The following is a 57,671-nucleotide window of genomic DNA, read 5'->3' as shown; positions in this document are numbered from 1 at the left end:
CGGCAATCCGGGGCCGACCGGTCGGCCAGTCTACGCATTTCGCCGGGGTGAGGTTTGAGCCGCTGAAATCGTCGAGCGGCTCGCCATCCAGGCGTGTGGGGGGGATTGTGCCTTCATTGATCGCAAAGGTCAGCTTGATGAGGCTGGCCAGCCCCGCCGCGGTGATCAGGTGACCGAGATTGCCCTTGAGTGAGCCGATAGGCAGGTTGTCCACGCCACTGAAGAACTGCGATGTCGCCTTGAGTTCGACGGTGTCGCCTGTTGGTGTTCCCGTGGCGTGCGCTTCGACGAGGCCGATATCCGTGGACGGGTCGAGTCCGGCCATGGCCCAGGCCTCAGCCATGGCTTCTGTCTGGCCGTCTTCGTCGGGTGCGAGCAGGGATTTTCGGCGCCCGTCATTGGACAGGCCGATGCCGCGGATGACACCGAACACTGTTTCTTTGGCGCTGCAGTCTGACAGGCGCTTCAGGACGATGGCGGCTGCGCCTTCGGCTGGCACAAGGCCATCGGCACCCTTGGCGAAAGGGCGAGACCGACCGGTCTTGCTGAGCGCGTTCAGGGCACTGAAGCCCTGGTGCAAGATGAGATTGTCCGCGCCGTTTACGGCGGCGGCGATCGCGACATCCAGTGAGCCATCCTGCAGTCTGTCGCAGGCGAGTTTCACGGCATAGAGAGACGATGCACAGGCGGCATCGAGCGCAAAGGCACCTCCCTTCGCCCCCAGTGCGCGGGCCAGAATTCGGGCGGGTCCGCCGGTGTTGAACCGGTTTTCCGGGTGCACATCAGACTGGCCGTCCAGCCAGAAGTCAGCAGCAAAGTCAGAGAGCGCGCGGCTTGGATAGCCGAGATTGCCGGCGATGACGCCAAGCTTTTTTGCTTTCACCTTCGGGGCACCGGCCTCCATCCACGCGTCTCGCCCGGCATGCAGCAACCACTGGAAGAGTGGGTCGAGCGCCGCAGCGTCGATGTTTCCAAGCGCGTGCTGGTCCGGGTCGAAGACTTGCTCGAACCCTGTGACGAAGCCCCCGCGATATCCGAACGCAGACTGTTCCTGTGCCGTCACACCCCATTTATCCGCTGGCGCTGACGAGAGCAGGTCTTTTCCGCTGAGGACGGCTTGCCAGAGCGCCGTGGGCGATAGTGCTCCGGGCAGCACGCAGCCGCGTCCGACAATGGCTATGGGCTCGAACCGGCGATCAGCCATGTCCAAGTTCCGAGCCGATAATGAGTTCGACAGGACAGAGCGGTCCAGCGAGGAGTGCGTCAGCAAAGAGGTTTGCGCCGTCCTGCTGGGGAATGAGGCTCACACCCATTTCGGCGAATTTCGCCCGCAGACTGTCATCGACCATCCCGCCATCCCATGGCCCCCAGCCAAGGGACGTCACGCACGCTCCCGGATTGGCCGCCTTCATGCCGTGCGCGACCCGGTTCAGGATCTCATTCGCCATGGCATAGTCGGACTGGCCGGTATTGCCGTAGCGTGCGGCGACGGACGAGAAAAAGGCAATATGTTTCAACCGCCTGGCGTCGAGTGTTGAAAGGATGGTTTGCAATCCAAGCACTTTCGGCGAGAACACGCGTGCAATCTGTTCAGCGGTTTTCTCGCGGATCAGCTTATCAGCGAGGACGCCCGCACCGTGAACCAGGCCGGTGATGGGGCCGAACAGGCTTTCAGCATCGCGAATCGCGGCTTTTACCGCTGACGCATCTGCGACATCCGCAACAGCGTAGTGCACGCGGGAGCCTGCAGCTTCAAGCGCTGACAGCGTCTGGCGGATTTCGGCACCTGCGAGGAGGCGCGATGCCTGACGGTTGAGTTCGGCGGGAGACATTTTCTGGCCGCCCGCCTTCGCTCGCGCGGCGAGTGCGCCCCGCAGGGCTCTTTCGTCGAGGTCAGAAGCGAGTCCGGCAGGCCAGTCCTCAATGTGTGAGCGGCCGAGCAGAACGAAGTTCGCCCTGGTGCGCCGGGAAAGTTCGATGATGCAGGTCGCAGTCACGCCGCGCGCGCCGCCAGTGACGAGGAAGGTGTCTTGGGCACTTATTGTATCTGGCGAGCTGGGGGCATTGTGCGCGTCCACTTCTGCAGGCACGACGCGTCCAGTTTCAGACAGGCCGACACAGGGCGCGGCACCGCCCGACAGCAATTCCTCGACGACGCGATCTGCGGCAGGCCGCGCGCCGAGTGCCGCGAGGTCGACGTCGATTGTGCGCACTGTGATGGACGGAAACTCTTTCTGCGCCGTGCGGCCGAGGCCTGCTAGACCGCCAAGCCAGGCGCGCGCATCGCGCGGCTGGAAAGAGCCGCCTGTATCCTGCAACAGGACCAGCGCACCCTGACTTTGCTCCAGCCTTGGAGCTGCTCGCGACAACTGCGCCACTGCGCGGGAGTGTGCGGTCAGCGTGTCGCCGGAAAAACCGCTTGCAAGCACCAGTGCGTCGGCCTGGCCGCTTGGCTGGTCCACTTCGCGGACGACCAGACCGGCTTCCATCATCGCCTGCACAAAGTGAAAGTTCTGGGCCGGGTCCGGCCCGATAAACTCGATCAGCCTTGCTTCGCGCAGGCCAGGCGTCACACGCCCGACTGGCCGCTGTTCGACATAGCCTACCGCGCGAACAGCCAGTGCCGACGACGGCGCGCGGCTCGCTTCAGAGGCCGAAGCGGGGCGGTCAGCGCGCGAAGGCGCCGGCGCGCCCCCTACTGAAAAAAATCGGCGATCTTCCGGATCGAGCGGAGCTCTGCAATCTGTTCAGGTTCAACCTCGGGCAGGTTCGGCATGGCGTCGCGCAGGGCAGACAGGATTTCCACCTGCTTGATGGAGTCGACACCCAGCTCGCCCTCAAGATCCATGTCATCTTCGAGCATCTCAGGCGGATAGCCCGTCTTCTCGGCAATGAGATTGCGGACGAGGTCAGCCATGTCACCGGCAGGGGCAGAAGGTGCAGAAGGTGGCGCGGACGCCGGGACAGCCTGCGGTGCGTGATGAGCATGCCCATTGCCACTCCCGTTCGGTGCATGCGGCGCAGGAGCCGCAGTGACCGGAGCAGACGCCGCGGTGCCAGCAGGCGAAAGAAAGTCGGCGATTTTCCGGATCGTGCGCAGTTCGGCGATCTGCTCCGGTTCCACCTCCGGCAGGTCCGGCATTGTTTCGCGCAATGCGGAAAGGATTTCGACCTGCTTGATCGAGTCGACGCCCAGCTCTCCTTCAAGGTCCATGTCGAGTTCGAGCATGTCGGCTGGGTAGCCGGTCTTTTCCGCGACGAGCGCTGTCACAACTGCGCTGAAATCGGCTGCAGCCGGGGGGGCGGTGACGGGGTCAGGTGCAGGCGCCGCCACATGCAGGGCTGCCTGAGGTGCGGCTGCCGGAGCAGGTGGTTGAGGTGTTGGAGCAGTGGGTGGCTGGGCGGCAGGCGCGGCCTGAGGAGCCGGTGCGTGTCCGCTGCCATTGGTTGCAGGTACAGCGGGCGCTGGAGCCGGGGTTGGTGCAGCCACGACCGGGGCGGGTGCGGGCGGCGCCACATATTGCTGACGCGGCGTCGCAGGGGCAGCGCTTGTAGTCATCGAAGCGTTTCCGAGAATGGCAGCAGACGTCTGCAGGTATTGCGAATGCGCCGATTTCAGGGCTTCCATATAGTCGGCATGCGCGGCCGTGAGATTGGCGTGAATGCGCTCGGCAGCGTCGCTTGGCGGTGTGGAGGCAGATTGGGTCACGGGCGTGGCTCCTGTGGAAACTTTACTTTGAGCAGGTGGTGAGGCGGGTGCGACGGTCTGCACGGGTGGAGGCGAGGCTTCGGCCGGTACAGCTGTAGGCTTGGGGTTCGGCTTGGGCAACGCGGCTGCGCCGCCCTGTGGCGGATAGGGCTTCTTGTAATTGGCACCGTTGAGGTCAACGGCGTGTTTCGAACGGGATGCTTTTGCGGCAGGCGCAGGAAGCCCTTCGAACAGTGATACCAGATCGACAGGGTGGCCGAGCACGGCGAGCTTCCCGAGACCTGCGAGGAAAGCGGCGAGGCCATCACCTTTCTTGTCATCGAGTGCGACGGCTTCGGCTTTGCCTGGCAGGATCTGTCCGACCAGCGCGGTGAGTACCTTGCCGGGGCCCGCCTCGACGAATGTGGTGACGCCATCGGCGGCCATGGTTTCAATGATTTCGCGAAAGCGGACCGGACTTTCAATCTGTGTCGCAAGCAGGTCGCGCTGGCGGGCATAGGCGAGCGGATAGCGCTTGGCCGAGACATTGGCGTAGACCGGAAAGCGCGCCTTCCGCAGCTCAATCTTCTCGAGGGCCTTGCGGAATGGCGTCACTGCTGCAGCGACAATCGGCGAATGGAAGGCTGACGCAACAGGCAGGCGGCGCGCCTTGATATTGGCCGCGTCCAGCGCGGTGCGCACAGCCTCAATTGCTTCAACCGGACCGGAGAGGACGGTCTGGGTCGGAGCATTGTCATTGGCAATGACGACATCTGGATGGTCTGCAAGGAAAGGCTTTAGCTTGTCAGTCGACGTCTGCGTCGCAAGCATTGCGCCTTCATTCGAAGCCGCCGCTTTTGCCATGAGACTGGCGCGCTTGTTTGCCACAGTCAGTGCGTCTTTTGGACTGAGGGCGCCTGCCGCCTGCAGGGCCATGATCTCACCGAAACTGTGACCGGCAGCGGTGTCGGCATGGACGCCAGCCTTTTCCAGAACGGCAAGGACGGCTAGCGATGCCGCCGCAAGGGCAGGCTGGGCGTTCTCCATCGCCGTCAGCCTGTCGGCCTGATCGACGGCCTCTTGTGCGCTAAACGCTGAGGGCGGGAAGGCCAGTGCATGCAGTTTCTGTTTGCCGGTTTTCTTGTGGCTGGCGGCAAGATCCCATGCGGCGCGTGCTTCCGGGAAGGCAAGGGCAAGATCCCTGCCCATGCCGACATACTGGCTGCCCTGGCCTGGCATGAGAAAGGCAAGCTTGCCGGGGCGGGCATGTGTCAGCGAAACGCAGGTGCCCTTGGGAAGCGGCGCATTTTCTGTCTGCCCGGAGCTGAGCAGCCAGGCGAGTTTGCCTGCCTTGTCGGCATAGTCCTCGCCGTCTGTCGCAACGATCGCGGCACGGCATTTCGCCATCGGGTCGAAGGCACCGTGAGTTTCAGAGGCTATGATTGCGAGATCATCCTCGGTCTCAAGCCGGGCGGCGGCGGCCTCGAGATCCTGTTCGAGCGCTTCTGCGCTTTCAGCCGAGAACATGAAGAGTTCGCTACTCAGGGTGCGTTCAGGTTGCGCTGCGAATTCGCCGACATATTCTTCCAGCGTGACGTGGAAATTGGACCCGCCGAAACCGAAAGAGCTGACAGCGGCACGGCGCGGATGATCCTTGCCCCTGACCCAAGGGCGTAGTTCGCGGTTGACGTAGAAGGGCGAACCGGCGAGTGCAGGCGCGGGCTGGTCGACCTTGATCGTGGGGGGCAACACCTTCCGGCTGAGCGCCATCACGGTCTTGATCAGGCTTGCCGAGCCGGCAGCCGCCTTGGTGTGGCCGATTTGGGATTTGACTGAACCGATGGCGCACCATGGGTCTTCGGGCTCTGAGCTCTCCGGTGCAAAGACGAGTTTCAGGCCACCAATCTCGGCGGCGTCGCCAGCCTTGGTTCCAGTGCCGTGGGCCTCGACAAGCTCCACAGTGCGGGGGGCGTACCCAGCCTGATCATAAGCGCGGCTGAGCGCGCGTGCCTGGCCTTCGGACAGGGGAGCGTAGATTGCTGTCGCCCTTCCATCAGAGCCGGCGCCAATGCCTTTCACGACAGCGTGAATGCGGTTTCCGTCCCGTTCGGCATCTTCGAGCCGGCGAAGCGCCACAATGCCGATGCCTTCACCGAGCATGGTGCCGTCGGCCTTGTCCGAGAACGGGCGGCAATCCTCCGTCGGCGACAGAGCCGGCGTCTTGGAGAAGCACATATACATCAGGATGTCGTTCAGTGTGTCGACACCGCCTGCGAGAACAAGGTCACTGTCTCCGGCGCGCAGTTCATGGACGGCGCCGTGAAGGGCCGAAAGCGATGAAGCGCAGGCCGCATCAGTGACATAATTGCTGCCGCCGAGATCCATCCGGTTTGCGATGCGCCCGGCAACAACATTGCCGAGAAGTCCTGGGAAGGTGCTTTCCTTCCACTCTGAAAAGTTTGAAGAAATCCGGTCGGCAATGTCCTGGACCTGGTCTTCTGGCAGGCCTGCTTCGCGCAATCCTTTCACCCAGCTGGGGCGTTGGAGCCGGCCTGACATATGGCCGACAAGCTCTGTTGCGGAGGCCACGCCAAGAATGCAGCTTGTGCGCTTCCTGTCGATCGTGCCACTGGTCGCCTGCTCAGCTTCATCCAGCGCTTGCTGCGCGACAATGAGGGCAAGTAGCTGGGCTGTGTCCGTCGCATCGATCTGGTTCGGCGGAATTCCAAAATGGAGCGGATCGAAGCCTTTCGGCGACAGGAAACCACCGCGGCGGCCATATGTCTTGTCACGAGCGCGCGGGTCGGCGTCGTAATAGTCTTCGATCAGCCAGTGAGACGAAGGCACCGGTCCAAGCGTATCGACGCCCTCCGCAATGTCCCGCCAGAAACCGAGCGTATCGCCCCGTCCCGGAAACATTGCGCCAAGCCCGACCACGGCTATGTCGCCTGAATACCCCTGTTTATCCATCATGCCGAATTTGCCCTCACAAACTCTATTCAAAAAGTCCCGGCCTATAATCGAACGCAGACTGTGGGACGTCAGTCCCGCTCGCACGAAGGGCCTGAAGCTTCGTTATGTGTGCCGCGCCATCGAGCAGATTCCATGCGATCTGCCTGACGCTCCTGCTTTCCAGCGGCTCAAGCGGCGTGCCTTTTACCCATTCATTGAACGCGCCCATCGCCGGTCCACACCAGATCTGGTAGTCGCGAATGCGGGCTGGATCGCCGTCCCGTGCCCACTGCGCTCCGAAAAACAGATATCGCCTGAACACCAGAGCGAGTTGCCGCTTCGGATCCTGATCGGCTCTGGCGAGGTCACCGGGGTTGCTCGCTGCGAGGAATTCCCGGGTCTTCTGCCAGGCCGCTTCAAAGCTTTCGCCGAGCGCCGTTTCGATGAATTTCTTTTCTTCCGGGGAGCAGTCTGAGAAACCGGAGCGGCTTAGGTATATTGCCCGCATCCTGTTGCCGCGCATCGGAAAAAGGGTGCCGCGCTTCAGCACCTGGACATGGACGCCCTGTTCGAACATGTCTGCCGCTGGCGTCATCGCAACATCTGCAGGGCCCGCATCGGCCAGCAGTTTGCGCCCTTCCAGGGAGAGGCCGGACTCCACGGCCGCCTGATTGATGGACCCGGTTATGATGTAGGCGGCGCCCATCTGGAAAGCTGCTGCAGCTGCCCATGGCGTTCCTATGCCGCCGCCGAGGCCGATGCGGATACTATCGGGGTCCAGATTATGAACTTTACTTGTCTCCAGCCGCGCCTGGGCGAGGGACGAGAAAAGAGGGCCGGCGGCCCGATTGTCAGTATGGCCGCCGCTATCGGATTCCGCGGTAATGTCGCCCGCGACCGGAACACTCGCCGCAAGGGTTGCCTGTTCTGAGGTAATGTCACCCTTGGCGACCAGGTCCTGAAGCATCTTCTCCGGCGCGGGTGCCATGAACTGTCGCGCGACTTCGGCGCGAGAGACTTTTGCGAAAACGTGAGTGCCGCGCTCGATCGTTCCGTCCTTGGCGCGCGAGAGACCAGCAGCGCTATAGCGCACGATTTCCGGTGAGAGGGCCATGAAGGCGGAAGCCGACACTCGCGCGACCTTACGCCTGAGGAAGAGGTCCACGACGGCGCGCTCATATCCGGCCTGCTGCGGAGAATGGATCAGGTTTGCGCCCCAGGCTGGGGCATTCGGTCCAAGACCTGTCTCGATTTCAGACAGGCCGTCCGAAATTGTTTCAGGCCTGAGGCCAGCGCTCCCATAAAAGCCGACCAGTCCAGCCCGCACCGCCTCAACCACCATTTGCGGTGTTGCAATTCCGCGCGCCATCTCACCGACGACATAGGCGAAGCGGCTGCCGTGCAAGCGCGTGAAGCTGTGATCGCCGAGCCATTCAGCATGCACGGCAAGTCCGCCCGAGGGGGGAATGGATTGGTGCACGGGCGGCCTGACTTCAACCGGCTTGGCTGAAGGCGGAACTGCGGACTTGGGAGATTCCGATTCCAACACGCCTGATTTTCCCCTTCTGGTTGCAGGTTAAGCCGATTTCGACACCTGCATCAATGCACGATCCGCACCGTTATTGCTCCTGCGTAGGCCTCATTCGAATTTTTTCATCTATTTCAGGCTGCTGCCCTCCAATCTGTTGCAATTGCAACAGATTACGATGTCGTTATGTTTGCGATGCCGGCCAGTTTCACGGCTATCCCCACGCGCCGAAAGCATGACAATTTGCGAGCGAAATTCGGCGGATCAGTTCACCCGAAAGACGAAGCGGATCAATAATGTCCCTGTGCAGAAGGTCGTATCCGGTCAGAGCGTCAGAACTGGCTTCGAAACCGGGCTCTGAAAGACCCGAAACGAGTTCGTCATCGTCTCTCGACAGGGGATAGATTTCTTCGAGCCGCGCAACGGCGTCATCAATCTGGAGATTGAGCACGAGATCGAGGATTTCTTCCAGGCTGATATCATGCCGCGCCGAGAAATTGCGCAGACGGCCGACCAGGCTGAGGGCGTACATCATGATCGCCTGACGAATGGCGTGCAGGGCATGGAATTCGAGGCGAGCCTCGTGGCGGTCCTCGACCGATGGGGAATCCTTGAGCGTGTTCAGGAGCCGGTCAAACTCCATCAGGTCGACAGCAAGGATGTTGGCGATTTTCCTGAGACTCGTCGATGTCTGATAGTCGGCGAGCGCGCTCGCGACCTTATGCATGGCGCCTGCATTGCAGACATTTCCATGCTTGGCGAGCGACAGCCAGGCTTCCGGGTCGAATACCGTCGCATATCCACGCAAGACAGGCAGGCTGGTCAGCATGCGGGCCGTGGTGGCGAGCATGACCAGAGAATGCAAACGTGGCGACTCGTCGATCAGATGAGTCAGCCGCTCGGACTCGCGCCTGACCGATGAACCAATGCCACATGCCGAGTTCAGCGGAACGCCGAGCTGCTGCAGCAATGCATTGTGCGAAATGGCTCGGATAGCTGATGGTCCGGCGATAATTCCGCCAGCCCGTTTCACGGGTCGCGAGCCGGCCTTGACGAGAAACCCGGTCGCGAAGCCACCCAGCATGTGCGCATAGTCCGGATTACCGAAGATCGTCTCATGCCAGCTGCGCAGCGCGCGATACGCATCCCAGACGAAATCAGTCCGCTTGTAGAAAGGGTCCTCATGTGCGCTTCCTGTGTCGCTGAGAATGTGTTCACAGAAGGCCGCATATGTGGCTTCTGAAAGTTCCGGCGTTCCGAAATGCATGAAACCGTCGCCGCCCTGAAAGCTCACTTCATGCAGGGGGTGCAGGCCGCGACTGACCAGGCCGGCGCGAGTCCATTTGGTCAGCAAGTGATCGAAGCGCTGCTCGAAACTGCCGGGATAGCCCCCTCGACCGATGGACTCGCCATGCGTGTTGAAGAAGAGCAGGCCGCAGCCGGGCAGCTTGTCTCCGAGAGCACGGCCGATAAGGCTGTGAATCCGCTCAATGGCCATATTGCCCGCGACCTGGCCAATGAAGCGGCCGGAGTCGGAGAAGCCGAGCTGGATGGAAAGATAGCCGCGCTGTTTGACGTATTCGACAAAAGTCGGCTCCTCCAGCAGCCGCTCGACGAAGCGGCCGCCGGACTCAAGGGCTTCGGGGGTTTCAAACAGTGGGGAGATATCGAGCGCGTGAGCCACACCGTACTGATGCGCAAGATACAGGGCGCCCATGACGGTGGCCGGGTTCTCGCTCTCGGCAATCAGAAACCGGATCGGTGATTTCGCATCAATGTGCTTCAGGATCTGCGCGCACATCATGAACTGACGGCGGGCTGTCGACTGCTCGATGAACAGGTCAGCGAAATTGACAGGCCGTACCGCCTCACCATCGGCCATGTCGGCGAGATTGCGGAGCGCCAGTCGGCCAAGCTCGCTATCTTCCGTCTCGAGCTCGAGGTCTCGGGACAGGACGGTACGCACCTGTGCAGCATTGACGCGCAGATGAATACGCGCCGTGCCAAGTTGCAGCGCCTCGATTTCAGAGCGAAGGACGATCAGGGCGGACACGAGATCGGCGCTTGACGACGGGTCGGCGATCAGGGCGTCGAGCGGGGCGATAATCTCATCGCTATCAACCAGTTTGGCCTGCGTTTCGCCCGTCAGGAAGTTTGCCGCCTTGATCAGCGTGCCGGACGAAGACAGGTCGCCTGCGAACAGTTCAGCCGCCTTGGCCGTGTGGGTTTGCGCAGCTTCGACTCTTGCAATGACGGCGTCGAGCTTGTTGCCGGCGCCGATGCTCCTCAGGCGTTCGGCATAGTATGAGAGCTGAACCGCTTTTTCGCCGAGTCTCAGCGCAATGGACTGTGACCAGTGAATATCGGTGCGTCCATCAAGATCATAGCCGACCCAGCTGGCGATCGTGGGCAGGACCGGGCGGAAGCTTCGCCACTGGTCAGGGAAGTATTTTTGAGCGACCTCAATGACGAGTTCGGCATACTTTCGCGCGGCGTCGCGGGCGTTGCGGATAGCTGACTGGGTCTCTTCATGTTCGCTTTGCAGCGTGATCTGGTCTGGCCAATCTTCGTGCGGATTGTTGGCTTCGGCTCGCAATCTGGCGAGCGTCTCGTCCGTATTCTGCGCGGCGTGCTCGGCGAATGCCTGTCGAACGGATCTGGAAAGTGCGAAGGTTGGGTGCGCGGTGAAGACGATACCGCCATGCGCGCGTCCGGCGGCGGCGGTAAACGCGTCGAGCCCGTCTTCGGCTGCCGCCTCAAGGCGTGAGCGGACCTCGGCCCATGTATCACCTGCGCCGACTGAAATGTGCTGTGCGCGAAACCTGTCAGCACGCTCGCACAAGAGCTTGAAGTGAACATCATCGATCAGCGGGGCGAATTCTTCGAGATGGTGGTTTCCGCAATCGAGGTCCTGAAACAGAGACAGGGCGAGCGAAAGCACCGAATTCGTCAGCGGGTCTTTTTCAATCTCGGCTGCGTTTACGCGCAGCGTTTCCTGAACGCTTGTGAGATCCAGAGATGTGGCTGAACGGCGGTCGGTCATCTGTCCTCCTGGAACGAAAAGCCAGCTTGCTTGACTGTCGTGGTGCCGCTTTGGCTGGCGTTAAGTCAAGGCAAAGTCTTGCATGCCTGCATCCCACCCTTTCAAATGTCGCAAAAGCGCTAAATCTATCTAGGTATTGGCAACATTCAGGACACCCACCGTCTATGACCGACAAGGCAATCTTCCGTGCAGCCATGGCCCAGCTGGGGTCGGCGGTCTGTGTGATTGCAACCGACGGACCGGCAGGGCGCTACGGCATCACCGTTTCTGCTGTGACAAGCGTGTCCGATGATCCGCCCTCTCTGATCGTTTGCGTGAACCGGGCGTCCGGCGCGAATGCGATCATCAAACAGAACCAGACGCTCTGCGTGAATGTGCTTTCGAGCGAGCAGCAGGATATCAGCCACACATTTGCGTCTGGACAGGTACCTGCGGACCAGCGCTTCGGGGCGGGCGCCTGGACAGTCAGCGCGCTCGGCAATCCGGTCCTGAAGGATGTTGCGGCCTGGTTCGATTGCCGCGTCGACCGCGCGATTGAGTACGGCACACACACTGTCCTGTTCTGCAAGCCTGCTCACATTGCGGTGAGCGAGACAGCCAACTGCCTCATCTATCACGGGCGAGCCTACCACCGTATCCAGTCTTATGAGTGAAGGCGCTTTACGGCCAGAAGACGTTGCCATTCGCATCATCGACAAGCATGCCGATGTGATCGAAGCGGCGCTTCGCGAGCGCTTTCCGTCCCTTCATGTCAGCCGGATCGCTTTGCAGTCCGATGCCAGGCTCAAGGCGCTGATAAGCTTTCGTCCGCCGGAGGATGAGAATCTGGATCAATATGACTGGATCCATTCGACAGGGGCCGGCGTCGATGCGATCTGTTCCGGCCTGCCCGAAACCGGTGCCCTCCCTGTCATTACCCGCACCACGGGCCGCATGGGTGAGCAGATAGCCGAATACTGCGTCGGCTACGCTCTGGAGCACCTGCAGCAGATGCGTCACCGCCGGGAGGCGCATGCTTCGCTGGTCTGGGACAAGGACCGCACGGCGCCGCGTTTCCTGTTCGACAGCGAAGTTGCAGTCGTCGGCACGGGAGAGATCGGCCGCGTCATAGGCGCGACGTTTGAGCGGCTCGGTGCTCGTGTGACCGGGTATTCGCGGTCTGGAAGGCAGCGCGAAGGACTGCAGCGGGTTCAGGCTTTGCAAGCCGAAGGCTCTCTTGTGGGGGCGGACATTGTGGTGCTCGCCTTGCCAGCGACACAGGAGACCGAAAACCTTGTCTCGGTGGACTTGCTTGGCCGGTTAGAGGGCGCGCTGCTCATCAATATCGGGCGAGGGACCACGCTGGATCATGATGCCTTGCGACAGGCGCTGGACCAGGGATCTGTCTCCCACGCAGTTCTGGACGTTTTTGAGGAAGAACCGCTTCCGCAAGCGGACTGGCAGTGGACGGATGAACGGGTGACGGTGACCCCTCATGTGGCGGGGCTCACCCTGGCAGACGATGCGGTGAACCGATTCTGCGATCTGCTGGCTGAGGTTCTCAGGACGGGGCAGTTGCCGGACTCGGTCGACGTCACGCGCGGGTACTAGGCGTTCAGGGCAGGTCGCGCAGCAGGTTCACGAGGAAGTCGGAGAGGAGCCGATTTCGCGTCAGGCTGGCGACATCTTCATGCACAGCCAGCCAGAAGGCGCGCTGTACATTCAGCTCATCTGCGAGCAGCCGGCGCAGCTCCGGATCTCGCCGGGCCATGAAGGCGGGCAGGATGCCGACGCCGGCGCCTGCGCTCACCATTTCAAACTGTGCGACGATGCTCGGGCTGCACAGGTCTGGCGACAGGCCCGGCAGCAATTCGTCGAAATAGCGTAGCTGCGCCGAATAAATGAGGTCATCGACATAGCCGATCAGCGTGTGGTGCTGGAGATCGTCGCGCGTCCGGACCGGTGGTCGTGCATCAAGATAGACGGGGGCGGCGTAGAGGTGCAGTGAATAGTCGGAGAGTTTGCGGACCTTGAGGCGGCCTGATGATGGCCGCGCCAGCAGGATCGACATGTCGGCCTGCCGCTTCGGGACGCTGACGAAACCCGATAGCGCGATAAGATCAATGTCGATCTTCGGGTGCAGCTGCTTGAAATCGCCGAGGGCGGGGGCGATCAGGATTGACCCCAGTCCTTCAGTCACGCCGAGCCTGATACGGCCTTCCGCGCTGTGCTCACTTGTGCGTTCAGCCAGGATATCGAAGGACGCAGATTCCATGGCTTCGACGCGGGCGACGAGCTTTTCTCCGGCCACGGTCAGGACATGACCGCGCCGTGTGCGCTCGAACAGGGTGACACCGAGTTCCTGTTCGAGGCGTTTGATACGCCGGCTGATCGTCGTGGCGTCGAGATGAATCTGCGCTGCCGCTTCTTCGAGTTTTGGCCGACGGCTTACATCGAGAAAGAGTTTGAGGTCATCCCAGTTCATGGTGAAGCTATTAACCTGCAAAATTGCAGATATAAACTGCAATCATCCATGTTTACCAGCAAATGCACAGCCCTTATGTGAGAGGCGACAAGGATTTCAGGGAGAAGCGACAGATGCGGCACGTCCACCATTATATTGCGGGCAAATCGGTAGAAGGCACCTCTGGGCGGTTTGGTGACATATACAATCCGAACACGGGCGAGGTTCAGGCGAAAGTCGATCTCGCGACGGAAGGCGAAGTCGACAAGGCTGTTGAGGCGGCCAAGGCCGCGCTGCCGGAATGGTCGACGACCAACCCGCAGCGCCGCGCCCGCGTGCTCTTCAAGTTCAAGGATCTGCTGGAACAGAATATCGACGAGCTGGCCGAGCTGCTCTCCTCCGAGCACGGCAAGGTGGTTGCCGATTCGAAGGGTGACGTCCAGCGCGGCATTGACGTCGTCGAATTCGCTTGCGGCATCCCGCACCTCCAGAAGGGCGAATACACCGAGGGCGCAGGCCCTGGCATTGACGTCTATTCGATGCGCCAGCCGCTGGGTGTTGTGGCGGGCATCACCCCGTTCAATTTCCCGGCCATGATCCCGTGCTGGATGTTTGCCGTGGCAATCGCCTGCGGAAACACCTTCGTGCTGAAGCCATCGGAGAAAGACCCGTCCGTTCCGGTTCGTCTGGCCGAGCTGTTCCTCGAAGCCGGCGCGCCTGAAGGCGTGCTCAACGTCGTCCACGGTGACAAGACATCCGTGGATGCAATCCTGAAGCATCCGGACATCAAGGCGGTCAGCTTCGTCGGCTCATCCGACATCGCGCAATATGTCTACGCCACCGGCACGGCGCACGGAAAGCGCGTCCAGGCCATGGGCGGGGCGAAGAACCACGGCATCATCATGCCGGACGCCAATATGGAGCAGGCGGTCAAGGACATTGTCGGCGCGGCCTATGGCTCGGCTGGCGAGCGCTGCATGGCGCTGCCTGTGGCTGTCACGGTCGGCAAGAAGACGGGGGACGAATTCGTCGAGCGGATGCTGGACTCCGCGAGCAATCTCAAAGTCGGCATCTCGACCGACAAGGACGCCCATTATGGCCCGGTCGTCTCCGCAGCTCACAAGGCCAAGGTTGAGGATTATATCCGCATGGGCGCGGAAGAGGGCGCTGAACTTAAGCTCGATGGGCGCGGCCACACGCTCCAAGGCTATGAGAATGGCTTCTTCGTCGGGCCGACCCTGTTCGACTATGTGAAGCCTGAGATGAAATCCTACAAGGAAGAGATCTTCGGGCCGGTGCTGCAGGTCGTGCGCGCCGAAACGCTGGAAGAAGCGGCCGCGCTGCCGAGCAATCACCAGTATGGCAATGGCGTCGCGATCTTCACGTCGAATGGCCGCGCGGCGCGCGAGTTTGCCGCTCAGGTCAATGTCGGCATGGTCGGCATCAATGTGCCGATCCCGGTGCCGGTCAGCTATCACACCTTTGGTGGCTGGAAACGTTCGGCCTTTGGCGACACCAACCAGCACGGGCCGGAAGGTGTCCGTTTCTGGACCAAAATCAAGACGGTCACCCAGCGCTGGCCGGAAGGCGATATCGGCGACCAGGCTTTCATCATCCCGACGATGCAATAAGTCTGACAAACAAGTTGGATTTTGAAGGGCTGAACCGATGACGCTTCTGACCGAAGAGCAGACGATGATATCCGACATGGCGAAGAATTTCGCCATGAGTGAGCTGCGCCCGCATGCCGCTGAATGGGACAAGGCCGGCGAGATGGACCGCACCAAGCTGGAAGCGCTTGGCGAGCTTGGGTTTGGCGGCATCTATACGCAGGAGGAGCATGGCGGTTCGGGGCTAGGCCGGCTCGACGCCGCGCTGATCTTCGAACAGCTCTCGCGCGGCGACATCAGTCATGCGGCCTTCCTGTCGATCCACAATATGGCGACCTGGATGATCGACAGTTTCGGCCACGACCAGCTGCGCGCGAAATACGTCCCGCGTCTCACCGCGACGGAGCTTATTGCTTCCTATTGCCTGACAGAGCCGGGCGCGGGATCGGATGCGGCGAGCCTGAAGACGACCGCAAAACTCGATGGCGACGAGTATGTGCTAAATGGCGCGAAAGTGTTCATCTCAGGCGCCGGTTTCTCCGACGTCTACGTCGTCATGGCGCGCACCGATGACAATGGCGCGAAGGGCGTCTCGACCTTCGTGGTCGACAAGGACGCGCCGGGCCTCAGCTTTGGCAAGCATGAAGACAAGATGGGCTGGCGCGCGCAGCCGACGGCAATGGTCAATTTTGATGATTGCCGCATTCCGGCGACCAACCGGGTCGGCGAGGAAGGTAATGGCTTCAAGTTCGCCATGGCGGGCCTCGACGGCGGACGCCTGAACATTGCCGCCTGTGCGCTTGGCGGCGCGCAGGACGCTCTCGACCGGGCCTTCGCCTATGTACAGGAACGCAAGCAGTTCGGCCGCGCCATTATCGATTTCCAGGCAACCCAGTTCAAGCTGGCCGACATGGAGACGGAACTCGCGGCCGCACGCTCGCTGCTTTACGAGGCTGCGCGAAAGGTGGACGCTGGGGCGCCGGACAAGACGAAGTTCTGCGCAATGGCGAAGCGCTTCGTGACGGATACGGCCTTCAAGGTCGCGAATGACGCGCTGCAGCTGCATGGCGGCTATGGCTATCTCGGTGACTATGAAGTCGAGCGGATTGTGCGCGACCTTCGCGTTCACCAGATCCTCGAAGGCACCAATGAAATCATGCGCGTCATTGTCTCGCGCGAAATGATGCGAGGCCAGGTATGAGCGAACCAAGTGTCATCGCGAGGAAGCAGGGCAAGGCCAGGCGGATCACGCTGAACCGGCCGAAGGCGCTGCACGCGCTGAACCTCGACATGTGCGAACTGATGACCGACGCTCTGTTGAAGTGGCGCGATGATGCAGATGTTGAACTGATCGTCGTGGATCACGCCGAAGGCTCGCGCGGCTTTTGTGCCGGCGGCGACATCCGCATGCTTCAGGATTCCGGCAAGGCGGATGGGCAGGAAGCGCGCGACTTCTTCGCGAGTGAGTACCGGCTCAACACACTGATCCAAGAGTATCCAAAGCCATACGTCGCCATTCAGGACGGCGTGACGATGGGCGGCGGGGTCGGGATATCCGTGCACGGCACGTACCGCGTCGCGACGCCAAACACGCTGTTTGCCATGCCGGAAAGCGGCATTGGCCTCTTCCCGGATGTTGGCGGCGGCTGGTTCCTGCCGCGCCTTCCGGGCGCGACCGGCATGTGGCTCGCGCTGACAGGTGCGCGGCTGAAAGGCGAAGATGTTCTGGCCGTCGGTGTGGCAACCCATTTTGCCGATGAACCGGCCGGGCTGGCTGACAAGCTCTGCGAGCAGGGTGTGAGCGCGCTGGATAGTCTGAAGACGAAAGCAGAGCCGAGTTTCGCAGAGCACCAGGGCGAGATCGACGCCTGCTTCGGAAAAGACAGTGTTGAAGGTATCGTTTCGGCGCTCAAGGCTGGAAGCGGCTGGGCGCAATCCCAGGCCGAAACACTCGCCAGCAAATCGCCGCTCACCATGAAGATCGCGCATCGCCAACTGACTGAAGGCGGCAAGATGAGCGACTTCCGTGACAATATGCGGATGGAGTACCGCATCGGCGGACGACTGGTCTGCACCGAGAACTTTATCGAAGGGGTCCGCGCCGTTCTGGTCGACAAGGACCACAATCCAAATTGGGAGCCGCCCACGCTCGAAGCGGTGTCAGACGATCTCGTCGACAGCTTCTTCGCGCCGCTGGGCGAGAATGAGCTCCAGTTCATCTGAGAGGAAACAGCCATGACAAAAGTCGCCTTTATCGGGCTCGGAAATATGGGTTCCGGCATGTGCGCCAATCTCGCCAGGACTGGCCATGAGGTGAAGGCGTTTGACCTCAATGCTGAAGCCGTCCGCAAGGCTGAAGAGTCCGGTGCGAATGGCGCGGGATCTGTCGCGGATGCGGTAGAGGGCGCCGAAGTTGTTGTCTCCATGCTCCCGGCGGGCAAGCACGTCCTGTCTGTCTATTTCGGCGACGATGGAGCTGCCGCCCATTCCGCGCCGGGCACGCTCTTCCTCGACTGCTCAACAATCTCGGTCGAAGAGAGCCGTGAGGCAGCAGCGCAGGCGAAGGCGGCCGGTTTCCTGATGGTGGATGCACCGGTTTCAGGGGGCACAGCGGCGGCCGATGCGGGCACGCTGACCTTCATGGTCGGCGGCCCAAAAGAGGCATTTGAGAAGGCCAAACCGCTGCTGGAGATCATGGGCAAGAACGTATTCCACGCGGGTGATGCCGGGAACGGCCAGGTCGCCAAGATCGCCAACAACATGCTGCTCGGCATTTCGATGATCGGTACGTGCGAGGCGTTCAACCTGGCTGAAAAGCTCGGTCTCGACGCGCAGACTTTCTTCGATATTTCCTCGACAGCGTCCGGCCAGTGCTGGTCAATGACGAGCTATTGCCCCGCGCCGGGGCCCGTGCCGACCGCTCCGTCAAATCGTGACTACAAGCCGGGTTTTGCCGTCGCCATGATGCTGAAGGATCTGAAGCTGGCGCTTGGTGCGGCAGAGGCAGCCGATGCTGAAACGCCGCTGGGCAAACATGCGCGCGACATTTACGCAAGGCTCGATGAGGACGGCCATGCTGGTCTCGATTTTTCCGGCGTGATGAAGCGGATACGCGGCGATATCTGATTTCCCCGGCGTTACGGGTGATTTCCCCAAAATCCCGGCCTAGAAACACGTCTGACAGTCAAGACGTGGAGGAACAGACGTGGCGATCAAGACCAGATTTACCGAGGAATTCGGCATTGAGCATCCGATTGTGCAGGGCGGCATGCAGTGGGTCGGCTATGCCGAGATGGTTGCACCTGTTGCGAATGCGGGCGGCCTTGGTTTCCTGACGGCGCTGACCCAGCCGACGCCGGAGGACCTCGCAAAGGAGATCGCGCGGACCAAGGAGATGACCGACAAGCCGTTCGGTGTGAACCTCACCATCCTGCCTGCGATCAAGCCTCCGCCTTATGCTGAATACCGCCAGGCCATCATCGAGGGCGGGATCAAGATCGTCGAGACGGCTGGCTACAAGCCGCAGGAGCATATCGACCATTTCAAGCAGCATGGCATCAAGATCATCCACAAATGTACAGCGGTGCGACACGCGCTTTCAGCCGAGCGCATGGGCGCCGATGCGATCTCGATTGATGGTTTTGAGTGTGCCGGTCATCCGGGTGAGGATGATATTCCGGGCCTGATCCTTATCCCGGCGGCGGCCGACAAGGTGAAAGTCCCGATGCTGGCCTCTGGCGGCTTCGGCGATGGCCGCGGCCTTGCTGCAGCGCTCGCGCTCGGCGCCGACGGCATCAATATGGGCACGCGCTTCTGCGTTACGAAAGAGGCGCCGATCCACGAGAAGTTCAAGCAGCAGATGGTCGAGAATGATGAGCGGGATACCAAGCTGATCTTCCGGACGCTGCACAACACAGCCCGTGTCATGAAAAACAAGGTGTCCGAGGAAGTGGTTGCGATTGAGGCCAAGGGCGGTGCGAAGTTCGAGGATGTCGTTCACCTTGTTGCCGGCACGCGCGGACGGCAGGCCATGGCCGACGGCGATCCGGATGGCGGAATTTGGTCAGCCGGCATGATCCAGGGCCTGATCCACGACATTCCGACCGTAAAGGAATTGATCGACCGCATCGTCGCCGACGCCGAAGAGGTGATCAGGAAACGCATGTCGAACATGATCACCTGATCAGGAGAGAGCAGCCGCGCCTTCCACCTCCAGCTAATAAGCCTTTGCCAGTGTGGTGGTTGGGCGCAGCCGGTCTGCGAGCTGGCCGATGTCTGAGGTGACAAAGCTGCGAATGACGGAGCGGGCTTCGGACACGGCGGCGGCAATGTCCTTCTCACCCGCCTGAACCTCCTCTGCGAGGCTGAGAAGCGGGGTGTAGAGGTCTTCGGTCTCACCCTTCAGTGTGATCGCAAAGCGCTCATTCTCGTCCTCGATGCGGGACCACTCGTCCCGCACACCAGCCCAGTAGTCAGACGTTGCTGCCCAATAGGCGTCGCCAACGGAGACGGGAAAGCTGGAATTGCGTTCATAGGTGTTCACGCCGACCTCGCGGACGAGGGCTCTTGGCGTGCCAGTCAGGATAATCTTTGTATTGTCCTGTTCGTGCACCCAGCCATCGGGCGTCAGCGTGTGGCGGTTGACGGCGTCGACAGCGTGGTAATCATCGCGGGTCGTCATGTCGCGGCGGGGCAGGGGACGCCATTCGGCGGGCGGCGTCCATTCGGCGATACCGTCTTCATATGTCCATGTGCCGACAGCGCCATAGCGTGGTGCGTCATCAACCTGATAGACTGTCTGTGACCAGGCACCTGCTTGCTCAGCAGCCGGAACGTCGCGCCATTCCCATGCATTGCCGCCAATGAAAACGAGCACCCGAGACGGTTCATAAGCCCAGTCCTGACGCCAGTGCTTGACCACGATCGGTGAGTCTTTGGGCCCGACGACCAGGATGTGCTGCAGGCTGATGAAATCGCCAGAGTCCTCGACAACTCGAACAATTTCGTATCCGCCAGACCGCTTCGGGTCCTTAAGCTCATACCCCTCAAAGAGGGAGACGGTTTCGGTGAAGTCGAATGTCACCCGGTAGTCCCCGGCCATCGCAAGAATTGCCTGGCGGTCCTTCTCGAACGCGGCCGGATCTTGCGACGGCGCGTCCACGACGGCGTCCTGTGCAATGGATGGTGAAACCGCGGTGGTTGTACAAGCGGAGATCAGCCACGCCGAACAGGCGAAGGCGGTGCGGGTAAAAGCGGACTTCATCAGTGCCCCCAGGAGTTTATTCGGTGGATTTCTTATTCGTCAATAATGCTAATGCAAGTGATAATCATTTGCAATACATGTGGTGGCTGGTGTCTGAATTGATTGGGGCGGATGCAATGATTGGAAGACGGAGCATGGAGCCGCGCTGGTCAGGGCAGGTTGGGGGGCAGCCCTGAGGCGGCGCTTTCAGTGCTCATCCATCATGGGCGGTTCTGGCGGACCGAGAGCATTCTGCGCTCCAAATGAAGCGGGCCGACCTCAGCAGGAGCCGATCAGAGGCCGCGATCATCCTTGGAGACGTTCGTGCGTGTCCATTGCTGGCTGCCTGCGCCGCCGCCATTGCCGTATCCGCCGGTAAAGTGGTGGATCGCTTCATGGGCGAGTAGCGACTGCACCTCATGCGGGTCACAATTCTAACCTTCCACGCGCGGATGATGGCGGGGCATCGACGAGAAGCGAAGAACGGCCTCATCATGCAGGGCACTTTATTACCGGACGCAGGGAGAACGACCTCGATTTTGCGCTGTGATGGACGTTTCCGGCACTTTCTATTCGGTAGGCATCCGGTGCGGAGAGGTTCATGCCCGATGCCACGCAGATTAGCGTCAAACTATTCGGTACTTTTTCTTCCAACCCGGGACATCTGCGCAGCATGGCCGCTCGTCAGGGGGGGGCTCTCACAGGCCCCCCCTCTGTGTCGGCCTGCCCGATCTCGTAGAGTGATCGGGGCAATTGCGGGTGGGCGCGGCGCGTAAGCTCGTGGCGAGCTGTGGTGTCGAACATAGGACCAACTCAAATCCAAAATGAGAACAATTCTTATTTGCAAAACGAGAGCATGCTGTTACAGAGCTCTCACAATTTGCGAATGATTGTCATTCTCGTGACTTGGAGGGATTTGTTATGGCTCAATCAGCAACCTTGCGAGCAGTGCGGACAGGCGCGGCGGTGATCGCGCTTCTGGCATTCCAGCAGGGCGTCATGGCGCTGGCGCAGGGCGCCGATGCGCCGGCAGAGGACGGCGAGTTTCTCGGTACGCTGACGCTCGGTGAGAGCAAGCGCGAGGTTCAGACCGACACGGCAACGCCGATCACAGTGGTAAACCAGGAAGAGATTGAAGACCGGCAGGCCAATACGATTGCAGAGCTGATCGACTCTGTGCCGGGCGTCACGCTGGTGAATGGTTCAACTCCTATCGGCTCCGGCATCAATATTCGCGGCTTTGGCGCAAATGGCACCTACGGTACCGACCACAAGGTTGCCATCCTTGTCGACAATGCGAGCGTCGGGGCAGAGGAACTGTATCGGATCGGCACCCAGCTCTTCACCGACCCGTCTCTTTACAAAAGTGTGGAAGTGATCCGGGGTACGGTTGGAAGCTTCGAATATGGATCAGGCATTGTGGGCGGGGTTGTGCGTCTTGAAACCATCGACGCCTCGCAGATGACCGGTGGCGAGCCAGGATTTGCCTTCCGCCAGTCGCTCGGCGGCTCGACCAATTCGAACGGCTTCAACTCCTCAAGCACGGCAGCATGGCAGCCGACCGAGAATCTCGAATTTCTTGCCAATTACTCCTGGCGCGAACAGTCGGACCAGACGGATGGCAATGGAAACACGATCGGCAATAGCGCGTTCGAGCTTCCATCATTCCTGCTGAAGGCAAAATACACGGCGGGCGATCACAGCGTCACGGCCAGCTATACCGACACTGAGACCTCCGAGCGCGACAAGCCGTATGACTCGTTCGGCACGACGGGTGGCTCTTTCGGCAATGTGGACCGCGATACGCTGTCCCAGACCGCGACGCTGGCTTATAATTACAATCCAGCGAACGACCTCATCGACCTCGATGCGATCCTGTCCTATGCGAACCAGGAAATTGATTCGACCTATGTCGACGGCAGCTCGCCGCTTCCTGCATTTATAATTGAGCCGATTGTTGGCGCTGACCAGCAATATGAGACCACCAAGTTGACCGTGAAGAATACCGCCTTCATTGCGTCTGGCTCCATCGTGCAGGATTTGCGCACCGGTTTCGAAGTCATCAGCCGAGAGCGACTGACAGCCAATTCGGCGCCTGGCGGAGACAATAACCGATTTGCAGTATTCGTTGTCGATGAGATTGGCTTCGGCAATGGGTTCACATTTACGCCGGCCCTGCGTTGGGAGACCTCCGAACTGGACCCTGACCCATCGCTCGGCATCACCGAAACATTCGACGACGATGCCCTGATGGGCGGCGCGTCTCTGCGCTACGATTTTGCAGGAGGTTTGGCGGTCTTCGGGAGCTATGCGCACACTGAGAGCCTTCCCATTCTCGATGACCTTACGAATGTGGTGTTCCGGGAGCAGGCCGAAGTCGCAGATACGTTCGAACTTGGCGCTTCCTATGACAAGATCGGCGTGTTCACCGATCAGGATATCCTGTCGCTCAAGGGCAATTTCTATCAGACCGAACTGACGGATGTGACGTCCTATTCCGGCGTCAGCGAAGTCGAGCTGCAGGGCCTGGAGCTGGAGGGGTCCTATGCGCGCCGGTCCGGCTTCTACATAGATTTCAATGCGAACATCATGGACGCTGAGCAGACCAATACTGCGGGCGTGGAATCAGACTGGGTCAACTTCCCGGCAAACAATGCGCGCATCACCTTTGGCAAGCGGTTCTCGCCCCTGGTGGACCTCAGCAGCGAATTCGTCGTCTCCGACAAATCGGAACGCAATGGCACTGAGCAGGAGCCTGGCTATGTTGTTGCGAACCTCCGCGCAACAATCACGCCCCAGGAAGGCGTCCTCGAAGGCACATCATTCCGTTTCAGCGTGGAGAATGTGCTGGACCATCCGTACACGCCATATCTGTCAACGCGATATGCGCCGGGACGGAACCTGAAGTTCGCGATCGCCCGGGACTTTTAGCTTTGTCGCCTCACGCGACCTTCAGGGCAGCATTGGTGCTGGCGCAAAGCCGTCGGCATCAATTGCCTTTTCTGCTTGTCGGCAAAGCCAGTCAGAACGGAGTTTCCAATGTCATTGCTCAACCCAATTCAGACGCTGATTGAGACAGGCGGCCCGGTCCTCGTGTTGCTGACCGCCGTGTCGATCCTGTCTCTGGCAGTGTTTCTCTACAAGGTCTGGCAATTCCATGTGGAGCGCATCGGAAAGCATGGCGAGATCGAGCGCATTCTCGTAGTTTGGGATGCGGGCGATCGGACAAAGGCTCAGACGCAACTGGAATCCAATCCTCACTGGCTGGCCGACACGCTTCGCCTCGGAATGACGATGACGGAAGGCACAGGGCGCAAGGACCGGCTGGAGACGCTGGCCGAAAAAGCCCTCCTGCCGCTCGAAGGTGGGTTCCGGATACTCGACATGATCGCGCAGCTGGCGCCGCTTCTCGGCCTGTTTGGCACGGTGCTCGGCATGATCGAGGCCTTTCAGGCGCTGCAGGTAGCGGGGAACCAGGTCGACCCGTCCATCCTTGCTGGCGGCATCTGGGTTGCGCTGCTCACCACGGCTGCTGGTCTCGCCGTCGCCATGCCGACATCGGTAGCACTGGCGTGGCTGGAGTCACGGATTGATGCCGAACGTGCTTTCGCCGGTCATGCGATTTCGGTGGTGATTGCTCCAGTCAGGGCTGCAAGCGACCGGGACCGGCTTTCACGGGCAAGCTGAACCATGGCGCTGAGGCAGGCCAGACGAAGACGACGCATGACGATCACGTCACTCATCGACGTGATTTTCCTGCTGCTGCTTTTCTTCATGCTTGCCTCGACATTCTCCAAATTTTCCGAGGTGGACGTGCAGATTGCCGCGCCGGGCAGCGGGTCGTCGGCGCAACCTGATCAGACACTTCAAACGCTGCTGGTGGAACCGGGCCGGGTCGTTCTGGATGGAGAAGTGGTCGCTGACAGCGAGATTGTGTCCGCGCTCAGCCATGTAAGCGGAACAGGCGAGCCCACGGCGCTCACTGTGCGCGTCAATGATACGGCGACGACCCAGCGGCTTATGGATGTGCTTCAGATGCTCAGCGATGCCGAAGGCATCGAAATCCGGCTGGAGGCATCTCCGGCATGAGAAAGCTGAAACGGGCAAACAAGGCTGAGCCGACGACTGCCTTGATCAATATCGTCTTCCTTATCCTGATATTCTTCATGGTGACAGGCACGCTCGACCGCCAGCAATCCGGCGATTTGGAGTTCGTTCAGTCAGATGGTCTTGAATGCTGTGTACCGCCTGATGCCGTTGTGATCGATGCCGCCGGAGTGCTGCTTCTGCACGGAGATCCGGTCGCAGATGTCTCCGAGCGTATGGCGGACATGAAGAGCGAAGACGGTACGATCCGGCTACTGCCGTCGAAGGACCTGCCGGCTGCCGAGCTCCTCGGCCTGATCAGCCATCTCAAGACGGCGGGTGCGGGCCAGATCGTCATTGTCACGGAGGATGCAAGCGGATGAATGTGAAGACTCTCACCAAGATTGGCGCTGTGACACTGGCCTCCTGTTCGGCGCACGCCGCTTTGCTGGCGGCGCTTCCTGCGCATGACCCGAGCGCCAGGATAAAAGGCGGCAGCGTGAGTGTGCAATTTGCCAATGTAGGAAGCAGGACCGGCGAGGGCAGGTCTGCTTCGCCGCCCGAAAATGCTGACGCGAACACCGCAGTCGAGCCGCTAGTTGAAGGTGAGACGGTAGAGCCCGAGCCATCCGGAGCCGAGCTGACTTCCGCCGAGCCTGAGCCTATGAAGGAAGTCGCGGAGGTATCGGCTCCCGAGGCTATCCCGAAGACACCGCCGCCCAGCTACACGCCAGCCACCGAAGTCCATCCCGAGACGTTACCAAAGGATCTGCTCGCCACTCCGCCGGAGCGCTCACACGAATCCGAAAAGCCAGTCTCGCCGGATGACGCTGAAACGAGCCAGCATGCGATGCCTGATGGCAAGACCGCAGGCACGGCTGAGTCGGACGTGGATGAAATCGTCGATGGTGGTGGAGGCGCTGAAGACGCCAGTGTGAGCGAGACTGATTCAACAAACCAGTCCGAGATCCAGACCGAACAGGCAACATCCGGTGCAACCGGCAACGCCGCCGAGATGAACTATGCGGGTGAAGTCATGCGCCACCTGTCCCGCGTCCGGCGTCCTCGCGCCTCCAGCCCTGGCTCTGCTTTCGTGTCTTTCACCCTGACGGCGGACGGGGACATTGAGGATGTCTCCATCAGCCAGCGATCAGGCTCGGGGCGGTTCGATCACGATGCCATAAACGTTGTGAAGCGAGCAGCACCATATCCGAAACCACCGCCCGGTGTGAACCGCACATTCGTCGTGGAAATCGAAGGGCAGTAGGTTGGGCGCTTCGATGCGAGCCAGTGCTCCTATGGCGTCAGGAACACAAACATCGCGACGAATACGGCAACAGTCCCGCCCATGATCTTGAGGCTCGTTGCCAGTCTGAATCTGAGTGAAAAGAACAGGATAAGCCCGGCGAGCGACATGGCGAGGATCAGGATTGACGTGACATCAATCAGGCGCTTCCAGAACACGCCCGCATCCTTGCCGCGATGAAGATCATGGATGATCGACGTCATATTGGCGCGGCTCGTTTCGACCTCGGCTGTCGCAGTTTCCAAGTCGATGAAGACGTCCGTCGAACCTTTGACGCCGGTAAAGCGGAGCAGACCTTCGACCTCATCGATATCGGCGTCCTGGAAATCCCCGACAATTGACGTTTGCGAGGCGATGAGATCCGACAGGGATTGGGCTGGCGCTTCGCTAGCCAAGGCCTGCTCCAGCGTTGCCGGATCGAGCTGTAATACGGTCGGCTCGAGGGCTTTGCGTTCGGGGGAGAACCATTGCGGATGGTTGAGCAGCAAACCCGATAGCGCAAAGAACATCAGCAAGACGAAGGCAGCTGCAGACAGGTAAGCATGCAGCATGCGACACTGCCGGTAAAATGCGCCCTTGTTGAAGCGTCGCCTGGTTGTTACCGCGTTTTTCTCTGGCGTCTTCAGCACGGTGACTACCTCTGTTCGACCGAGATAGTGACCGGACCAAGTTCATCGCCGGGATCGATAGTAAAGGATGAAATGCCAGCTTTGCCGGTCTGAAACTCCACGCTCTCATGTTGATGTCCGCCGTGTTCGCGGGAGGCTTCGATGTGGAAGACATAGTCGCCAGCGGGAACGCCATTCCCATCATGGTCCTTGCCGTCCCAGCTCAGGTCATAGTGTCCCGGCCGCCGGGTGGGGCCGCTTTCTGCGTCGACAAGGCTGCCTGCCTTTCGTCCGAAGCGACGGAACCAGTAATAATTTTCTTCCATCCAGCGGGCTTCGTCGCCGGCGAGCAGCAGAATGCGAACGAGGTTGCGTTTGTCGTCGGAGACCCAGGCCGCGATGTAGGGACGCTCATAGTCCGACACGTCTTTCTCGGGAATCTCGAACGTGACGCTCATGGAGACGTTCGATAGCGCCTCTTGTGGAGCTGGGCCTTCAGGTGTCTGAAGACTGTTCCATCCTGAAGATGGATGGGACCGTCCGTCCGATGCGGTGATGAGCGCTTCGATGCCGACTGTCTGCTCGACCCAGGCAAGGCCGTCGTTGAGAGATAGCACGCTGAGAAGGGTTGCAGTAGCGTCCGCTTCCATCGCGCTGGGTGCGTAGACCGAAACCGACCGGATATGGTCAACGGGCCAGCCATCGGCAGGTGATATGATGTGGCTATACTCCGCCTCGCCAATTTTTATGTTTCTCGGCCCCATGCCGCTCGTTGCGATGGCGCCAGTACCGAGACTGATCTTTTGCGGGGTCTGCTCGATGGCCACCTGCCACATGACACCTTGCGTATCCCGGTTCCAGGCGGCGATGTCTCCGCCGATATTGATCAGGATCGCGTCTGCTTCTGGCGATGCAAGCCGCGCTTTCTCCAGCGCGGCATCGATGATGTACCCCTTGGCGAGGGCATTGACGTTGAACGTCACCGGGTCACTGCGGCAGATCAATCCGGTGGCGGGCGTGATGGAGACATCGGCACGCCGGATCTCGCCGGCGAGTAATCTCAGTTCTACGCTGTCTGGCGGGCTTCCCAGTTTTTCAGCGGCATCCCATTCAGCCAGAAGGGCGCCAATCCGGCAGCTGAGCGCATTGCCTGAGCTTTCTCTCAGCGCTTCGCATCTGGAGAGTACCTCGATCAGCTCTGGCGCGACCTTCAGCTCGGACGCAGCATTGAGGCGCGAGATTTCGCTGTCGGCGTAATAAGTGCTCAGGATGCTTTCGAGGCGCGCGATTTCGGCCAGGGCGGCTGCCTTGGCTGCCTCAGCGCTTTGCTCGCTATCGGCCTTCACCGTGAGCTCGAATGAGGTGCCGAGGACGCGGTCCTGGTGATGTTTGAACGTTTCGCCATGCGCGTCAGGTGCGGCTGTCATGCCAATCGGGAAGAGGGCAACCGCAACGAACAGGGGCAGTTTCATATCCGGTCTCCTGACCTTCATTCGACCCGAATGGGGGCCGGTATGCAGTTAATCAATCAAGTGGACTTGTAAATGCAACTTATTCGCATTTACAAGAGGCGCTGTCTGCTGCTAGGAAATTTATCGAAATCTGGAAGGGCAAATTTGATGACTGGATCGTATTTGAAGGCAGCGTGCATGGCCGCCACACTAATGGTGGGCGCCAAGGCGCATGCGCACGTATCCTATTTGTTGCCAACGGTGTTCAACACCAGCGAGGGCAGCTATGTAACGCTCGTTTCGTCGTTCACCGACAATTTTCCGAACGCTGAAATCGCCGTTATTTCAAGGGATTATCACGTCGTGCGTCCCGATGGGACGCGCGGTGAGATCGATGCGGTGACGGAGTTCCGCCAACTCGTCCTGCTTGAGAGCTCGCTGGAGGAAGAAGGCACTTACCGCTTCACCACGGGCCTCCGTCTCGGCCGGGAGAGCAAGTATGCCGAAGTCGATGGCGAACTTGTTCCGCTGCACGTTGAAGACGGTGCAGTTGAGATCCCGGACAACGCAACGCGCGTGGTGACAGGGCAGACGGCGACGGTTTCGGACGTCTATGTCACCAAGGGCGCACCGACCTGGGCTGCTGTTGAACAGTCCTCAGGGCCGCTTGCGCTGACACCCAACCTGCACCCGAATGAGATTTATCTGGGCGATGCGCTGACCTTCGACGTGACGTTTGAAGGCCAGCCGCTTGCCGGTCAGGAAATGGAAATCACTCGTCAGGGCGGCGAATATGAAGACCCTAAATACGTTCAGCTTCCCAAGACCGATGCTGCGGGAAAGTTGCGCCTGGAGCTTGATGAGCCGGGCCTCTACCTGCTCATGACCCGCCACCGCGCTGATGCGCCAGAAGGCGCTGAAACCGACATCAGAAGCTACACAACCTCCATCACATTTGAAGTGCTGCGCTAGACCGGCGGCGCGACCAAGGGAAACACTCTCATGAAATATTCTGGACCATTCATCGCGCTCGGCACGGCCATTGTGCTCGCATCCTGCGCATCGCAGCAGTCGTCACTGGCTGCAGCCGACGCGGTCGCAAGTGCCGACGCTGACACCGCATCCTCGGCCGGCGAAAGTGAGCCGATCAGCCGGTCATCGCCGCACGGCAAAGACAGGTTCGTGAAGTCATATGACGCCAACGGCGACGGGCGTGTGACCTATGAAGAGTTCAGGGTGGAGCGCAAGTCGGGCTATGATTTGCGTGACGCAAACAGCGACGGCGAGGTTCACGAGGAAGAGTATGTGTCCGAGTATGATGTGCGCCTCAAAAAGGAATTGGATGAACGTTACAGGGGGCAGATCGACCAGGCGCATATCCGCTTCAACGTGCTGGATTCAGACGATGACGGAAACATGACGCTCGCCGAGTTCAACGCATCGGGCGAACGCATCTTCAGGACACTCGACACAAATGGCGATGGCGTCGTTGACGAGAGCGACGCAGAAACGCATTTCTAGAGAAAGCCGGTGGCCACGATGAGCAGAGCCGGAATTGCCTCCCACAGTCCGACGGCACGATGCCATGAAAACATGCGAGCGACCGGGTTTCCCCGACTGGATGGCGACAGGATACGCGTCCATTTCTGCTGAGAGGCTGGTCGGCGAGGCAGTTCTCTTCAACTGTGTGTGATGGGCAATCGCGCCGAAATACGGGTAAGCCGGTCAGGAGGCGCAGAGGTGAGGCACCTCCACCTGTCGGAAGCGCCGGCCGCATTTGGTGCGACGCTCATGAAAGGCGACTATCACCTGTTCGATCTCACTACATCGGCCGAAATTCGGACTGGCGTCGAAATCGACCTGTTCGTCAAGAATGCGACCGATGAATATGGCATCCTCAACGCGCCGTTCTCGTTTGCGGGTTCGGTGACGCGTCCGCGGACGATCGGTGCCAGCCTGCGCCTCGCGCTAGACTAGGCGCCAAATCCTGACAGGAAGGCGGCTACGTTTCGACCAAGATCGTCGACTGCAAAACCGCCTTCCATAACGATCAGTGCTTGGAAGGCCCCAGCCTGCAATCTGCGCCGCCATCTTTCTGAAGTTGTCGCGCACGAGTCTGAACTGAGAGATGGGACCGCCATCAAATGTGCCAGCTATCCGTGGACCAGATCAGGCAGCGCCGGTAAGCAGGGGGATGACAGTCACATTTCTTCTCGGAGGGGCGCGTTCGGGCAAAAGCCGCCGGGCACAGGTCCTTGCCGAACAGGCATCACCCAGCCGCGTTTTCATCGCGACAGCCGAGCCGCTGGATGATGAAATGGCGCGACGGATCGCCCGTCATCAGGCAGACCGCGCCGAAGGGTGGCGCACAGTGGAGGCACCGCTCGATCTCGCGCCGGCGCTCGGGGAGGCCAAGCCCGATGAGGCCATCGTCATCGATTGTCTTACGCTCTGGCTCTCCAATCTGATGCACCATGGCCGCGATGTAGAAGACGAGACTGCACGATTGTGCGCGGCGCTTCCGGCTGCGACCAAACCGGTGTTTCTTGTCTCGAACGAGCTCGGATTAGGTCTTGTGCCGGAGTCCCCCATCGGCAGGGCGTTTCGCGACGCGCAGGGCCGCCTCAATCAGGCCGTAGCGAGCGCCTGCGATGTGGTCGAGTTTGTTGCCGCAGGCCTGCCGCTTCGTCTCAAGGGGTGAGGCCGGCTGACAGTCGGGTTTCGGCCGCATCGGTTTCAGGAAGGCCGATGCGGACAAGTCTGTCGCTCCAGTCAAAGCGGCGCACATAGATCCCGTGGTGGGCGAGATGCTCCCAGAGCCGGGTAGCGTTTTCGGTTTCGACAAGTCGGAAGAGGTCCGTTCCGCCCACGACTTTCAGACCTGCCGCATGGAGAATTCGGTCCAGCCGCACTCTGGCGTCCGCTAGCCGACTGCGCATCTCGCGCTGCCACGCCTCGTCTCTGCAGGCCTGTTTGCCAATGTGAAGAGCTGGTCCGGATACAGGCCATACACCAAGCAGATGCTGCATCTCCGATCGCAGGGCTTCGGGCGCCAGCAGGGCGCCCAGTCGCACCCCTGCAAGGCCGTAAAACTTTCCAAATGAGCGCAGGACAATCAGCCCATCCTTGCCACCATGCGGCGCAAGGCTGAGAGATGGATCGAGATCGGCATAAGCCTCATCGACAATGAGCCAGCCGCCGCGGCGAGCAAGCCGTTCGGCCGTCCTCAACAAGCTATCGGGGGCAAAGCGTCTGCCGTCCGGATTGTTCGGATTGCAAACGACCACGGCATCGACCTGGTCGGCCAGGCCCAATGGGTCTTCGGTCTCGATGATGTCGCACCTTGCCCGTCGCCAGGCTTCGACATGATCGCCATACATAGGGGTCAGGATGGCAGCCCGGCGAGGGTTGATCACTTTCGGTAGCAGGCGGATCAGCAATTCACTGCCCGGCGCAAGAAGCAGGCTTTCCGCTGGCGCCCTGAGCGCTTTCGCCATCGCGCTCCGGCAGCTGTCATAGGCATCGCGAACGGGGAGGTGACGGTAAGCGGCATCTGGGATGTCCCTGAAAGGATAAGACCAGGGGTTTATGCCGGTTGAAAGGTCGATCCAGGGCTCGGGCGCTGAGGGGAAAGCCGCGCGCATCAGGTCCAGCGCACCGCCATGTTGGCCATCCTGCATCACATCGTGCCTCTGATCATGGCGAAGCCGCCTAGCAGGAGAGCGCCTGCGGCCATTGCCAGTACATACACCCTCAATGCCTTCCGGACATCGCTTGCGTCTGGGTCCTGTGCCTGGGGGTTGAGCCACGGTTCGTCAGTTCGATGACCCCCGTAAAGGCGTGGGCCGGATAGACGGACATTCAGGGCTCCGGCCATTGCCGCTTCCGGCCAACCTGCATTCGGCGACCGGTGCCGTCCTGCGTCCCGTATCATCACCTTGAGTGCCAGCATGCTTCCGCCAGCGAGGCTAATGAGTAGACCAGTGAGGCGGGCCGGAACGAGGTTGACAACGTCATCCAGCCGGGCTGCGAACCCGCCAAAGGCCGCGTACTGGTCATTTCGATGCCCGATCACGGAGTCCAGCGTGTTGATGGCCTTGTAAGCGACGAGGCCCGGCAGTCCGAAGAGCGCGCCCCAGAACAGCGGTGCCACGACGCCATCTGAAGCATTCTCGGCAAGGCTTTCAATAGATGCGCGCGCGACGCCGGCCTCGTCCAGCTGTTCTGGGTTGCGCCCGACTATCAGCGACACCGCCTTGCGGGCTGCCGGCAGGTCATTGGCAATCAGAGCCTGAGCGACGTTTGACACATGCTGGTACAGGCTACGAGAGGCGAGCAGGCTGGACGCGACGAGCGCTTCCACGGCAAAGCCTGCCCAGGTGTCGGGGAGGAGCCTGGACAGAAGCCATGCCAGTGTGGTCGCGACGACCACTGCCAGCAGCGCGGCAATCGCTCCAAAGCTGTACCGGACCCGATGTGGCGATGCAGGGTGGTTGAGAGCAGCATCAAGCCAACCGGTCAAAGCTCCAAACCAGACGACCGGGTGACGGATAAGCCGGTAGAGCCAGTCCGGCCAGCCAAACGCCGCTTCAATCGCCCAGGCGGCCAGCATGAGCGACGCGCTGGTCATCAGGCGTCTGGTTGCCAGCCGGGATGACGTGCTGAGGCCAGCAGCGACGTAAGGTCCACGGCGGCTTCGACGTCGTCTGCGAGTTTTTCGAGGGCGTCTTCAACGGCGCCACCATAATTCAAGTCGGTATTGGCCTCGCCGCCCGCCCGTTCGAGCCAGCCTCTGCGGAACAGATCAGTCGAGAACGCCCCATGCAGATAGGTGCCTTCGATCAGGCCATTTGCGCTTCGGGCGCCGTCACCGCCGCTGGAAAGCTGAAACATTGGGTTGCTGCAGTCACGCCCGGTGGTCCTGCCGGTATGGATTTCATAGCCGGAAACATCCGCGCCGCTCAGGCAGCAATGACCTGACACTGGCGCGACGAGCTTGCCAGCCGACATCCGCGTTTCAACGTCCAGCAGCCCGAGCCCCGTAGCCTCGCCGGGCTCGCCATCCATCCCGTCCGGATCAATGATCCGATTGCCGAGCATCTGATAGCCGCCGCAAATGCCGAGAACGCGTCCACCCGCGCGTGCATGAGCCATGATGTCATGATCCCAGCCCTGCTGGCGCAGGAAGGCCAGATCGCCGAGCGTAGATTTGGTGCCAAACAGGATGATCACATCGGCATCTCGCGGGATTGGCTGGCCGGGCCTGACCCATCCAAAATCAACGCCTGTTTCCTGGCGCAGCGGGTCGGCATCGTCGAAGTTCGCCATACGCGATAGCATCGGCGCGACAATACGGAGCCTGCCGCCAGCGGAGCGCTGTGGACGATCAAGCGTGACGGCGTCTTCTGCTGGCAGGTGAGCGGTCGCAGTCATCCATGGAATAACGCCGAAACACGGCCAGCCGGTTCGCGCCTCGACCGCCTTGACCCCGTCCTCGAACAAGGCCGGGTCGCCGCGAAACTTGTTGATGAGAAACCCCGTTATCATTGCGGCGTCAGCCGGGTCGAGAACGGCTTTTGTCCCGACCAGGCTCGCGATGACGCCGCCCTTGTCAATGTCACCGATCAGGCAGACGGGAACGTCAGCCCTGCGCGCGAACCCCATATTGGCAATGTCGCGCGCACGAAGATTGATTTCCGAGGGGCTGCCAGCACCTTCAATGATGACGAGGTCATGCGCCGCGGTCAGACGCTCGAAGCTCTCCATGACACGGTCCATCAGATCGCCGCGATGGGCCATGTAATGGGCAGCATCCATTGCGCCCACTGCCTTGCCATGAACGACCAGCTGCGCGCGCCTGTCGGTTTCCGGCTTCAGGAGGACCGGGTTGAAATCGGTATGAGGCTCAAGCCCGCATGCCATTGCCTGCAAGGCCTGCGCCCGCCCGATCTCGCCGCCGGACGGACAGGCCGCGGCATTGTTCGACATGTTCTGCGGCTTGAAGGGCGCAACGCTGAGGCCCTGCCGTCTGGCGATACGGCAAAAGGCTGCAGTCAGGATTGATTTGCCGACATCGGACCCAGTGCCCTGCAGCATCAAGGCCTTGGCGGTCATATGGCCCCTTCGATCTCGACCGAATTGCCTGAAACCTTCGCGCGCACGCCGTAAATGTCCGCCATCCGCTCTTCAGACAGCGTTTCTGCGGGTGGTCCGTCAGCGACGATTTGCGCATCCTTCATCCAGATCATCCGGTCCGCGTAGCGTGCTGCCAGCGCGATGTCATGCAGCACCACTAACGCCCCGCCACCCTCGTCGACGAACCCGCGTATCATATCCATGATCCGGAACTGGTGGCGCGGGTCGAGCGCAGCAACAGGTTCGTCAGCGATCAGCAGCGGAGCGCCTGCAGCAAAGGCACGCGCGCAATGAACGCGTGCGAGCTCACCACCCGACAGCGTATCAGCCTGACGGTCGACGAAAGAGCCGAGATCGCAGAGCTTAATCGCCCGCTCGACGGCATCCGCATCCTCGGCGCTTAACCGACCGGGAGCGGCTCCATACGCAAAGCGCCCCAGAGCGACTACGTCGCGAACAGTGTTGGGCCATGCGAGCGGTCTTTGCTGCGGTAGATAAGCGACCCGCCTCGCGCGCTGCATTGGCGAGAGCTTCTCGCTATCGGTACCATCGAGGAGCGCATCACCTGAGGCACGTTTCTCAAGGCCAAGCGAGGCGCGGAGCAGGCTGGTCTTGCCGGCGCCATTCGGACCGAGCAGCGCGACCAGTTCGCCCCGCGCAAGCCGAAAGCTGGCATCGCGGACAAGCGTCGCCTTGCCTGCTTCGACAGACAGATTGCGGGCGATAAGGTCAGCCATTGAGCGTGCGCCTCCTCATGGCAATCCAGACAAAGGCCGGCGCCCCGATCAGCGCGGCTACGACACCCAGTTTGAGTTCATTGGTTGTCGGCATCAACCGCACGCCAATATCTGCCATGACCAGTATGAGGCCCGCGAGAAGCGCAGACGGGATGAGCGACCGAGCCGGATCATGCTTTACGAATGGCCGGATGATGTGCGGTGCGACGATCCCGACAAAGCCGATTGCACCGGCGAGCCCGACCGAGCCGCCCGTCGCCAGCCCGGCTCCGAGCACAGTGAGGATGCGTTGGTTGCGCAGGTTGAGGCCGACACCGCTTGCGGCTTCCTCTCCCAGGGTGAGTGCGGAAAGTCCGCGCCGGGATACCAGCAGGATAATTGTTCCCGCCAGCAGGAACGGTGCCGCCAGTCCAAGCTCCTGAAAGCTGCGATTGGCAACAGATCCCAGCATCCAGTTGATCATGTCAGACAGGGAAAACGGGTTGGGCGCGAGGTTCATGAGCAGGCTCATTGCCGCGCCGGAGAAGCTCGACAGGCCGACACCGATCAGGATCAGCGTGACGACAGATCGGGTCCGTATGGCGGCGAGCGCAATGAGGGCTGTCGCGGCCAGCGCACCTGCAATCGCCGAGAGTGGCAGGATCCAGGGAGAGAGCGCCGCCAGTCCATAGTAGAGCGAGAATGTCGCCAAAAGGGAGGCGGATGCAGAAACGCCAAGCACGCCGGGCTCAGCCAGCGGGTTGCGTAGCAGGCCCTGGAGCGCTGCGCCGCTAATTCCCAGCGCAGCACCTGTCACAAAAGCGGCGATGGCCCGCGGCAGACGGATCTGCCAGACCACCAGCCGATCTCCGACATCCGCACCGCCGAGAAAAGCGGCAAGCACGCGATCAGCCGCCAGCGGAGTGGAGCCCAGAAGGCAGGCGGCAAAGATTGCGACGACCGACGCGGCGACAAGGCCAGGAACCAGGAAACGCTCGCTCACGATCCGCCTCCCTCTGCGAGCGCTTCAATGGCGTCCAGAATGAACCAGCCGCCGCAGGCCGTCCAGGCACCTTTCAGGGGGATAACGGGGACCTCATCCATATGTCGCTCCGCTACGGGGTGGTTCATCGCGCTCCAGGAGCCTGGATGATTTGTCTTCTGATCAAAGAAGGCGGCTGCGATAACATCCGGGCGCTCATAGGCGAGGCGTTCAAGCGGAATGGAGCGCCAGCCAGGCTGATCCTGGAAGTTTTCGAACCCGGCAGTAACCAGCATTTCGTGCACCATCGCGCCAGGGCCCGTTGTCACGCCTGTAGGGGTGAGATAGAGGGCCGTTTCGCCGCCTGTTCGCTTGTTGATGGCGGCGAGCCGGGCCCGGAAATCTGTCACGAGCGCGCGCCCGCGTTCACTTTGCCCGAGCCCGTCAGCCATATGCTGGATGAGGCTTGGTATGGAGCCGACTTCCTCGGTGTCGACGTTAGACGTCCATCCCACCGTCAGTACGGGTACGCCGGCGCGTTCAAAAAAGGCTTCGGCATTGGGACCACCGCCATAAGCGCGCACGACAAGGTCAGGTTTCAGGATGAGGACATCCTCAGCGACCGGGCGAACGGTTGGCACACCCTCGGCTGCCTCTCGCATATAGGAGAAGTCCTTCACCGCATCCGGCGAAATGGCCAGGATTTGTTCCCGGTCGGCGAACTTCAGGACATACTGGTCAGCGCAATAGTCGAGACTGACAATCCGCATCGGGCGGCCTGCTCCCTCGCCGTGTGGCGGCGGAGGCGCACCACAGGCGGCAAGTCCAAGTCCGATGAAAGAGAGGATCGCCAGTCTCGACATGAGCGGTTCCTAGTAGCGCAGCCGGATACCGACTGACCCTGACAGGCCCGGCGTACCGTAACCCAGGATCTGCTGGTAATCGTCATCGAACAGGTTCTCGACCCTGCCGTAGAGTTCCACGCTTTCATTGAGGGCGTAACGGCCTGTCAGATCGACACGGGTCCAGCCATCGAGCGTCGTTCCATTGGTGTTGGCCTCGTCGCCATTATAACGAATGAGGACTGCGCCAGAGAAAGGACCGTCCGGGGCAAACGACACAGTGACGTTACCTGATTGCTCCGGCAGACGGCTGAGTTCATTGCCGTTGCCATCTTCAGCATCGATGAAGGTGTAGTTGCCGTTCACGCTCAGCCAGTCCGTGAGGACGTAGCCGGCGAACACTTCGACGCCCTGGCTCTTGACCTCGGCAATATTGTCGTAGCCAGCGGTGAAGGAGAAATCGATCAGATTCTCGGTGTCCTGGTTGAAGTAGGTGATGCCAGCCTGCAGACCGCCATCGGCGGAGCGCCAGTCAACGCCAATATCGAACGCTTCGGAAGTTTCCGGCTTGAGGTTTGAATTCGGCTCGGTCAGGCCGCAGAACGTACAGATATAGGTCGACTGGAAGATGCTTGGCGCCTTGAAGCCCTGTGCCCAGCTTGAGCGGATGGTGACCTGGTCTGTCGGGTTCCATGCTGCCGCCACGCGAGCGGTCGTCTCGGAGCCAAACCGGCTGTCATCATCATTGCGAACGCCTGCCGTGAAGGTCAGGGAGTCGACCGGCTTCAGCTCATAGAGCGCGAACAGGCTGTCCGTGTCAGCATTCTCGCCATTGGCGGAAGTTTCCTCGCGCTCGGCACCGAAGGACACGGTGTTCAAGTCATTGATTTCGAATGTGCCTTGATACCGGAAGATCGAACGATCGCCTTCGGCGAAATAGCTCTGGGCGCCGTTTGTGAAATTCTCGCGCGCGATATCGGAATATCCAACCAAGAACAGATTGTCGAAGCGGTCGTCGAGCAGGGGCAGTTGAAGCGAAAGGTTGCCTGCAAGGGTTTCGTTCTGCGTGACCTGGTCGCCATCGGCGACATTGCCCTGAGCGCCGCCCGAATAGCTGTCATATTCAGACTCAGCGTCGTTATACAGCACGGTCGCTTCGAGGCGCGCCTTGCTCGGCAGGTTCAGGCCGCCCTTGGCCGACAGGGTTGTCGACTCATAGGCGTCGTCCTCCGTATTGCCGTTGTCTTCGTCGGCCTTCGAGATGCCGTCTGTCGAAATGCCTGAAGCAGAAAGCCGGAAATCACCGGTATCGTTCGCACCTTCTACGGATGCGCCGCCGCGAAGCGTGTTGAAGGAACCATATTCGGCAAACACGCTGCCAACGAGACCAGTTTCAGGCTCTTTGGTGGTGATGGAAACCACACCGCCAATCGCGTCGGACCCCCACAGCGTAGATTGCGGGCCTTTCAGGACTTCGATGCGCTCGACGCTGGCGGTATCCAGAAAAGCGAAATTGAAACTTCCGTCGGTGGTGGACGGGTCTCCCACGGGAACGCCATCGACAAGCACGAGCGTCTGGCCGGAGGATGCGCCGCGGATGCGGACACTGGCGGAACCACCAAATGCGCCGTTCTGGTTGATCGTTACGCCCGGCGCGGTTGCGACGGCGTCCAATGCGAAATCATAGTCCAGTTTCTCGAGGTCTTCCTCCGATATGATGCTGACACTCGAGCCGACTTCGGCAGCCGTCTGGTCAAGGCGTGAGCCTTCGACAATAACCGGGCCAAGCCGGTTCTCTTCCAATTCAGAAACTTGCGCGAAAACAGGCACAGAAATGCCTAGGGCTGCCGCGCTGAGCAGAGCCGTCTTATACGACATGGGTCTTCCCCTCATGGCACCCCGTCGCCCGTGAAGACAGGTGCAATTCATAACGACAATATCTGGCCCATGAGGAAAGACTCATGCGGGCGACCAGCCGGTTTCTCTGGGTGTCGTTACAAAAGGAGAGGCTATTGCCTTCCCGCCCGCTGAGAACTTTCCCCGGTCTCCGGACGAACGACGCGATGGCAGGTTTCCTGGCTCGCCGATCATCACCTCTGGCCGCCTTCCCAGAGCTTGCGCTCCAGTGGCATATTGGCCATCAGCTCCCGGCTTACAGTTGCGGGTACAGCACCGGATTTACACCGGCTTCCCTCTTAGCTCCCTGTTAGGGGAGCACCATCTGAGCGCTCTGATGTTGCAAGTGCGAAGGTTTGTCAATCGGTCTCTTTGGTCGACTGACCTTTGGGAAACCTTCAGAAATCAATGCCGCGCTGGGCTTTGATTCCGGCCTTGAATGGGTGCTTCACTTCCGTCATCTCGCTGACGAGATCGGCATAGTCACAGAGTTCCGGCCTGGCATCGCGGCCCGTCAGGATAACGCTGGTGCGGTCCGATCGCGCCTTCAGCCCGTCAATCACGGCCTGGATATCGAGATAGTCGTAGCGCAGCGCGATATTGATCTCGTCGAGGACAACAAGGTCATAGTCTCCACTCTGCATCATGCTGCAAGCTTTGGAAAAGGCCGACTCGGCGGCGGCGATGTCGCGCTCGCGGTCCTGCGTATCCCAGGTGAAGCCTTCCCCCATTGTATGCCAGTCGACCTGGTCCTTGAAGTTCATGAAGAACTGCTTCTCGCCGGTAATCCACTTGCCCTTGATGAACTGGACGATGCCAACCTTTTGTTTCCAGCCAAGCGCACGGATGATGACGCCAAAGGCGGAGCTGGACTTGCCCTTGCCATTGCCTGTGTGGACGAGAACCAGTCCGCGACCGGGATCACGCGCTTCGGAGGTCTTCTTCTTCTGCTCGGCCTGCAGGGCTTTCATCCTTTCGGAATGGGTCTGCTCGGTCGTCATGGGCCTTCCTTTCAGTCGGTGAGCGTCACGAACCCGCCAAAATCTATCTGTATCGCATGACTTTCGGCGGTCTCGTCGGCGGCAAGGGCTGCCTTGATGACGCCGGCATGCGTGACAATCAAGATGTCATCCGGGTGTCTTCGGTAATCGCTCAATACCTGCAGCGCACGGGCGCGCAGCATGGCGACGCTTTCACCGCCATGCGGGCGGGCATGCAGGAAGTCAGCCGCCCAGGCATCGATTTCAGGGCGGGGGATGCCGCTCCATGGACGGCCTTCCCATCGCCCGAAATCCATTTCTGTCAGCCTGGCATCTTGGGTCACACCGCAGCTTGTATGTTCGGCGATGAACTTGGCCAGACGCCGGCAACGCGACAAGGGGCTGGTTACGATACGGTCGAACGGCGGCAGGGTCGGCAACAGCGCGCTGGCCTCCTCGTCAAAGCTCGGGGCCAGAGCGAGATCACTGATGCCATAACAGGTGCCTGCAGGCACATCGAGACGCGTATGACGCAGCAGTGTCAGAGCCATATGAGCAGGCCGAGATAAAAGCCCGACTCGCTGACCTGCTGGACCGCGCCAAGCGCGTCGCCTGTATAGCCGCCAAGCTTCGGCTCGAACACCAGCCGCATGAGCACGTGACCGGTGATGAGCCCGCCCAGTCCGTAGAGCACGGCGGGGAGAGGCTGGAAGAGTGGCCAGAGAGCAACAATTAGCGCGCCTGTCAGGAGCGCGACAGCCACCCCGCCTGACGAGAGACCCGTCGCGACAGGCTTGCCGGTTCCTTCATCGCGGACATAGCGGCTGGTGACGATGACCATGACGGCTGACAGGCGTGAAAGGGCGTGGCCAGCCACGAGTGCAGCGACCACCAGCGAACCGGTCATCGACGTCAGTGCGCTGGCCTTCAGAAGCAGGATGATAGCGAGCGCAGCGGTGCCATAGGTGCCAATACGGCTGTCCTTCATGATGGTGAGTGCAGACTCTTTTGTCTGGCCGCCGCCAATCCCGTCAAATGTGTCAGCAAGGCCGTCTTCGTGAAACGCCCCGGTCAGAAGCAGCCCTGCGGCCAGTGCCATTACCACGCTGACAAATGCCGGCAGGCCGAGCGCGGCGACCCAGAACACCCCGGCGCAAATCCCACCTATCAGAGCCCCGACGAGCGGATAATAAGCGGGTGACCTCGCCATCCGCTCTGGTGTGTAACCCGGATCAAATGGCAGCGGAATGCGGGTCAGGAACTGAATGGCAAGGCCAAACTGGGCGAGAGCGTCCTTCATGCCGGACCACTGACACCGGCGCTGTCGAAGCTCGCCATATCCCGCAGCATCGCGGCTGCTGCCTGCACGAGAGGCCAGGCGAGCAGGGCGCCCGTGCCTTCGCCAAGCCGCATGTCGAGATCAAGTAGAGGGGTGGCGTTCAGAGCATCCAGAAGCCGCTTATGTCCTGCCTCTGCCGAGCGGTGCGCATAAACAAAGTTGCGCTCGCAGCCAGGAAAGATCTTTCGTGCGCAAAGCGCTGCTGCCGTGGCAATGAAGCCGTCCACGATGACAATTTTCCCGGACTCAGCCGCACCTGTCATTGCCCCAGCCATAGTGGCGATTTCAAAGCCGCCATATTCTGTCAGTGCCTCAACGGGCGTCAGCTGCGCGGGCGTGCGGCTGGCTGCAGATTCCAGTAGCGTGCGTTTGCGCCTGACACCGTCTGCCTCAAGTCCGGTTCCTCGCCCGACAAGTTCGTCGACAGGTTCGCCGAGGATCTTTGCCGCAATGAGACTTGCCGATGATGTGTTGCCGATGCCCATCTCGCCAAAACAGGCAGCGTGATGTCTGCCTTCCAGTCCAATCTGACGCCCGTTCGCCAACGCTGACGCACATTGGTGGGCGTTCATGGCGGGCCGTTCGATTGCGTTGGCCGTTCCTGCAGCGATGCGGCACGATCTCAGGGCTGCAGTCTCGATTGGATCGCCGGCCACGCCGCAATCAACAACCTGCACCTCCACGCCGAGCGTCTTCGAGAAAACATTTGCGGCAGCGCCGCCCGCCAGGAAATTCGCCACCATTTGCCGGGTCACATCCTGCGGGTAGGCCGATACCCCCGCCCTGGCCATGCCGTGATCGGCCGCAAAAATGGTCAGTTGGCAGCGCTCTGCAACGGGCTTCAGAGAATTCTGGATCATTGCCAGCTGCGCGGCCAATGTCTCAATGCGCCCGAGGGATCCAACCGGCTTAGTCTTGGAATCGATCGCCCGCTTGAGCGATGTCTGAAATTCTTCTGGCACCATATCCATGATGGCGCTCTATCGCTACGGGCGGGCCAGAGCCACAGGTTTTTTGGGCGGTCGAGCGAGAGAGGCGCGCATGTCGTGGTCAATGACATGGACGAAGTGCTCGCAAAGGGCGTTGCAGACCGGATCGATGAGCAGGGCAGTGAGGCGATTTCTGCATCGGTTGATCTGACATCGGAACACACGCAAAAAATCTACGCACCATCGGCCCGAACAGTCCGGAAGACGTCGGGACCTAGGCCACACCCAGGGCTTGCATGGCCTCAGCAACACGCACGAAACCTCCAACATTTGCGCCCAGGGCGTAATTGCCGGGGGTGCCGTACTCGGCTGCCAGCTCATCACACCTGTCATGAATGTCCACCATGATCGCCTCCAGGCGCTGGTTTGTTTTCTCGAAACTCCATCTGTCACGGCTGGCATTCTGCTGCATTTCAAGGGCCGAAGTTGCAACGCCGCCGGCATTGGCAGCCTTGCCGGGGGCGAACAGCGTGCCGGCGTTTCTGAAAATGCCGACAGCGTCCGGCGTACAAGGCATGTTGGCACCTTCTACAATCGCGACAACCCCGTTTTCCACCAGCCTTCGAGCATTGTGGAGATCAAGTTCATTCTGGGTTGCGCAAGGCAGCGCGCAGTCGCACGGCACATCCCAGATCGATCCGGCATCATTCGCCACAAATCGTGCTTGCCCTGATCTTAATTCGGCATAAGCACTCACGCGATCCTTGCGGTTCTCCTTGATATCCCAGATGAGGTCGACGTCGATGCCCTCAGGATCGTATACATATCCGGAACTGTCCGAACAGGCTGTGATCGTTGCGCCAAGTTCGACGGCTTTGCGCATGGCATGCAAGGCCACGTTTCCCGTCCCGGAAACCGAGATCCGCATGCCTTCAAGGCCCTGACCGTACTTCTGGAGCATTCGCTGCGCGAAATAGACCGCACCATACCCGGTGGCCTCGCTCCTGGCGAGAGACCCACCATAGCTCAGCCCCTTGCCGGTCAGGACGCCGGCTTCGTAGCGGTTGGTCAACCGCTTGAACTGGCCGAACATGTACCCGATCTCGCGTTGGCCGACGCCGACATCGCCAGCGGGGACATCCGTGTATTCTCCGATATGGCGCCAGAGCTCAGTCATGAAAGACTGACAGAAACGCATGATTTCGCCATCCGAACGTCCCTTGGGCTCAAAGTCCGAGCCCCCCTTGCCGCCCCCGATGGGCATGCCGGTAAGGGCGTTCTTGAATACCTGCTGGAAAGCAAGAAACTTCACGATCCCTATGTTCACCGACGGATGAAATCTCGTTCCTCCTTTGTAAGGACCGAGCGCTGAGTTGAACTGGACACGGAAGCCGCGATTGATGCGAACCTGCCCCTGATCGTCCACCCAGGGCACACGAAAAATAATCTGTCTTTCAGGTTCGCAGAGCCGTTCGATGAGGGCATCGTCTAGGTAGCGGGGATGCTTTGTCACAACCGGGCCGAGACTTTCAAGCACTTCCCGGACAGCCTGGTGAAACTCTCCTTCGCCGGGGTTGCGCTGCAAGACATCGTGAAGAGTCGGCTGAAGCTTTTCATCTAAATGGGGCAGGGGAGCCTCCTTAAGTATTCACCGGGGCGCGTCTTCGCGGAAGCGACCCAAGGTGTGGATGTTTTGGTCGATGTGAAGGATCGCCCAGCGTGAAAATGGCGGATTTCAGTCTCTATTGAAGCAACAAGTGAAGACAGCTCGTCTAAGCAGGCCGGGCGTCTTGCGTTTGGTCTTGTGCCTGCTCTTGGCTGACGCGATTCACGGTGAGTTTGTGACGTTCTCCGTGAGTGGAGGTCCAGTCGATAGACTGACCGGGCGCCAGGCCGAGAAGTGCCACACCAATTGGCGTCAGGATGGACACGTACCCTTTTGAGATATCTGCATCTTTCGGGAGTACGAGCGTGACGTTGCGTTCGTCGCCGGTATCCGTCGAATAGTGAAGTGTTGAACCGATACGAGCGGTATACGGTTTCAATTTTGCGTCGTCCACGATGCGAGCTCGGTCCAGCTCGCCCAGAAGTTCTTCAGCAACGGCTGGATTCCGTGCATGCAATGCTTCAGCGAGCGAAGACAGCCGGTCAAAATCGGTCTGGCACACTGTAATGGCGGGTTTACGGGAGCGTCTGTTGCTCATGACATTCTCACACACTTGATCGCAAGGGACGGCGCGATAGCCGTCGATGCTACGTTACGATTATTGGAGGTGTCGTTCTTTACGCAGCGACTGTATGACAGTTCAGCGCTCTTTTTTGCCCCTCGACCCGGGCACGACAAGCGCAAGCCGGGGGCTAACGTCCTGCGATCGGACAGACCCTGTGTATCGAAATGGAGAAGATACCAAACGTGCGCATGATGCTGTGATCAGTACGAGTGGACCAGGAAATGTCAAGCGGCTCTGCGTTGTATCAATTCGAACTGGTGTACACCGAGATTGGGTGCGGCCCCTTCCATTGCATCTTTTCGCTCTTGGTTCCGTCGAGGAGCGCTTCACCAGACAATCTGACCGGGCTTGGATTCGGGCCTCTCTATGTGGGCGTCCTGAGTAACCAGCTCGCTGCAAATGACGTTGATAGCCCGCTTGGAACCTCAATGCTGATCTTCGGCGTCCTTGCCGCCATAGGTGCTTCAGCCATGTACGGACTGGCCGCTTTTCTGCAGTGCCGCTCATGGCCGCCGCATTGATCAATGAACTTGTCCATGTTGCATTCGCCTTGTTCGCATTCAGTGCAGGCAATCGCGTCTGCGATGAGGGCGCCCGCTGCGTGACCCGAACCAGCATGAAACTGTCCCTGCCAGCGGTGCGGATCGAGGCGGGGTGTGTAGGTTCGGCTTCATCAGATGATGATGAGGAGCTGACCGAATGATTTCGCCTGAAAACTGCAAAGTCCGTGAATTTGCTCCCGGCTCACCCGAGCGCAAAAGCGTAGAGGCAGAGATTGAGCACCAGCGCCTCAATCCGCGCGATATCGATCCGGTGATCAATGGCAAGCGCATACAGATGGATCATCGCACTCGCATCTTCGAGCCGCATGCGCACGCCCGGACATTGGGGACATTCGGTTCAGCCGGCGCCCGGGAGGCCCAGCTGGCTGTCGACGCGGCGAACGCTGCGCGTCGCGAATGGGGCAACTTGCCCGCCAGTGCACGCCGAGCCGTCTTCATTCGTGCTGCCAACCTTCTCGAAGGTCCGTTCAATGATCGTTTGATGGCGGCAACCATGCTGGGGCAGAGCAAGACCTTCTATCAGGCAGAAATTGATGCCAGTGCCGAACTGGTCGACTTTCTCCGTCTGAATGTCGCTTTTTCTGAGCGCCTCGAAGAATGGCAGCCATCCTCGGAAGGGTCTGAGCGCAATCGGCTGGAGCTGCGCCCCCTGGACGGGTTCGTTTTCGCGGCATCTCCCTTCAATTTCACGGCGATCGCGGGAAATCTTTGTCTCGCGCCTGCTTTGATGGGGAATACTGTCGTCTGGAAGCCATCAGAACGCAGCATGCTGAGCGCTGCATTCATCATGGACCTGTTCGAGGCGGCCGGACTGCCACCGGGGGTTATCAACATGCTGCCCACCAGTGACCCGGCGGCGGTTGGCGACGTGGTTCTGGCCGATCGACATCTGGCGGGCGTCCATTTCACCGGTAGTACCGGCACGTTCGACCATATCTGGCGAACTGTCGGTAAAAATATCAGCGCATATGCGGCCTATCCGCGGCTTGTCGGGGAAACGGGCGGCAAGGATTTCATTTTTGCCCACGCAAGTGCTGACGTCGACGCTCTGGTGACGGCGCTCATTCGCGGTGCCTTCGATTACCAGGGGCAGAAGTGTTCCGCGGCGAGCCGGGCCTATATCCCTCGCAGCCTCTTCAAAGAGGTTTGTGAGCGGCTACACGCGGAAGTCAGCAAGATCCGATACGGCGATGTGACGGATGGGACCAACTTCATGGGGGCGGTTATTGATGAGCGTTCGTTCGATCAGTGTTCCAATTTTCTGGCGTACGCTGACAAAACGTCAGGACACAAACTGATTGCGGGAGCGGCGCCCGATCGTGGCGAAGGCTATTTCGTCCCCCCGACTGTCATCGCTTGCGAAAGTGCAACATCAAAACTCATGACCGACGAAATCTTCGGTCCAATCCTCGCCCTCTATGCCTATGAGGATGCTGACATCGAGCAGGCCCTTGAGATCGTCGATTCCTCGACGCCATACGCCTTGACCGGCGCCATTTTCGCCAGCGATCCTGCCGTGATCGACAGGCTGAGCAAACGTCTGCGCTTTGCGGCCGGGAACTTCTACATCAATGACAAGCCCACCGGCGCTGTTGTTGGACGCCAGCCCTTTGGCGGATCACGGCGTAGCGGCACGAACGACAAGGCGGGCAGCCCATACAACCTGATGCGTTGGGCCTCACCGCGCACAGTGAAGGAACAGTTCCTGCCACCTGTGTCACACCTCTATCGTCATATGGAAGGCTGAAGCCAGCGGGCGGCGTTGCCGTCAGCGGCCGTCGGACGCGTTCGACGGGCGACGAGCGGTTTTGTGGCAACCTATCGCGCGGTTTCGGGAAGGTAGGTTTCACGCAGGAGCTGGTGGCGGGAGGCGTTCGTCACAGCCTCGCCTGCGATGTACACGGCGACCGGCTGAGTTAGCGCCTCAAGCGGGTCGCCTGACCAGATTACGAGATCGGCAGACTTGCCCGCTTCTATTGCGCCATACCCGGCTTCGACGCCCCAAATGCGTGCGGGATTTCTCGTCATCGCATCAAGCGCTGCCTGCCTGTCCAGTCCGTATGCGGTTGCAATCCCCGCGCCCACCCGCATGGCGTTTCCTGCATTATGGCTGACGAAAATGCTGTCTGCGCAAAAAGCGATGGAGACCCCGGCTTCATGCAGCAGGGCAGCATTGTCCGCACGCACCCCGATGGTGTCGTAGCTGGAAGGAAGATGGTTATGCGGAACCAGAACCACCGGTATGTCTGCCGCTGCAAGTTCGGGCGCCAGCCGCCAGGCTTCTTCGCCGCCTATCAGGATGATCCTTATCCCGTATTTCTCACGAATTGCGATTGCCTGAGCGATATCCGACTCGCGAGAGGCCGTGATGATGAGCGGCACTGTCCCGGCAAGCACCTCTGTGACTGGGGCTTCTGCGTCTCCATCGCTCAACGCATCGTGCAGGGCCGTCCAGCCGGCGGCGCGTGAGCCACCCGTCATTTCGCCAGAGCGGAAGACCAGGCCCGCATGCGACTTGTGGAGAATGCTGCCATCGGTGCGAAGATGCAGGATCGCGCCAAGTCCGGTGAACTTCCCATTGCCCCCATCGGGCAGGGTAACGGCCCAGCCAAGGCCTTCCTGACGTGCGATGTCCACCAGGATGGAGTTCTCGTTCAACCCGTACTGAACATCGAACGCGGCCCCCAGATCATGCTCGTCACCGCTGGAGTCCCGCGTTTCGTTGACGGAGAACAATTCTATCAAGCCGAGCTGCGTCATTGAATTCATGAGCGCCGGTGTGACGAAGTTTCCTGCGGCATCAACACGTCGAGTACTGTCCTGTGCCGTCAGATCGGGGCTGACGTCTGTGATCCGGCCATCCGTGACGGATATCTTGACCAACTCAGAGTCATCGTCAGCATAGGCCAGCCGCGCATTCTCGATGATGAGGTCCTGCGCGGTCGCTTGCACAGCGAAGAGCGGCGCGATCCAGAAAATGGCCAGTCCGGCAATAGCGCGAAAAATCATGGTGCAGGGTCCATCACTGGCTGGCCGGTCATGAAATCGCCGCGCGGCTGTCTGTCCGGGTCACTTCGGTCATAGATCAGGGCGCCGTCGACGAATACGAGGTCGGCCCGGCTGGTTACACTGAACGGATCGCCAGACCACAAGACCAGGTCGGCATTCTTGCCAATTGTGATTGATCCGGTCTCGTCTTCGATGCCCAGCAGTCTTGCGGGTTCGCTCGTTATCCAGGCCAGCGCTGTTGGCAACGATATGTCCACGCCCGCATTGCGGCCCGCCGCAACTGCCTTGGCGACTTCGATGTTCAGGCGCCCCCCAAGGGCAGGGACGTCAGAGTGCATGACCACGCAGGCGTCGCTGGCATGGAGAAAGGCTGCGTTTTCGGGAATGCCGTCGAACGCTTCCAGCTTCCAGCCCCACCAGTCGCTCCAGACGGCGCTGCAGACCTTCTCATCGGCCAGGCGTTCTGGAATCTTGTAGGCTTCGACAGCATGATGGAATGCGGCGATCTCGAAGCCGAACTCGTTCGCCATATCCATCATGACGGACATGTCATCAGCCCTGTAGCAATGTGAGTGGACCTTTACCTCGCCACGCAGTGCGGCCGCCAGCACGTCGAGCCCAAAGTCTTGCGGCGCATTGGGATCGTTGGCATAGTCTTGCGCGTCCTGCCAGGCCTGACGCTGCAAAGCGACGACGCCCATTCGGCTGTATGGCGCGCGGCTCTCGATACTGTAGGCTTTCGGGTTTTCGCCACAGGCCATCTTGAGACCGTAGGGGGCACCAGGATATTTCATGCTCTGAGCCGTCAGGCCCGGCACATTCTTCATGGTTACACCAAGACCGCCGATAGCGTTGCGCGATCCGGGCAAGACCTGAAAGGTCGTGACACCACCGGACAAGGCGTAGAACAGGGCCGGGTCCTGCGGGTTAAACGCAGTCTCGATCCGAACCCCCGGGGTAATCGGATTGCTTGCTTCATTCACATCCCAATGGTCTGGCGTTCCGACGGCATATGGCAGGGACGCGGTCCCGTAATGAGTGTGGACATCAATGATGCCGGGGGTCAGCGTGCGACCGGTGCCATCGATGATTTCAGCATCTTCTGGCGCGGAGATGTCGGCGCCAAATTCGGCGATCTTCCCATCTGATATGAGGAGATTTGCTGCGGCGATCTCTCCGCCCAGACCGTCCAGAAGGGTGACATTCTGAATGATGTAAGGTGGTGACGGACGCGGCTCATACGTGCTTTCAAATGCGTCCAGAGTGGGAGCTGGCCGGGTTTCACCGCAACCGGCTATCGCTGTTGCAAATACTGCGATCGCAGAGCTTGAGAGCACGTTCAGCTTCAAGACGTCACCTTGCCTTGCTTTCTGAGGCTGGAGCGTGCCTGCCACAGCAACACGCCGTAAACCGATAACACCAATAGTGCAGCCCCTGTGAGGAAGAAGACAATTTTTCCGAAAATTCCAAATGGTTGTCCCATATGCAGGGCGAAGAACGAACTGAAAAGCGTCGCCTTGGCGCCTGCGTTCACCTGGTCAACATTTCCAAGAACGCTGCCATCCACGGCGTCGACCCAGAGCTTGGTGTTCCCGTAAACTTCACGCACCTCTCCTGGCTGGCGGAGGCGGATGGTGTAGTATGGCGTATCCGTCGACGGCAGGGTGACAATTGAAAGCGTTGCGTCGGGATACTCTGCCCATGCAATCTCCATCGCCTCGACGAGAGATACCTCGATGGTTTCGGCTGGCGCTCGTTCAGTGACGGCTGCTGGCGCGGCCCATGGGTCGCCGAACGTTTCCTTCATGTCGCCAAGCCACATGTTCGCAACTCCGGTTCCGACGACATAAATTCCCGGCAGGACAAATACCAGGCCAAGCATCCGGTGAAGCTGCAGCCGACGAAAGACCAGCGGACGACCGGCATCCAGTTTGAAGAACGCGCCCCAACGCTTTCTCTGAGGCCAGATAAGGTAAAGTCCAATGATCATGTTTGTGAGCAACAGAATGCCCGATACGCCGAGCAGAATGTATCCCCAGCCACTGATCCAAAGCGTTTCGTGAAGCTCGGACACCCGGTTCAGGAAATCATACTTCATGCGCCTGTCCGCGAGGATTGTTCCATCGCCGTCAATCCGAATGGCGCGGCTGCCGAGCGTATCGGAATCCTCATGGTAGGCGTAGATATCAAACCGGCTGGACTTGGCGTGCGTCGTGAACACAAGCTGCGGCTCCCAGTCCGGATTGTTCGCATGGTGCTCTTCAATCGTTTGAGACACAGCAGAAAGATCCAGCGGCACCTTTCCGCCGCCGAAGCGCTGGTCGTTGATTTCAGGAGCGAAGACGAGGATTACGCCGGATAAGATCTGGATCGACCAGATCGCAACCAGAACGAGGCTCACATATTTGTGGAGCGTGAAGAGCGTCTTTTTCAGGCCTCCGGCCATGCATGCCTCTTTCGGATTTTTTGCTTTGAGATCCTGTTTATGCGAGCGAGCCGTTCGCAGCTTTCTCGGTCGGGCGTTTTTTGCCCCTCACTGGGCCAAGCCGTTAAAGCCATCGGTCATTGCGAGTTTCTCCGGCTTGCCAGAAGGCTCGCCGACAGCGGTTCAGCCAGTCGGAGAGGTTTGGTTCACAGTTGCGCGGAAGGCGGCCGTCTCGTCGCTTACAATGCGATGCATGAGGTAGAGCCCAATCAGGTTCGGGATGGCGAGCATGAAAAACAGACTGTCGATGTAGTTGGTCACTGTGGTGACGTCGACAACCGCTCCGATCGGCAACAGGCTGCAGAAGAAGCACAGATAAATGCGGCGCATCCAGATGGAGTGACGCGAGAAATAGTCGATCACCTGAAGGCTGTAATAGCCTGCGGCGAGAATTGTCGAAAACGCAAAAAGCGTTACAGCGGCGGCCAGAATGTATGGAAACCAGGCCGACACGGTTCCGAAGGCCGCAGATGTCATGGCAATATCGTTATAGCCGTCGTCCCATACGCCGGTTGTGATGATCACAAGGGCGGTCGCGGCACAGATCACCACAGTATCTATGAAGGGTTCGATGAGGGCGACAAAACCCTGGGATGCTGGGTGACGGGTCTTTGCTGCGGCGTGTGCGATAGAGGCGCTTCCGATGCCGGCTTCGTTCGAATAGGCGGCGCGGCGCATGCCGGCCACAAAACTGCCGGCAATACCTCCAGCTGCAGCGTCCGCACTGAACGCATCCTGGACCATGGTCATGAAGGCCGCCGGTACAGCGGGCAGGTTCACCGCAAGCACGACGACAACGCCGCAAATGTACAGCGCGCACATGAGCGGTGTCAGCCTGGCTGTCACCCGGCCAATCGAGCGGATGCCACCGATCAGGACAATGGCTGCGAACAAGGCGACGACAATGCCATATGCCAGCGCCCATCCTGTGCCTCTTTCCAGTCCGGTGACTTCGCTGAGCTGAGCGTAGGACTGGTTGACCTGGACGACCTGGATGAAGGCAAAAAGCGCGCACAGGGCATAGGTCGCCGCGAGCACCTTCCCGAGTGTCGGAAGGCCGCGTTCCGCGAGACCTCGACTGAGATACCACATCGGGCCACCGGAAACGGTGCCATCTTCATTGATGACGCGGTAGCGCACGGCGAGGGTCACTTCGGCGTATTTCAGGCTCATGGCGAAGAACCCGATGACGATCATCCAGAAGGCAGCACCCGGGCCACCCATGGCTATAGCGATGGCAACGCCGGCGATATTCCCAAGCCCGACCGTGCTGGCGAGTGCTGTTGCAAGCGCCTGAAAAGGCGAGAGTTCGCCCGGCGCGTCGGGATCAGAGTATCGTCCCGCAAGCACACGCCAGCCGATGCCGAATCCGCGAATGTTCAGAAAGCCCAGGCGAAAGGTAAAGAATACCATCGCCGCAAAAAGCCAGAGCACGATGAGTTGCACCTCGACCCCAAACAGCGTGACTGATGAGAAGACCACACCGGCCAGAGTCGCGCCGACTGCTTCAACAAAGTTTGTGATGGCTTCCATGATTTACTCCATCCAGCCAGCGAGATCGTGATCCGTGAGTGCCCGCTTGATTTCATTGTAGACTGCCGGCGTTTCGTCCTGGCCAAGTTTGAACCGAGGCTCCAGCGCCTGCACGGGCGACCTGAAACCGATGATGCTGTTTAGCAGCGCATCATATCGCGAACCGATTTTCTCAACCGTCCAGTCAGAGCCGGCCGGCCGTTCCATATGGTCCACGAGCGCTTCGACCGCTGACCGTGTAATGGCTTCATCAATTCTTGTGTCGGAGGCATGAACCTTGAGGGACAGAAAATTCCAGGTGGGCGCCCAATCGTCTTTCGATACCCATCCCGGCGGAATGTAAGCGTTGGCACCGAGGAACAGGAACATTGCCGCTCCGTCGCGTCCCAACGCGTCAGTCGCTGGAGCGCGCCTGGGCAGGTGACCAAGGATCGATCGTGGTTCGCCGCCAGCGTCTGTTTCGATCAGCAAGGGCATGAGAAGCGCGGAGGATGGGTCAGCTACGGGAACGATCCAGCCAAACGGATAGGCAGCGGCAAACCGGACAATCTCGCGTGTTGGAACGTTGCTGAATTGCACGCTCATCGCGCCAGTATCCGCTTCATCCAGGCGGCACTGTCAGCGATTGCCTGTCGCGCAACCGGCGAGATCGACACAGCCTCAAGAAAGCTGTGCGTGGCACCTGGATAGATCTTCCCCGTGACCTCGACGCCGGCAACCTTGAGCAGCTTCATCAGCGCCTTGTTTTCATCAAGCAATATATCGCATTCCGCGATGCAGAGATGTGTCGGGGGCAATTGCGACAAATCTCCCAGCATCACACGGGCATATGGGTTCTGACGATCACCTTCGCCGAGATAGGCCTGCCAGTATTCGTCCATTTCGGCAGCATCGAGCATAAATGGCGCTCCGTCATAGCGTTTGTGTGAAGACCGGTGCTCGGTATCGAGCGCGCCATAATTCACCAGAATCCCGTTCGGCAGGTCTGCTCCATCGTCTCGCAGCTTCTTGGTGGCGGCGAGTGTCAGGTTACCGCCTGCGGAGTCTCCGCCCATCAACAGCCGGTCAGTGCAGAGGCCATGCGCAGCCCCGTGCGCACGAATCCAGTTTACACCCGCGATGACATCATTCAGCGCGGCAGGGAACGGATTTTCTGGTGCGAGGGCGTAGTCAAGCCCGACCACTGCGCAGCCCGCTGCGGCAGCGTATTCGCGCATCAGTCGGTCATGGGTCTTCACGCTGAACAGCATCCATCCGCCGCCGTGAATATAGAGCATGACGCCCTTGCCGGGGCCGCCTTCAGGAATATGGATGCGCAGTTTGCAGGTTGAGTCGGGCAGGGCGACATCCTGTGTGCTGCCCATTTTGGGACCCCCAGCGCTCCACGGCTCTCGAACCGTTTCGGCAAGGTCGCGGCGCTCATCAAGCGTGAGCGTACGCCCTGCGATGAGGGCTTTAGACTGTTCAATGACTTCCTGGACGAAGCGATTGACTTCCGGCTCAATTTCATCGGCCCGTGTTTGGGTACTTGCGCTCATGTACGTCTCTTTTCTTTACGGATAACGGTTTGAGGCGTTGACGCGCCCCGATGTATTGCTGGTGTTCGGTGCTTCTGGCCGGGGCTCCGTGGCGTGGATTTGTCCGGCGGAAATTCCTGCGAGGCGCGGCTGAGCAGGAGCCGGTACTGTATGGATTGGGCCGTCGCCATAGTGCTGATTTCCCCCGGATTTCGATCTGAAGGATAATCGAGATCAGTCTGGCGGTTCATTACCTGACCGGGTCGAAATTTAGCGCGAATGGGTCGCGGTCCGGGATTTTGCACGATTGCAAGTCGGGTGAATTGGCCAAAAAGGAGAACTATGAGACCCAAAGCCTAAATTCAGCGATGGACAGCCCTGCTACATTTTAATGACAGGAGAGGCATGTGGCGCAAGCTTATAGAGAGGGGTATCATGAGACTGATTCAAAACACTAAGCCATTGAGCAAAAGGGCATTTTTGTTCGCAACGACGATGATCGTCGCACTGGCCGCGCCCGCGGCGATGGCGCAGGACGACAGCGATAATGATGAAACAAGCGTGCAGGACACGATCTATGTCATCGCACCTGACTTTGTCCCACGCGAGGGACAAAGCGCGACCAAGAGCAACATCGCCCTGATCGAAACACCGCAATCGGTCTCGGTGATCACGCGCGATCAGATTGATCTTCTCAACTTTATCGACGCCCAGCAGGCTGTCCGGTACACGTCCGGGGTTTTCGGAGAAAACTACGGTCCCGACCTGCGCTTTGATTTCGTTACAGTCCGCGGATTTACGCCGAAACAGTACATTGACGGTCTGGCCGCCCCGGTTTCGACCGCCATCTACAGCGTCGGACTCGACCTCTATGCGTTTGAATCCTTCGACGTTCTGAAGGGACCGTCCGCAGCACTTTACGGCAATTCGCCTCCGGGCGGTCTTTATAATCAGACAACTCGCCGGCCAGAAGACGAGTTCAGTGGGGAGCTGTCTGTCAAATACGGTACCGATGATTACAAGCAGCTCGCCGGTACAATGACGACCCCGCTGGGAGACGATCTCAGCTTTCGCCTGACGGGCCTAATCCGTGACCGCGGCGCAGAGCGCGACCACGTATCAGCAAAGCGCAAACTGCTTGCGCCATCACTGACCTGGGATATTGCTTCAGATACGGAACTTACGCTGCTCGGCTATTATCAGTCCGATGAAGTCATGGGCGACACCAACGGCTTCCTGCCGGTTTATGGCACGCTCCTTCCGAACCCGGTTGGTGAAATCGACCCGTCCACCAATCTAGGGCATCCGGAAAACCGCTTTGATCGCGAACAGTGGGGGCTTGGCTATGAGTTCCGCCACGCCTTCAACGATATGGTCACGTTCATTTCCAACTCAAAACTGAGTGATTATGACGAGGACACGCCGACGGGTATCTACGGTTCGGGAGGTGTTATCGATAACGACTTCGACGGCGTGCCGGACGATTACCGCACGGTTCTCCAGTCGAACTTCACCTATCGTGAAAGCGTCGAGAGTTTCGCCACCGACAATCGCTTTGATATTGATTTCGATGCGGGCAACATCAAGCACGACATCATCGTGGGATATGACTACCGCGAGGTAGAGAATGTTGCTGATTTCGGCTTTTTCTACGGTACGGACACCATCGACCTGTTTAATCCGGTCTACGATTATCCTGCGGATCTCACCCCAGGCTATTCGTTCGCGTACAATGATCAGACGCTCCAGCATTCTGGCTTCTATGTGCAGGACCATATCGGCCTTGGAAATCTGTTCTTCACGCTGAGTGGTCGATATGACGACGTCACAATCGAAAACAATTTAACCGGTGGTGAAACCGAGCAGGATGCGTTTACGTACCGGGTCGGAGCCAACTATGTGTTCGAGAGCGGCATCGCCCCGTACATCAGCTACGCAACGTCATTCGAGCCTGTCATCGGAACGGACTCCGTAACCGGGAATGACTTCGAGCCAAGCGAAGGCGAGCAGATCGAGGCGGGTGTCAAATTCGACGCGCGTGGCCTGCCGGATGGGTATGAGCTTCTCCTGACCGGTGCGGTTTACCAGATAACGCAGTCCAACGTGGTCAGCACGTCGCCTTCCGTCACACCTGTGTTCGGTACCCAGACGGGTGAGGTGGAAGTGCAAGGTGCGGAGATCGAACTGGTCAGCCGGATCAATGACCAGCTCTCCATCAATGCGTCGTACAGCTACACGGACAGTGAAGTTGTCCAGAGCTCCACGCCGCAGGAAGTTGGCGCTCCCCTTCCGGTGACGCCGGAGAACAAAGCGTCTATCTTTGCGGACTATTCATTCGTGGACGGACTGCTTGCTGGCTTCGGGATTGGCGCTGGCGTGCGCTATACCAGCGAGAGCCAGGGGGCCCTGCCGGGCCCATTCAACCCTGTTGTGTATACCGGTGAAGAGTCCACACTGTTTGATGCCATTGTCCGGTACGACTATCAGGACTGGCGCTTTGCTTTGAACGGCTCCAACATTCTTGATGAGAAATATGTTGCTCGCTGTGCGGGGCCTGCCGGATGTACCTACGGCGCAGGCCAGCAGGTTATCGCAACGGTGACCAAGAAGTTCTGATGATGAGAGGGCAGACCGACCGAATGAATGATCATCGATCCGTCCGGTCTGCCTGCTTGTCTCCAGGAATATGCGCTGCACTAGCCGGGGCTGTCATGGCCACAGTTCTGGCTTGTACGCCGCGACTGCTCCCGGCGCAGACCTCCGCGGCCGGCCCCGTGAAACCGGAGTTGACGCAAACACCAGGCGTTTCCGGAAAACCACCAATGCCGGTCGCCCGGTCAGGCCAGACATTGCCGCTGAACGCGGCACGGAGAGTGTCGTTCACAACGAATGAGGGCACGCACCTTTCACTCGATGTCTCGCCCGACGGCCAGTCAATCGTCTTCGACATGCTGGGCGACATTTATGTTCTGCCGATCACTGGCGGTGAAGCAAAGGCGTTGACCCGTGGCCTGGCGCTGGACACGCAACCTGTTTTCTCACCCGACGGACAAACCATCCTGTTCATCAGTGATCGGTCTGGTGCCGAGAATTTGTGGAAAATGGATGCGGATGGCGGGAACGCCCGACAGATATCGTACTATGATGACAATCCGGTCTGGGTATCTCCCGAATGGTCGCCAGACGGGAGCCGGATCATTGCGTCCCGGTACTGGTCTGACCGCAACTCATATGAGCTCTGGCAGTTCGACCCGGCGCCCGGATCGATGGGCGAGGCCTGGAACAAGCAGAAATCCGGGACGGAAAGCACACGCTCATTCAGTTCCCTCGGCCCGACGTTTCATCCAGGTGGCTGCGACCACTTTATCGCGTCCAGGTCCGCAGACGACGTGGCGTTCGACCAACTCGCCACATGGACCATCGTTTCGATAGACGCTGAAACAGGCGAAGAGCAGACCCTTGCCGGCAGCGAGATCAACCCTGCGATGCGGCCTCGCTTGTCGCCAGATGGGACGCACCTTGCGTTCGCCGAACGGCAAGACAATCGCACGTTTCTGAAGCTCAAGGTTCTCGGGTCCGGTGAGACCAGGACACTGGGCGAGCTTGATCCAGACTCCCTTCAGGCGAGTGCCTGGCACGATGCGGTGCCACGATTTGATTTTCTGCCAGACGGCAGCGCTGTCATCGCGAATGCGCAAGGCCGACTGAAACGCTACCCGCTGTCCGGTGCCGAACCGGTCGAGATTCCATTCACCGCTGAGGTGGACCAGCCGCTCGGTCCGCTCGTGCGTCAGCAGATTCCACTGGCAACCGGCGAGGTTAAGGCGCGGCTGCTCATGTCCCCCTCATTATCGCCAGATGGGGACACAATTGCATTTTCTGCGCTCGGAAACGTTTATACGGCGAGCCTCCATGGGGAAAACGACCCGTTTCGGCTGACGACTGCCCTGTCGTCGACCTACCACCCGTCCTGGTCTGGCACTGGAGAGCAGATCGCCTTCGTCAGCTGGACGAAGGAGGAGGGGGGGCAGGTCTGGACCATCAATCGGGATGGCACGGGTCTGACCCAGATTACGCGTGAAGATGCCTTTTATTCTCATCCGGTCTTCACGAAGGACGGGAATGGGCTGATTGTAGTCCGATCCGCTACAAGCGACCGCCACAAGACTTATATGGAGTATGGGCAGCTGCGCGAGGCGGAGCTTGTCTATCTTTCGCTTGATAGCGGGCAAGCCAGAACGTTGACGTCCGGAGTTCTTGGCGGTCGACCGCACTTTGGGCCCGACGCGTCGCGTGTGATGATCAATTCCGACAAGGGCGTCGAGGCCGTCGACCTGAACACGGGCAAGCGGACCCTGGTGACACAGGCGGAAGGTCCGAACTGGTACTTTGCCGAAGGCGCCGCAGTGGCAGATGATTTGCGGGTATCACCTGACGGGAAATGGGTGATCGCACAGATCACCCAGCAGCTTCACCTGTACCGGGTGGCGGACACAGCGGGTGAAACGGTAAATCTGAGCGCGCCGAAGACAGCCCATTTCAGACTGACAGATATCG

49 protein-coding genes and 1 riboswitch (2 of these 50 cut by a window edge) are annotated in these 57,671 nt (G+C 59.9%); of the genes, 20 read left to right on the top strand and 29 right to left on the bottom strand.

Annotated features, from left to right (window positions below):
• The 5 genes from B8746_RS14535 to B8746_RS14515 all read right to left on the bottom strand — a co-directional run.
• Nucleotides 1-1,204 carry the start of a polyketide synthase gene (locus B8746_RS14535; protein ID WP_084394431.1) on the bottom strand. Its footprint begins 6,032 nt before the window's first position, so only the first 1,204 of its 7,236 coding nucleotides appear in the window; it begins with the start codon at nucleotides 1,202-1,204; its stop codon lies beyond the left edge, outside the window.
• A complete protein-coding gene (locus tag B8746_RS14530) occupies nucleotides 1,197-2,573 on the bottom strand; it encodes an SDR family NAD(P)-dependent oxidoreductase (protein WP_084394430.1) in 1,377 nt (458 codons plus the stop codon). The genes B8746_RS14535 and B8746_RS14530 overlap by 8 nt, the downstream gene beginning before the upstream one ends.
• Before the next feature lie 122 nt (nucleotides 2,574-2,695).
• The gene (locus B8746_RS14525) at nucleotides 2,696-6,661 is read right to left on the bottom strand and encodes a type I polyketide synthase (protein WP_084394429.1); all 3,966 of its coding nucleotides are present in this window, start codon (nucleotides 6,659-6,661) and stop codon (nucleotides 2,696-2,698) included.
• A 22-nt stretch (nucleotides 6,662-6,683) separates the two neighbouring features.
• Nucleotides 6,684-8,120 carry a PfaD family polyunsaturated fatty acid/polyketide biosynthesis protein gene (locus tag B8746_RS14520; protein ID WP_233124338.1) on the bottom strand — a complete coding sequence of 479 codons (1,437 nt, stop codon included), beginning with the start codon at nucleotides 8,118-8,120 and terminating at the stop codon, nucleotides 6,684-6,686.
• A gap of 262 nt (nucleotides 8,121-8,382) precedes the next feature.
• Nucleotides 8,383-11,211, bottom strand: a complete 2,829-nt coding sequence (locus tag B8746_RS14515) for a phosphoenolpyruvate carboxylase (RefSeq protein ID WP_084394427.1) — start codon at nucleotides 11,209-11,211, stop codon at nucleotides 8,383-8,385.
• Between the two features lie 164 nt (nucleotides 11,212-11,375).
• On the opposite strand from B8746_RS14515, the gene B8746_RS14510 reads away from it, so the two are divergent.
• Both B8746_RS14510 and B8746_RS14505 read left to right on the top strand, forming a co-directional pair.
• Nucleotides 11,376-11,864 (top strand): flavin reductase family protein, encoded by a 489-nt coding sequence (locus tag B8746_RS14510; RefSeq protein WP_084394426.1) that lies wholly within the window; start codon nucleotides 11,376-11,378, stop codon nucleotides 11,862-11,864.
• On the top strand, nucleotides 11,857-12,801 hold the full coding sequence (locus B8746_RS14505; RefSeq protein WP_084394425.1) for an NAD(P)-dependent oxidoreductase: 945 nt from the start codon (nucleotides 11,857-11,859) through the stop codon (nucleotides 12,799-12,801). Before B8746_RS14510 ends, B8746_RS14505 begins: the two co-directional genes overlap by 8 nt.
• A gap of 4 nt (nucleotides 12,802-12,805) precedes the next feature.
• On the opposite strand, the gene B8746_RS14500 is transcribed toward B8746_RS14505, so the two are convergent.
• Entirely contained in the window at nucleotides 12,806-13,675 is an 870-nt protein-coding gene (locus B8746_RS14500; protein ID WP_084394424.1) for a LysR family transcriptional regulator, read from the bottom strand.
• Nucleotides 13,676-13,788: 113 nt separating this feature from the next.
• On the opposite strand from B8746_RS14500, the gene B8746_RS14495 reads away from it, so the two are divergent.
• The 5 genes from B8746_RS14495 to B8746_RS14475 all read left to right on the top strand — a co-directional run bounded on the left by B8746_RS14495 (nucleotide 13,789) and on the right by B8746_RS14475 (nucleotide 19,447).
• Entirely contained in the window at nucleotides 13,789-15,285 is a 1,497-nt protein-coding gene (locus B8746_RS14495) for a CoA-acylating methylmalonate-semialdehyde dehydrogenase (protein ID WP_084394423.1), read from the top strand.
• Nucleotides 15,286-15,322: 37 nt separating this feature from the next.
• Nucleotides 15,323-16,465, top strand: a complete 1,143-nt coding sequence (locus tag B8746_RS14490) for an acyl-CoA dehydrogenase family protein (RefSeq protein WP_084394422.1) — start codon at nucleotides 15,323-15,325, stop codon at nucleotides 16,463-16,465.
• Nucleotides 16,462-17,487 carry an enoyl-CoA hydratase/isomerase family protein gene (locus tag B8746_RS14485; RefSeq protein ID WP_084394421.1) on the top strand — a complete coding sequence of 342 codons (1,026 nt, stop codon included), beginning with the start codon at nucleotides 16,462-16,464 and terminating at the stop codon, nucleotides 17,485-17,487. Before B8746_RS14490 ends, B8746_RS14485 begins: the two co-directional genes overlap by 4 nt.
• A 12-nt stretch (nucleotides 17,488-17,499) precedes the next feature.
• Nucleotides 17,500-18,390: a 3-hydroxyisobutyrate dehydrogenase gene (mmsB, locus tag B8746_RS14480; RefSeq protein ID WP_084394420.1), complete on the top strand. Its 891-nt coding sequence runs from the start codon at nucleotides 17,500-17,502 to the stop codon at nucleotides 18,388-18,390.
• A 79-nt stretch (nucleotides 18,391-18,469) separates the two neighbouring features.
• Nucleotides 18,470-19,447 (top strand): NAD(P)H-dependent flavin oxidoreductase, encoded by a 978-nt coding sequence (locus B8746_RS14475; RefSeq protein ID WP_084394419.1) that lies wholly within the window; start codon nucleotides 18,470-18,472, stop codon nucleotides 19,445-19,447.
• A 33-nt stretch (nucleotides 19,448-19,480) separates the two neighbouring features.
• Here B8746_RS14475 and B8746_RS14470 read toward each other — a convergent pair whose 3' ends face one another.
• Together B8746_RS14470 and B8746_RS17545 are read right to left on the bottom strand one after the other, a co-directional pair.
• On the bottom strand, nucleotides 19,481-20,527 hold the full coding sequence (locus B8746_RS14470) for a DUF6607 family protein (RefSeq protein ID WP_084394418.1): 1,047 nt from the start codon (nucleotides 20,525-20,527) through the stop codon (nucleotides 19,481-19,483).
• Between the two features lie 272 nt (nucleotides 20,528-20,799).
• Nucleotides 20,800-20,922: a hypothetical protein gene (locus B8746_RS17545; RefSeq protein WP_267905935.1), complete on the bottom strand. Its 123-nt coding sequence runs from the start codon at nucleotides 20,920-20,922 to the stop codon at nucleotides 20,800-20,802.
• Nucleotides 20,923-21,427: 505 nt separating this feature from the next.
• Here B8746_RS17545 and B8746_RS14465 point away from each other — a divergent pair.
• The 5 genes from B8746_RS14465 (at nucleotide 21,428) to B8746_RS14445 (ending at nucleotide 25,859) form a co-directional block, all read left to right on the top strand.
• Nucleotides 21,428-23,437, top strand: a complete 2,010-nt coding sequence (locus B8746_RS14465) for a TonB-dependent receptor domain-containing protein (protein ID WP_084394417.1) — start codon at nucleotides 21,428-21,430, stop codon at nucleotides 23,435-23,437.
• 108 nt (nucleotides 23,438-23,545) lie between these two features.
• Entirely contained in the window at nucleotides 23,546-24,193 is a 648-nt protein-coding gene (locus tag B8746_RS14460) for a MotA/TolQ/ExbB proton channel family protein (protein ID WP_084394416.1), read from the top strand.
• Between the two features lie 36 nt (nucleotides 24,194-24,229).
• Nucleotides 24,230-24,595 carry an ExbD/TolR family protein gene (locus tag B8746_RS14455; RefSeq protein WP_158084648.1) on the top strand — a complete coding sequence of 122 codons (366 nt, stop codon included), beginning with the start codon at nucleotides 24,230-24,232 and terminating at the stop codon, nucleotides 24,593-24,595.
• Nucleotides 24,592-24,975, top strand: a complete 384-nt coding sequence (locus B8746_RS14450) for an ExbD/TolR family protein (RefSeq protein ID WP_084394415.1) — start codon at nucleotides 24,592-24,594, stop codon at nucleotides 24,973-24,975. The genes B8746_RS14455 and B8746_RS14450 overlap by 4 nt, the downstream gene beginning before the upstream one ends.
• Nucleotides 24,972-25,859: an energy transducer TonB gene (locus tag B8746_RS14445; RefSeq protein ID WP_084394414.1), complete on the top strand. Its 888-nt coding sequence runs from the start codon at nucleotides 24,972-24,974 to the stop codon at nucleotides 25,857-25,859. The genes B8746_RS14450 and B8746_RS14445 overlap by 4 nt, the downstream gene beginning before the upstream one ends.
• 29 nt (nucleotides 25,860-25,888) lie before the next feature.
• Here B8746_RS14445 and B8746_RS14440 read toward each other — a convergent pair whose 3' ends face one another.
• Nucleotides 25,889-26,527 (bottom strand): PepSY-associated TM helix domain-containing protein, encoded by a 639-nt coding sequence (locus B8746_RS14440; protein ID WP_084394413.1) that lies wholly within the window; start codon nucleotides 26,525-26,527, stop codon nucleotides 25,889-25,891.
• 5 nt (nucleotides 26,528-26,532) lie between these two features.
• Nucleotides 26,533-27,978, bottom strand: a complete 1,446-nt coding sequence (locus B8746_RS14435; RefSeq protein WP_158084646.1) for a DUF2271 domain-containing protein — start codon at nucleotides 27,976-27,978, stop codon at nucleotides 26,533-26,535.
• Nucleotides 27,979-28,155: 177 nt separating this feature from the next.
• On the opposite strand from B8746_RS14435, the gene B8746_RS14430 reads away from it, so the two are divergent.
• The 4 genes from B8746_RS14430 (at nucleotide 28,156) to cobU (ending at nucleotide 30,658) form a co-directional block, all read left to right on the top strand.
• A complete protein-coding gene (locus tag B8746_RS14430; RefSeq protein ID WP_158084645.1) occupies nucleotides 28,156-28,929 on the top strand; it encodes a DUF4198 domain-containing protein in 774 nt (257 codons plus the stop codon).
• A 30-nt stretch (nucleotides 28,930-28,959) separates the two neighbouring features.
• Nucleotides 28,960-29,478, top strand: coding sequence for an EF-hand domain-containing protein (locus B8746_RS14425; protein WP_084394410.1), 519 nt, complete (start codon nucleotides 28,960-28,962; stop codon nucleotides 29,476-29,478).
• 219 nt (nucleotides 29,479-29,697) lie between these two features.
• Nucleotides 29,698-29,934, top strand: a complete 237-nt coding sequence (locus B8746_RS14420) for a TonB-dependent receptor (RefSeq protein ID WP_084394409.1) — start codon at nucleotides 29,698-29,700, stop codon at nucleotides 29,932-29,934.
• Between the two features lie 217 nt (nucleotides 29,935-30,151).
• The gene (gene cobU, locus B8746_RS14415) at nucleotides 30,152-30,658 is read left to right on the top strand and encodes a bifunctional adenosylcobinamide kinase/adenosylcobinamide-phosphate guanylyltransferase (protein WP_084394408.1); all 507 of its coding nucleotides are present in this window, start codon (nucleotides 30,152-30,154) and stop codon (nucleotides 30,656-30,658) included.
• Here cobU and cobD read toward each other — a convergent pair.
• The 13 genes from cobD to rnk all read right to left on the bottom strand — a co-directional run bounded on the left by cobD (nucleotide 30,648) and on the right by rnk (nucleotide 43,980).
• A complete protein-coding gene (cobD, locus tag B8746_RS14410; RefSeq protein WP_084394407.1) occupies nucleotides 30,648-31,637 on the bottom strand; it encodes a threonine-phosphate decarboxylase CobD in 990 nt (329 codons plus the stop codon). The genes cobU and cobD overlap by 11 nt on opposite strands.
• The gene (cbiB, locus tag B8746_RS14405; RefSeq protein WP_084394406.1) at nucleotides 31,637-32,587 is read right to left on the bottom strand and encodes an adenosylcobinamide-phosphate synthase CbiB; all 951 of its coding nucleotides are present in this window, start codon (nucleotides 32,585-32,587) and stop codon (nucleotides 31,637-31,639) included. The genes cobD and cbiB overlap by 1 nt, the downstream gene beginning before the upstream one ends.
• The gene (locus B8746_RS14400) at nucleotides 32,587-34,071 is read right to left on the bottom strand and encodes a cobyric acid synthase (RefSeq protein ID WP_084394405.1); all 1,485 of its coding nucleotides are present in this window, start codon (nucleotides 34,069-34,071) and stop codon (nucleotides 32,587-32,589) included. Before B8746_RS14400 ends, cbiB begins: the two co-directional genes overlap by 1 nt.
• Nucleotides 34,068-34,829 carry an ABC transporter ATP-binding protein gene (locus B8746_RS14395; protein ID WP_084394404.1) on the bottom strand — a complete coding sequence of 254 codons (762 nt, stop codon included), beginning with the start codon at nucleotides 34,827-34,829 and terminating at the stop codon, nucleotides 34,068-34,070. The genes B8746_RS14400 and B8746_RS14395 overlap by 4 nt, the downstream gene beginning before the upstream one ends.
• Nucleotides 34,822-35,811: a FecCD family ABC transporter permease gene (locus B8746_RS14390; protein ID WP_084394403.1), complete on the bottom strand. Its 990-nt coding sequence runs from the start codon at nucleotides 35,809-35,811 to the stop codon at nucleotides 34,822-34,824. The genes B8746_RS14395 and B8746_RS14390 overlap by 8 nt, the downstream gene beginning before the upstream one ends.
• A complete protein-coding gene (locus B8746_RS14385; RefSeq protein WP_084394402.1) occupies nucleotides 35,808-36,653 on the bottom strand; it encodes an ABC transporter substrate-binding protein in 846 nt (281 codons plus the stop codon). The genes B8746_RS14390 and B8746_RS14385 overlap by 4 nt, the downstream gene beginning before the upstream one ends.
• 9 nt (nucleotides 36,654-36,662) lie before the next feature.
• Complete coding sequence (locus B8746_RS14380) at nucleotides 36,663-38,510, bottom strand: TonB-dependent receptor plug domain-containing protein (RefSeq protein ID WP_084394401.1); 1,848 nt, start codon at nucleotides 38,508-38,510, stop codon at nucleotides 36,663-36,665.
• A 170-nt stretch (nucleotides 38,511-38,680) separates the two neighbouring features.
• A riboswitch (cobalamin riboswitch) is annotated at nucleotides 38,681-38,869 on the bottom strand.
• Nucleotides 38,870-38,926: 57 nt separating this feature from the next.
• Complete coding sequence (gene cobO / locus B8746_RS14375) at nucleotides 38,927-39,529, bottom strand: cob(I)yrinic acid a,c-diamide adenosyltransferase (protein WP_084394400.1); 603 nt, start codon at nucleotides 39,527-39,529, stop codon at nucleotides 38,927-38,929.
• A gap of 11 nt (nucleotides 39,530-39,540) precedes the next feature.
• The gene (gene cobC / locus B8746_RS14370) at nucleotides 39,541-40,059 is read right to left on the bottom strand and encodes an alpha-ribazole phosphatase (protein WP_084394399.1); all 519 of its coding nucleotides are present in this window, start codon (nucleotides 40,057-40,059) and stop codon (nucleotides 39,541-39,543) included.
• Entirely contained in the window at nucleotides 40,050-40,808 is a 759-nt protein-coding gene (gene cobS / locus B8746_RS14365) for an adenosylcobinamide-GDP ribazoletransferase (RefSeq protein WP_084394398.1), read from the bottom strand. Before cobS ends, cobC begins: the two co-directional genes overlap by 10 nt.
• The gene (gene cobT / locus B8746_RS14360) at nucleotides 40,805-41,812 is read right to left on the bottom strand and encodes a nicotinate-nucleotide--dimethylbenzimidazole phosphoribosyltransferase (protein ID WP_084394444.1); all 1,008 of its coding nucleotides are present in this window, start codon (nucleotides 41,810-41,812) and stop codon (nucleotides 40,805-40,807) included. Before cobT ends, cobS begins: the two co-directional genes overlap by 4 nt.
• A gap of 238 nt (nucleotides 41,813-42,050) precedes the next feature.
• Nucleotides 42,051-43,406, bottom strand: coding sequence for an NADP-specific glutamate dehydrogenase (gene gdhA / locus B8746_RS14355; RefSeq protein WP_084394397.1), 1,356 nt, complete (start codon nucleotides 43,404-43,406; stop codon nucleotides 42,051-42,053).
• Between the two features lie 142 nt (nucleotides 43,407-43,548).
• Nucleotides 43,549-43,980: a nucleoside diphosphate kinase regulator gene (gene rnk / locus B8746_RS14350; RefSeq protein ID WP_084394396.1), complete on the bottom strand. Its 432-nt coding sequence runs from the start codon at nucleotides 43,978-43,980 to the stop codon at nucleotides 43,549-43,551.
• 532 nt (nucleotides 43,981-44,512) lie between these two features.
• Here rnk and B8746_RS14340 point away from each other — a divergent pair.
• Both B8746_RS14340 and pruA read left to right on the top strand, forming a co-directional pair.
• Nucleotides 44,513-44,710, top strand: a complete 198-nt coding sequence (locus B8746_RS14340; protein ID WP_084394394.1) for a hypothetical protein — start codon at nucleotides 44,513-44,515, stop codon at nucleotides 44,708-44,710.
• Complete coding sequence (pruA, locus tag B8746_RS14335; protein WP_084394393.1) at nucleotides 44,707-46,317, top strand: L-glutamate gamma-semialdehyde dehydrogenase; 1,611 nt, start codon at nucleotides 44,707-44,709, stop codon at nucleotides 46,315-46,317. The genes B8746_RS14340 and pruA overlap by 4 nt, the downstream gene beginning before the upstream one ends.
• Before the next feature lie 71 nt (nucleotides 46,318-46,388).
• Here the strand turns inward: pruA and B8746_RS14330 are convergent, their stop codons facing one another.
• The 6 genes from B8746_RS14330 to B8746_RS14305 form a co-directional block, all read right to left on the bottom strand.
• Nucleotides 46,389-47,579: an amidohydrolase family protein gene (locus tag B8746_RS14330; RefSeq protein ID WP_084394392.1), complete on the bottom strand. Its 1,191-nt coding sequence runs from the start codon at nucleotides 47,577-47,579 to the stop codon at nucleotides 46,389-46,391.
• Nucleotides 47,576-48,928: an amidohydrolase gene (locus B8746_RS14325; protein ID WP_084394391.1), complete on the bottom strand. Its 1,353-nt coding sequence runs from the start codon at nucleotides 48,926-48,928 to the stop codon at nucleotides 47,576-47,578. The genes B8746_RS14330 and B8746_RS14325 overlap by 4 nt, the downstream gene beginning before the upstream one ends.
• On the bottom strand, nucleotides 48,925-50,025 hold the full coding sequence (locus B8746_RS14320) for a PepSY-associated TM helix domain-containing protein (RefSeq protein ID WP_084394390.1): 1,101 nt from the start codon (nucleotides 50,023-50,025) through the stop codon (nucleotides 48,925-48,927). Before B8746_RS14320 ends, B8746_RS14325 begins: the two co-directional genes overlap by 4 nt.
• A 162-nt stretch (nucleotides 50,026-50,187) precedes the next feature.
• Nucleotides 50,188-51,597: an alanine/glycine:cation symporter family protein gene (locus B8746_RS14315; RefSeq protein ID WP_084394389.1), complete on the bottom strand. Its 1,410-nt coding sequence runs from the start codon at nucleotides 51,595-51,597 to the stop codon at nucleotides 50,188-50,190.
• A 3-nt stretch (nucleotides 51,598-51,600) separates the two neighbouring features.
• Nucleotides 51,601-52,182, bottom strand: a complete 582-nt coding sequence (locus tag B8746_RS14310) for an FMN-binding negative transcriptional regulator (protein WP_084394388.1) — start codon at nucleotides 52,180-52,182, stop codon at nucleotides 51,601-51,603.
• The gene (locus B8746_RS14305; RefSeq protein ID WP_084394387.1) at nucleotides 52,179-53,135 is read right to left on the bottom strand and encodes an alpha/beta hydrolase; all 957 of its coding nucleotides are present in this window, start codon (nucleotides 53,133-53,135) and stop codon (nucleotides 52,179-52,181) included. Before B8746_RS14305 ends, B8746_RS14310 begins: the two co-directional genes overlap by 4 nt.
• Before the next feature lie 459 nt (nucleotides 53,136-53,594).
• Between B8746_RS14305 and B8746_RS14300 the strand changes: the two genes are divergently transcribed.
• Complete coding sequence (locus tag B8746_RS14300; protein WP_198943745.1) at nucleotides 53,595-55,730, top strand: TonB-dependent siderophore receptor; 2,136 nt, start codon at nucleotides 53,595-53,597, stop codon at nucleotides 55,728-55,730.
• A 257-nt stretch (nucleotides 55,731-55,987) separates the two neighbouring features.
• Nucleotides 55,988-57,671, top strand: the 5' portion of a protein-coding gene (locus tag B8746_RS14295; protein WP_158084644.1) for an amidohydrolase family protein. The gene runs 1,397 nt beyond the window's last position; 1,684 of the gene's 3,081 nt are visible here — the first part of the coding sequence; the start codon lies at nucleotides 55,988-55,990; its stop codon lies off the right edge, out of view.

Source organism: Henriciella pelagia, from assembly GCF_002088945.1.
In the GTDB taxonomy this organism is placed as follows: domain Bacteria; phylum Pseudomonadota; class Alphaproteobacteria; order Caulobacterales; family Hyphomonadaceae; genus Henriciella; species Henriciella pelagia.
The sequence above is the reverse complement of the archived record's forward strand: the minus strand, read 5'-3'. Positions and strand labels throughout refer to the sequence as shown.

Coding starts and splice junctions, on each gene's coding strand:
- B8746_RS14425 (WP_084394410.1), top strand. CDS start 28,960: ATGAAATATTCTGGACCATTCATCGCGCTCGGCACGGCCATTGTGCTC.
- cobS (WP_084394398.1), bottom strand. CDS start 40,808: ATGAAGGACGCTCTCGCCCAGTTTGGCCTTGCCATTCAGTTCCTGACC.
- B8746_RS14315 (WP_084394389.1), bottom strand. CDS start 51,597: ATGGAAGCCATCACAAACTTTGTTGAAGCAGTCGGCGCGACTCTGGCC.
- B8746_RS14305 (WP_084394387.1), bottom strand. CDS start 53,135: ATGAGCGCAAGTACCCAAACACGGGCCGATGAAATTGAGCCGGAAGTC.
- B8746_RS14490 (WP_084394422.1), top strand. CDS start 15,323: ATGACGCTTCTGACCGAAGAGCAGACGATGATATCCGACATGGCGAAG.
- B8746_RS14380 (WP_084394401.1), bottom strand. CDS start 38,510: ATGTCGTATAAGACGGCTCTGCTCAGCGCGGCAGCCCTAGGCATTTCT.
- cbiB (WP_084394406.1), bottom strand. CDS start 32,587: ATGACCAGCGCGTCGCTCATGCTGGCCGCCTGGGCGATTGAAGCGGCG.
- cobC (WP_084394399.1), bottom strand. CDS start 40,059: ATGGCTCTGACACTGCTGCGTCATACGCGTCTCGATGTGCCTGCAGGC.
- B8746_RS14515 (WP_084394427.1), bottom strand. CDS start 11,211: ATGACCGACCGCCGTTCAGCCACATCTCTGGATCTCACAAGCGTTCAG.
- B8746_RS14310 (WP_084394388.1), bottom strand. CDS start 52,182: ATGAGCGTGCAATTCAGCAACGTTCCAACACGCGAGATTGTCCGGTTT.
- B8746_RS14455 (WP_158084648.1), top strand. CDS start 24,230: ATGACGATCACGTCACTCATCGACGTGATTTTCCTGCTGCTGCTTTTC.
- B8746_RS14450 (WP_084394415.1), top strand. CDS start 24,592: ATGAGAAAGCTGAAACGGGCAAACAAGGCTGAGCCGACGACTGCCTTG.
- rnk (WP_084394396.1), bottom strand. CDS start 43,980: ATGAGCAACAGACGCTCCCGTAAACCCGCCATTACAGTGTGCCAGACC.
- mmsB (WP_084394420.1), top strand. CDS start 17,500: ATGACAAAAGTCGCCTTTATCGGGCTCGGAAATATGGGTTCCGGCATG.
- B8746_RS14460 (WP_084394416.1), top strand. CDS start 23,546: ATGTCATTGCTCAACCCAATTCAGACGCTGATTGAGACAGGCGGCCCG.
- B8746_RS14500 (WP_084394424.1), bottom strand. CDS start 13,675: ATGAACTGGGATGACCTCAAACTCTTTCTCGATGTAAGCCGTCGGCCA.
- B8746_RS14510 (WP_084394426.1), top strand. CDS start 11,376: ATGACCGACAAGGCAATCTTCCGTGCAGCCATGGCCCAGCTGGGGTCG.
- cobO (WP_084394400.1), bottom strand. CDS start 39,529: ATGACGACCGAGCAGACCCATTCCGAAAGGATGAAAGCCCTGCAGGCC.
- cobD (WP_084394407.1), bottom strand. CDS start 31,637: ATGCAGGATGGCCAACATGGCGGTGCGCTGGACCTGATGCGCGCGGCT.
- B8746_RS14505 (WP_084394425.1), top strand. CDS start 11,857: ATGAGTGAAGGCGCTTTACGGCCAGAAGACGTTGCCATTCGCATCATC.
- B8746_RS14495 (WP_084394423.1), top strand. CDS start 13,789: ATGCGGCACGTCCACCATTATATTGCGGGCAAATCGGTAGAAGGCACC.
- B8746_RS14385 (WP_084394402.1), bottom strand. CDS start 36,653: ATGTCGAGACTGGCGATCCTCTCTTTCATCGGACTTGGACTTGCCGCC.
- B8746_RS14430 (WP_158084645.1), top strand. CDS start 28,156: ATGGCCGCCACACTAATGGTGGGCGCCAAGGCGCATGCGCACGTATCC.
- B8746_RS14470 (WP_084394418.1), bottom strand. CDS start 20,527: ATGAAGTCCGCTTTTACCCGCACCGCCTTCGCCTGTTCGGCGTGGCTG.
- B8746_RS14445 (WP_084394414.1), top strand. CDS start 24,972: ATGAATGTGAAGACTCTCACCAAGATTGGCGCTGTGACACTGGCCTCC.
- B8746_RS14435 (WP_158084646.1), bottom strand. CDS start 27,978: ATGAAACTGCCCCTGTTCGTTGCGGTTGCCCTCTTCCCGATTGGCATG.
- B8746_RS14485 (WP_084394421.1), top strand. CDS start 16,462: ATGAGCGAACCAAGTGTCATCGCGAGGAAGCAGGGCAAGGCCAGGCGG.
- cobU (WP_084394408.1), top strand. CDS start 30,152: ATGACAGTCACATTTCTTCTCGGAGGGGCGCGTTCGGGCAAAAGCCGC.
- B8746_RS14400 (WP_084394405.1), bottom strand. CDS start 34,071: ATGACCGCCAAGGCCTTGATGCTGCAGGGCACTGGGTCCGATGTCGGC.
- cobT (WP_084394444.1), bottom strand. CDS start 41,812: ATGGTGCCAGAAGAATTTCAGACATCGCTCAAGCGGGCGATCGATTCC.
- B8746_RS14340 (WP_084394394.1), top strand. CDS start 44,513: ATGGCCGCCGCATTGATCAATGAACTTGTCCATGTTGCATTCGCCTTG.
- B8746_RS14395 (WP_084394404.1), bottom strand. CDS start 34,829: ATGGCTGACCTTATCGCCCGCAATCTGTCTGTCGAAGCAGGCAAGGCG.
- B8746_RS14525 (WP_084394429.1), bottom strand. CDS start 6,661: ATGATGGATAAACAGGGGTATTCAGGCGACATAGCCGTGGTCGGGCTT.
- B8746_RS14465 (WP_084394417.1), top strand. CDS start 21,428: ATGGCTCAATCAGCAACCTTGCGAGCAGTGCGGACAGGCGCGGCGGTG.
- B8746_RS14330 (WP_084394392.1), bottom strand. CDS start 47,579: ATGATTTTTCGCGCTATTGCCGGACTGGCCATTTTCTGGATCGCGCCG.
- B8746_RS14320 (WP_084394390.1), bottom strand. CDS start 50,025: ATGGCCGGAGGCCTGAAAAAGACGCTCTTCACGCTCCACAAATATGTG.
- pruA (WP_084394393.1), top strand. CDS start 44,707: ATGATTTCGCCTGAAAACTGCAAAGTCCGTGAATTTGCTCCCGGCTCA.